This window comes from Luteimonas dalianensis (genome assembly GCF_049339425.1).
GTDB lineage: Bacteria > Pseudomonadota > Gammaproteobacteria > Xanthomonadales > Xanthomonadaceae > Luteimonas > Luteimonas dalianensis.
On record NZ_JBMPPO010000008.1, the window covers coordinates 55,192 to 109,855 of the forward strand.

Here is a 54,664-nt window from a genome sequence, read left to right on the forward strand (position 1 = left end):
TGCGGGTTCCCCTGCAATTCATCCGCCCCAATGACCGTTCGCACCCGCTTCGCCCCCAGTCCCACCGGCTATCTGCATATCGGCGGCGCCCGCACCGCGCTGTACTGCTGGCTGGCCGCGCGCCGTGCCGGCGGGCAGTTCGTGCTGCGGATCGAGGACACCGACCGTGAGCGCAGCACCCAGGGGGCGATCGACGCGATCCTGGAGGCGATGGAGTGGCTGGGCCTGGACTACGACGAGGGCCCGTTCTACCAGACCCGCCGCCTGGAGCGGTACCGCGAGGTGGCCGAGCAGCTGCTGGCCGAGGGCAAGGCCTATTGCGCCTATGAGACCAGGGAAGAGCTGGACGCGATGCGCGCGGCGGCGATGGAGAAGGGCGAAAAGCCGCGCTACAACGGCGCCTGGCGCGAGCGTGGCGGCGAGGCCGAACTGCATGCGTCGCGCCGCGACGATCCCAACCGGGTGATCCGGCTCAGGAACCCGCTGGACGGCTCGGTGGCCTGGGACGACAAGGTCAAGGGCCTGATCGAGATCGCCAACAGCGAGCTGGACGACCTGGTGATCTTCCGCCCGGACGGCCACCCGACCTACAACTTCGCGGTGGTGGTGGACGACATCGACATGGGCATCACCGACGTGGTGCGCGGCGACGACCACGTCAACAACACCCCGCGCCAGATCAACATCTACGAGGCGCTGGGGGCGAAGGTGCCGGCGTTCTCGCACCTGCCGATGATTCTGGACGAGAGCGGCGCCAAGCTGTCCAAGCGCACCGGTGCGGCGGACGTGATGCAGTACCGCGACGCCGGCTACCTGCCGCACGCGCTGCTCAACTACCTGGTGCGGCTGGGCTGGTCGCACGGCGACCAGGAGGTGTTCTCGATTGAGGAGATGCAGCGGCTGTTCGACCTGAAGGACGTCAATGCCAAGGCCGCGCGGCTGGATGCCGCCAAGCTGGGCTGGCTCAACCAGCAGTACCTCAAGGGCGATGCGCCCGAAGCCGTGGCCGTGCACCTGGAGTGGCACCTGCGCAGCGCGGGGCTGGAGCTGTCCGCGGGGCCTGCGCCGGCCGACGTGGTGGTCGCCCTGCGCGACCGGGTACAGACGCTGGCGGAAATGGCCGAGCGCGCGGCGGTCTGGTACCGGCCGCTGACCGAATACGACGACAAGGCCGTGGCCAAGCACCTCAAGCCCGAGGCGGCGGCGGTGCTGGCCGACGCGCGGGCGCGGCTTGCCGGGCTGCCTGAATGGTCGGCCGAGGCGATCGGCGAAGCGCTCAAGCAGGTCTCCGAGGCCCAGGGCGTGGGCATGGGCAAGGTGGCGCAGCCGATGCGGGTGGCGATCACCGGCACCCAGGTCAGCCCGGATATCGGCCACACTGTGTACCTGGCCGGCCGCGACGGCGCGCTGGAGCGGGTCAACGCGGCGATCGCGAAAATCCCCGCGGCTTGAGTAGCGGGGCGTTCGCCACCATCATCCATGGCATGGCCAGCGCCTGCACCGATCCCAAGCACCACGTCCACGATGCGGCCGAGTTCGTCGCCGCGGTCGAGGCCGCGTGCCGGCAGCGCGGCCTGCGCCTGACCCCGATCCGCAGCTACGTGCTCGGCCTGATCGCCGAAGCCGACCGTCCGCTGAAAGCCTACGACCTGCTGGATCGGGTGCGTGACGGCGGCGGGCCGGGTTCGGCGGCGCCGCCCACGGTGTACCGCGCGCTGGATTTCCTGCTCGCGAACGGGTTCATCCACCGGCTCGAGTCCATCAACGCCTTCGTCGCCTGCCACCATCCCAGCAGCCGGCCGCACTCGGTGCCGTTCCTGATCTGCGACAACTGCCAGGACGCGACCGAGCTGGAAGACGAGCGCGTGGTGGAGTCGCTCGACGCCCGTGCCCGCGCGCTGGGCTTCACCCCGCTGGCCCAGACCCTGGAAGTGCACGGCCTGTGTGCCGCCTGCAGCCGCGAGAAGGCGGAAACCCCGCAAGCGCCAGCCAGGCCGCGCGGCGCATGAGCGCGCCACGCGCTCCGCACCGGATCAGAAGAACAGCCGCACGCCCGCGTTGACGCTGCGACCCGGCAGCGGCGCCAGGTGGCTGATGAACGAGGTATGCGGGCGGGCCTCCTCGTCGAGCAGGTTGCTGCCGTCCACGAACACCTCCCAGGCCTTGCCGCCAGCCGTATCCAGGTGCCAGGTCAGCCCGGCGTGCACCAGGGTGTAGCCCGGCGACTCGTGCTCATGTTCGGCCACGCGATCCTGCGAGGCGTAGCGCACCGCGCCCAGGTTGGCGCGCCAGGCGTCGTCCGCCGAGCGCCAGCGCAGTTCCGCGCCCACCCTGGCCGGGGCGATGCGGGGCAGGTTGCCGTCCAGCGCGATTTGCGCGGTGTGGTGGTGGGCGTGGTTGCCGTGCGGCACGCTGAACGACACCTCCCGCGTGCCCGATCCGGCCAGCCGTGCGCGGACGACGTCGCCGAAGCTGCGCAGCGTCCACTGGCCGCGCTCGTCGTCGAGCAGTGTCCACTGCACGTCCAGCTCGCCGCCGCTGAAGCGGGCGTCGGCCTGGTTCCAGACCCGTGCCGGCAGGCCGCCGTCGACCACGCCGGTATCGGCGAGATAGATGAAGTCGTCGTATTCGATGTGGTACAGCGAAGCGCTGACCAGCAGCCTGTCGCGGTGCCAGTGCATGCCCAGCTCGGCGCGGTTGGCGGTTTCCCGATCCAGGCCGGCGTTGCCGAATTCGTAGCTGCTGGTGGCCACGTGCAGGCCATCGGAGTACAGCTCCTCCGAGGTCGGCACGCGCTGGGCGCGATCCAGGCCGAAGGACAGGTGCAGGCCTTCGCCCACGTGCCAGCGGGTCGCGGCCGACAGGCTCAGGCCGTCGAAGTTGCGCGAAGGGCCGGTGACCACGTCGATCCGGTTGCGGTCGTAGCGGGCGCCCAGCTCCAGGTCGATGGCGTCGAAGCTGCGCTCGCCGATCCAGAACAGGCCGGTGTCGCGGGACTTGGAATCCGGGACGAACGCCTCGGCGCCCATCGCGTGGAAGTCGCGCTGCGAGAACTGCAGGCCGAACGCGCCGTTCCAGCCGCCCAGCGGCTGGTGCACCAGCTCGATCCGTCCTTCCACGCTGTCGTTGTCGAACACGGTGCCGACGGCGTTGTCCTCGTACTCGGTGTGGGTGTATTGGTTGTGGGCCAGCTTCACCCGCAGGCTTTCAAAGCCGCGCATGTCGTCCAGCCCGGCGCGAACCTCGCTGCGGCGCTGATCCATGACGATATGCACGCCGTGTTCGTCGTCGTGCCCGTACTCATGTCCGTGGCCGTGATCGTGATCGTGATCGTCGTGAGCGTGGCCGTGATCGTGGCCGTGCCCATGATCATCGCCGGGGTGTACGTGCCCGGGCACGCCGTAGCGCGACTTGAACATGCTGTAGCCCGCGCCGATGAATCCGCGCTCGCCGATGAACGAGGCGCCAAGCGCGGCGCTGTCGGTGCGCAGGAAGCTGTTCGGCAGGCGGCCGTGGGCGCCGTGGTCGTCTTCGTGGCCGTGGTCGTGATGGTGGCCGTGATGATCGTCCGCCGCCTCGGCATGGCCGGGGATCCGGTAGTCGCCGGTTTCGCGGTGCAGGGCGTCGAAGTGGAACACGAACCTGCCGGACGAATCGGTGCCGTCCAGGCGAACCATGCCGGTGCGCTCGTCGGAGACGCTGCCGGCCCGCAGCTCCGACCGGCCCTCCAGGGGCTGGAAGGTGGTGGTTTCGGGGATCCTGCCGTCGATCACATTGACCGCGCCGCCGATCGCGCCGCTGCCGTAAAGCAGGGTGGCGGGGCCCTTGAGCACCTCGATCTGGTTGGCCAGGAACGGCTCAATCGTCACCGCGTGATCCACGCTCACCGTGGACACGTCGCCCGAGGACAGTCCGTCGCTGAGCACCTGCACCCGCGCGCCGTCCATGCCGCGGATGATCGGCCGGCCCACGCCCGGGCCGTGGTACGAGGACTGGATGCCGGGCAGGCGGCCTACGGTTTCGCCCAGCGAGGCCGCCTTGACTTCATCCAGCCGCTCGCCGGCCAGCACCTCGACCGGCTGGGTCAGATCCTCGGCGGACTTGGCCAGGGGGCTGGCGCGCACGATCACCGCGTCCAGATCCCGGGGTTCGGTATGGCGGGGGTCGTCCTGGGTGTCCGCCATGGCGGGAGCGGACAGCGCGGCGAGCAGGGCGAAGCACAGGCGGTGGGGGGTGGGGGAACGCGGCATCGGAGGAAGCAGTAGCGGGGCGGAACCGAATGTTATAATATTTCAATCCCGCCGCGTCGCCGCCAAAGGTCATGCCCATCACAGATACGCGCCTGCGCAAGGCCGACCGCTTCGGATTCGCGGCGTCCTTCCTGTGTGCGCTGCACTGTGCGCTGCTGCCGCTGGCGGTTGCGGTGCTGCCGGCGCTGGGCCTGAACGTGGGCGGCTGGATCGATTTCGACCAGGCCTTCGTGGTCTTCGCCACCGTGCTGGGCGTGACCACGCTGACCGTGGGCTACCGCCGCCACCGCGCATTCCGGGCCTGGGCGCTGCTGGTGCCGGGCTTGGCGATGGTGTGGGCCGGGGCGTTCACCTGGCTGCACGACCACGGCCTGGCGCACGCCCTGATCATGGTGGCCGGCGGGCTGCTGCTGGCCGGCGCCCACCTGATGAACCTGCGCCTGAGCCACGCCCGCGCGGGCTGATCGGCGGGGCCGCGCGTGCTAGCATTGACCGGTTAGCTCGCCGGTTCCGGCGCGCGCCAGACAACAGATTCCAGGAGATTTCGATGGGCAAGGGCGATCGCAAGACCCTCAAGGGCAAGCGCTACAACTCCAGCTACGGCAACAGCCGTCCGCATCGCATCGGCACCGCCGCCGCCGCGCAGGCGCCGGCCGCCGGCAAGGTGGTCAGGCCGGGCAAGAAGGTCGTGGCGAAGAAGACCGTCGTCAAGGAGTAATCCTCCTCGCCGATGACGAAAGAAGGCCCGCCCCGTGCGGGCCTTTTTCATGTCCGCTTCGCTGCGGCCGGAAGACAGTTGTCACAGTGACCTCCTTCACGTGACGCCGCCGCGGGGCTGCAGGAACCTGCGGATCCAACGAGGCGAAAGGAGGAGCGTCATGAAGGTGCAGGGGAACCGTTTTCTGGTGGTGTATTCGGGTCTGTTGACGGCGGTGTTCGCGGTGGTGGTGCTGACCGGTGCCGCGTCATCGGGCAAGGCTTCGTTCGAGGAGGTCGATGTCCAGCGGCTCAACCTGCGCGAACCGGATGGGACGCTTCGCTACGTGCTGAGCAGCTCGGCGCGATTCCCGGGCGCGATCATCCGCGGGGAGGAGTACGAGCACCCGCGGCCGCAGGCCGGAATGCTGTTCTACAACGACGAGGGCAGCGAGGTCGGGGGACTGATCTTCGCCGGCGGAACCGACGAGGAAGGCAATGTGCGTTCCGGCGGCAGCCTGACGTTCGACCGCTACGAGCAGGATCAGATCGTGCAGATCATGGGCCTGGACGGCGGCGCCCACTACGTGGCGGGCATGCAGGTCTCCGACCGGCCAGACAGATCCATCGCCGAGGATTTCGGTGAATCGGGCGCGCTGGAGGCGATGGATGCCGATGAGCGCAGGGCGCTGATGCAGGAGCGCCGCGCGCAGAACCACTATGGCGCCGACAGGCTGTTCGTGGGCCGGTCGGGCAGCGGCAACTCGGTTTTGATGCTCAATGATGCGGCCGGCAAGCCGCGCATGATGCTGCAGGTGGCACCGGGTGGCGAGGCTTCGATCCAGTTCCTGGACGAGGAAGGCGAAGTGGTCGGAGAACTGACGCCGGAGTCGGTGGCCGGGTGACCGGACGACGGGGCCGCGCTCGCGCAGGAGCGCGGCCCGATCTCCTTCAGCGTCCGGCGGCGGCCTCGATATCGCTCCAGGCGCGCAGCATGTTGCCGCCCAGGATCTTGCGGATGTCCCCGTCGCTGTAGCCGCGGCCCTGCAGGCCGGCCACCAGGTTGGGGAAGTCGGCCACGGTGCGCAGGCCCTCGGGCAGGTCGCCGCCGACGCCGTCGAAGTCCGAGCCCAGGCCGATGTGGTCGACGCCGATCAGCGCCACCCCGTAGTCGATCTGGTCGAGCACCGGCTCGATGGTGATCTCGGGGGTCGGATGCGCCTGCTCCCAGGCGCGCTCGAATTCGCCCCGATCCTCCAGCGGCTCGCCGGCCGCCTCGCGCTCGGCGTTGCGGCGCGTGAAGTCGTCGGCGGCGACGAAGTAGGCCTGGGTGTCGGCGGCCGCCTGGCCGTCGACGAACATGATGCCGAACGGGATCTGGACGACGCCGCCGGTTTCGGCGACGGCCTTCGCCAGCTCGTCGCTGATGTTGCGCTCGAAGCCCGGGGTGAAGTGGCGGAAGCCGGAGTGGCTGGCGATCACCGGCGCGGTGCTGGCCTGGATCACGTCGCGGGTGGTGTCGTCGGACAGGTGCGAGACGTCGACGATCATGCCGAGCCGGTTCATCTCGGCCACGACCTCCAGGCCGAACGGGCTCAGGCCGTTCCACTTGCGTTCCAGGGTGTAGGAGGAGTCGCCGATGCGGTTGTTGCCGCTGTGGGTCAGGCCGATGTAGCGCACGCCGCGGTTGAAGAACACCTCCACCTGCGACAGGTCGTCGCCCAGCGGGCCGGCGTTCTCCATGCCCATGGCCAGCAGCACCCGGCCGCCTTCGCGCAGGGTGTCGACGTCGCCGGGCGAGGTGACGATGGCGAACCTGTCGGGGTGGCGCGCGGTGAGCGCTTCCACCGCGTCGATCTGGTTGTGCGCGTGCTGGCGGGCGGTGCCGGCCTCGTCGCGGCCGTGCGAGGTGTAGATGGCCATGAAGCCGACGTCCAGGCCGCCCGCGCGGGCGCTCGGGTAGTCGAACTCGCGGCCGGGGGCTTCCTCGCCAAGGTCGACCCAGCTGCCGAGCAGGCGGCCGGGGGCGTCGATGTGGGTATCGACGATGATCGCGTCCTGCGCGAGCTGGCGGGCGGCTTCGGGCGCTTCCTGCGCGGCTGTGGTGGAGGCGGCGAGCATGACGGCGGCGGCAAGCAGGGAGCGACAGGGCATGTTGTTTCCTCAGGTGGATGCGATCAACCGCCCGAACGATACGCCACCGGGGTCGGCGTGCGCCATGTGCATGAAGTCGCGTGGGTCAGGCGATGCGTCGGCCGTTGGCGTGGACGCTGGCGGCCAGCTGGCCGCCGAGCCAGTAGCACAGCTCGGCCGGCTGGCCGACGTTCCAGTGCACGAAGTCGGCGCGCATGCCGGGGCGCAGTACGCCCCGGTCGTCCATGCCGAGCGCGCGCGCGGCGTTGACCGTGGCCCCGCGCAGCGCTTCCTCCGGAGTCAGCCGGAACAGGGTGCAGGCCAGCTGCATCGCCTGGCGCAGCGACAGCAGCGGCGCGGTGCCGGGATTGCAGTCGGTGGCCACCGCCATCGGCACGCCGTGGGCGCGGAACGCGTCCAGCGGCGGCAGGCGGGTCTCGCGCAGCACGTGGAAGGCGCCGGGCAGCAGCACCGCGACGGTGCCGGCCTCGGCCATGGCCCGCACGCCGGCTTCGGAGGTGTATTCGACGTGGTCGGCGGACAGGCCGTCGAACTGCGCGACCAGCCCGGCGCCGCCGCCGTCGCTGAGCTGGTCGGCGTGCAGCTTCACCGGCAGGCCGAGCGCACGCGCGGCCTCGAACACCCGCCGGGTCTGTTCGATGCTGAAGCCGATGGTTTCGGCGAACGCATCGACCGCGTCCACCAGCCCTTCTTCGTGCAGGCGCGGCAGCCATTCGACGACGGCGTCGATGTAGGCGTCGGGACGCTCCTTGAACTCCGGCGGCAGCGCGTGCGCGGCCAGGTAGGTGGCGCGCACCTGCACGCCCAGTTCCTCGCCCACGCGCCGCGCCGCGCGCAGCATCCGCCGCTCGCTGTCGAAGTCCAGGCCGTAGCCGGACTTGATCTCCAGCGTGGTGACGCCGTCGGCGACCAGGGCGCGTGCGCGGGGCAACGACTCGGCCAGCAGCTGATCCTCGCCGGCCTCGCGCACCGCCTTCACCGAGGACACGATGCCGCCGCCGGCGCGTGCGATCTCCTCGTAGCTGGCGCCCTTGAGGCGCTGTTCGAACTCGCCCGCGCGGTTGCCGGCGAACACCAGGTGGGTGTGGCAGTCGACCAGGCCCGGGGTGACCAGGCCGCCGCCCAGGTCGATGACCGCGCCGGACAGGCTGTTGGGATCGGCGGGCAGGGCGGTGCGCGGGCCGGCGTACACGATCGTGCCGTCGCGCCAGCCCAGCGCGCCGTCCTCGACCAGGCCGTAGCCGCTGTCGGCGTCCAGGGTGGCCAGGGTGGCGCCCAGGGCCAGTCCGTCCCAGGGGGTTCGCTGTGATTCGTCCATGCCCGGATTGTACGGAAGGGCCGGGACTACGCATCGTGAGCGCGTCGCGCGACAATGCCGGCATGGAAAATGTCGCGACCCGCACCGCCGCCGGCTGGCGCCTGCCCGCCATTCCCAACCTGCATTCGCACGCGTTCCAGCGGGCGATGGCCGGCATGGCCGAGCGCCGCACGGATCCGGCCGATTCGTTCTGGACGTGGCGCGAGACCATGTACCGCTTCGCCGGGCGGATGACGCCCGACACCATGCGCGCGGTGGCCGCGCAGCTGTACGTGGAGATGCTGGAGGCCGGCTACGGCTCGGTGTGCGAGTTCCAGTACGTGCACCACCAGCCGGACGGCACGGCTTACGACGACCCGGCGGCGATGTCGCGGGCGCTGATCGAAGCGGCGCGCGAGACCGGCATCCGCATGACCCTGCTGCCGGTGCTGTACATGACCGGCGGCTTCGATGGCCGCCCGCTGGGCGAGCGCCAGGCGCGCTTCGGCCACGACGTGGAGGGCTACCTGCGCCTGCTCGACCGCCTGCGCGCGCTGGAGGACGCGCGGCTGAAGGTGGGCGCCTGCTTCCACAGCCTGCGCGCGGTGCCGCAGGCGGCGATGCGCGAGGTGCTGGGCGGGCTGCCGCCGGCCATGCCGGTGCACATCCACATCGCCGAGCAGATCGGCGAGGTGCAGGACTGCCTGGCGCTGCGCGACGCGCGGCCGGTTGAATGGCTGTACGCGAACTTCGACGTCGACGCGCGCTGGGCGCTGGTGCACGCGACCCACCTGACGGCGGAGGAGACGCGCGGCATCGCCGGCAGTGGCGCGACCGTGGTGCTGTGCCCGACGACGGAGGCCAACCTGGGCGACGGGCTGTTTCCGCTGCGCGCCTACCTGGATGCGGGCGGGCGCTGGGGCATCGGCTCGGATTCGCACATCTCGGTGTCGCCGGTGGAGGAGCTGCGCTGGCTGGAGTACGGGCAGCGGCTGGCGAGCCGCCATCGCAACATCGCGGTGCGCGAATCGGAGAGCGTGGGCGAGACCCTGCTGCGCGGGGCGCTGGCGGGCGGTGCGGACGTGACCGGGCTCGATGCTGCCGGCGACTGGATCGAGCTGGATCCGCACGCGCCGACGCTGGTCGGGGCGACCGTGGAGGACGTGGTCGACCGCTGGATCTTCAGCGGCAACCGGCCGGTGGTGGAGACGGTGTGCATCGACGGCGATACCGTGGTCAGCGGCGGTCGGCACCGTGACAGGGATGCGATCGCGGCGCGGTATCGCCAGGCGATCCATGAGCTGGGTTCCGCCTGATGGATTCGCGGGCGGGCCGGTGGGGTACCCCTTGCCGGGACACGCCGTGAATACGTCCCTGTAGGCTTGTCGGCGACGTCCATGTCGCCGACAGTCCCGGCAAGGGGTACCCCACCGACCCCTGATCCAGCGCTCAGGATGGGAGATCGCGGGTGCTCCGATCCCGGCCTGAAAATTTCCGGGCTTCGCTGCGACCAATCTTCATGAGTCCCGGAAAAGGCACCCATGGAAAAGACGGATACCAACGCGGCGTTCACCGCGATGCTGGAGGACAACCAGCAGGCGCTGGCGCGGCTGGCGCGGCGCTACGCGGGGCCGGACGACTGGCGTGACCTGGTGCAGGACATGCATCTGCAGCTGTGGCGCAGCTTTGCCGCCTTCGACGGCCGCGCGCAGCTGTCCACCTGGGTCTACCGGGTGGCGCTGAACACCGCGCTCAGCCACCTGCGCAGGCCGCGCCGGGAGCACGTGCCGCTGGACGCGGTGCCCGAGCGCGGCGACAGCGGGCACGCGGTCGATCCGATGGACGTGCTCGACGCCTTCCTCGCCACCCTGGAGCCGGTGTCGCGCGCGGTGCTGCTGATGGATCTGGAAGGGCTGCCGCGCGAACAGGTGGCCGAAGTGCTGGGACTCAGCCCCAACGCCGTGGCGGTGCGCATGACCCGCCTGCGCCAGGCGTTCGAACAACATTTCGTGGAGGGATGAGCATGGACTGGGACAGCATGAAGCAGCGCTGGCAGGACGACGCAGCCGCGGCGCCCGACGTCCGCATCGAGGCGCTGCGGTCGCTGGATGAAAAGATGCGCAGGCGGGTGCGGCGGCGCGACCTGATCGAAACGGTGGCGGCGGTGGCGGTGGTCATCTTCTTCACCCTGGCCGCGCTGGGCATGGCGACAAAGGGCGAATGGGCCGCAGTCGGCTTCTCGGTGCTGCTGGTGGTCTGGGGGGCGCTGATCCCGCTGCGGCTGCGGCAGGCCCGCCGGCAGGTGCCGGAACCGGAGCCGCAGCTGCCGCTGGTGGAGAACCTCGGGCGCCAGCGCGATGCGGCGCTGGCCCAGGCGCGGATGCTGGAGCAGGTCTGGCTGTGGTATCTCACGCCGCCCATGATCGGCATCTTCGGGCTGACCCTGGTGCTGCGGGGCCCCTCGATGTTCTCGCTGGTGTACCTGGCGGTGGTCGTGGCCCTGTATGCCGGCATTGCCTGGTACAACCGCCACGTGGCCAGGACGAGGTTTCGGGCCCATGCCGAAAGCCTGCAGTGCCAGATCAATGCCCTGGACGGGGAGGAGGCCGCATGAGCCGGCGCCCGCTCCAGTCGCGCGCCATGCGGGGCGCTCGTCCCTGTCTGGTTTCCACCCGTTGCAAGGAGAAGCCCATGCTGCGATCCAACCGCCTGTCCGCATGCCTGATTGCCGGTACGCTGTTGTTCCTTTCCGGAGCCGCCAACGCCATGGATGACAACGCGCTGGGCGACATCCTCGACCGGCGCGTGCTGGGCGACGTCAGCGGCGTCTGCATGGCGGCCGCGGTGATCGAGGGCGACAGCGTCGCCCGCGCCTGGCGCTGCGCCGATCCGGCCAACGCCGGCCGCATCGGCCCGGACGTGGCGTTCGAGATCGGCTCGGTCACCAAGACCATGACCGGGATCCTGCTGGCCGACCTGGTCGCCAGGGGCGAGGCCTCGCTGGACGACCCGCTGGCCGACCATCTGCCGGAAGGCACCGTGGTGCCGGACTACGAGGGCCGGCCGATCCTGCTGCGGCACGTGGTCACCCACACCTCCGGCCTGCCGCGGCTGCCTTCGCGGCTGGATATCACCGATCCGGGCGACCCCTACGCCGGGTTCACGGACGAGGCCCTGCTCGCATCGCTGCAGGACGTGACCCTGGCCCAGGCCCCGGGCGAAGTCTTCGAGTACTCCAACTTCGGCACGATGCTGCTGTCGCTGGCCCTGGCGCAGCGCGCCGGGGTCGACTTCGAGCGCCTGCTGGATGAGAAGCTGCTCACCCCGCTGGGCATGGACAGCACCTACATCAACAGGCGGCCGGACGGGCTCCGGGTCGCCGCGGGGCACGTGACCACCGGCGCGCAGACGCCGCCGTGGACGTTCAGCGGCAGCATGGCCGGGGTCGGCGGCGTGCGCTCCACGCTCGACGACATGGTGCGCTATGCAAAGGCCCAGCTCGGCGGCGCGCAGGGCGCGGTCGGCGAAGCGATCAGCCTGGCCCAGCGGCCGGTGGAGACCGCCGCCGACCAGCCGATGGCAATGAACTGGCTGCTGATGCCCATCGGCGAGCGTCTTGTCCACGCGCATGACGGCGGCACGGGCGGCTTTTCCTCGATGGTGGTCTTCGATCTTGAGCAGGGCCGGGCGGCGGTGGTGCTGGCCGATACTGGCCTGGCGGCGATGGGCGGCGTGAACGATGTGGCCGGCCACCTGCTCGATGGGAGCATCCCGCTGGGCGAGCCGCGGCGCCCGCTGGAGCGTCCGGAGGTCGTGCCGACGCCGTCGCCCGAGGCGCTGCGCGAGTACGCGGGCACCTATCCGCTGATGCCGGGCTTCGAGCTGGAGGTGAGCGAGCAGGGCGGAGTGCTGCATGCGCAGGCCACCGGCCAGGGCGCGTTCCCGCTGGATCCGGTCGATGCCGACGTGTTCGCGGCGGACGCCTACGACATCGAGATCCGGTTCTCGCGCAACGATGCCGGTGAGGTGACAAAGCTCGACCTGCACCAGGGCGGCAATACGATGAGCGGCGAACGCAGGTAGCCCCGGCGGGGGCCCCAACCGGGAGGACGCACGATGAAGATCCGACACGTTGCCCTGATGCTCCTGCTTGCCGCCGCGGTGTCGGCCGGATGGGCGCAGGAGCCGTCGTCGCCGCCCGCGCCTGCCTACACCGAGCGTGACTTCAGCGTGGGTGAGGGCGACCTTGCGCTCCCCGGCACGCTGGCGATGCCGCAGGGCGCGGGTCCGTTCCCGGCGGTGGTGCTGGTGCATGGCTCCGGCCCCCAGGATCGCGATTCCACGATCGGCCCGAACCGCCCGCTGCGCGATATCGCCCACGGGCTGGCCGAACGCGGTATCGCGACGCTGCGCTACGACAAGCGCACGAAGGTGTATCCGATCGCGGTGTCCTTCGATCCCGGTTTCAACGTCGACAGGGAAAGCACGGATGACACCGTGGCCGCGGTGGCGGCACTGCGGGCAACGCCGGGGGTCGACCCGGGGCGGGTGTTCGTGTTCGGACACAGCCTGGGCGCGATGCTGACCCCGCGCATCGTGCAGCGGGCGGAAGGCGCGGCCGGCGGGATCATGCTGGCCGCGTCCCCGCGCAGCATGCTGGATCTGATCCCCGAGCAGATGGAGCGCATGGCCGGGATCCAGGGCGTCACGCCGGCCGCGCTCGCCGCACGCCTTGAGCCGATCAACGATCTGATCGCGCGGCTGCGCGCCGGTGAAGACGCGTCCGATTCCACGGCGATCCTGGGCGCTCAGGCGGCGTACCTGCGCAGCGCCGATGCGCTGGATCCGGTCGCCGACGCGCGCGCGCTGCAGCAGCCGCTGCTGATCCTGCACGGCGGGCACGACATCCAGGTCACCGACGCCGACTGGCAGGGCTGGGTGGATGCGTTCACCGATGACCCGCGCGTCACCCTGAAGCGCTATCCGCAGCTCAGCCACCTGGGCATCGTCGCCGACCCCGACCGGCCGATGGCCACCTACCAGGAGCCGGGCGTGGTGGATGAGGGGCTGATCGACGAGGTGGCCCGCTGGATCCTGGCGCGGTGACGCCGGCCCGGGCGCCCGTCGCCCGATCCTGACCTGGATCAATGCCATCGGCCACAATGGCCCGCAAGCTGGCGTTCCTGACCAGCGGGAGCGGTTCGAATGCAATTCGATGTCGTCGTCGTGGGGGCCGGCCCGGCGGGGCTGTGCTTCGCCCGTTCACTGGCCGGCAGCGGGCTGTCGGTGGCGGTGGTGGAGAAGCAGCCGCTGCAGGCGATCCAGGAGCCGGCGTTCGACGGCCGCGAGATCGCGCTGACCCACGCCTCGCGCGGGATCCTGGAGCAGCTTGGCCTGTGGGAGCGCTTTGATGCGGCCGAGGTTTCGGAGCTGCGCGACGCCAAGGTCAGCGACGGCGACTCCGCCCACGCGCTGAGGATCAGCTCTGCCGACGGCCGCAGCGACCGCCTCGGCTGGCTGGTGCCCAACCACGTGATCCGGCGCACCGTGTATGAGGCGGTGGCCAGGCAGGACGATCTTGAACTGGTGACCGGCTGCGGCGTGCAGTCGGTGGCCGAGCGCGGTACCGGCATCGAAGCCACGCTCGAGGATGGCCGCGTCCTGCGCGCGCGCCTGCTGGTGGCCGCTGACAGCCGCTTCTCGCAGGTGCGCCGGATGCTGGGCATCGGCGCGACCATGCGCGACCACGGCAAGCGGATGATGGTGTGCCGGTTCGAGCACACGCTGCCCCACCACCACGTGGCCTGGGAGTGGTTCGACTATGGCCACACGCTGGCGCTGCTGCCGCTGAACGGGAATCTCTCTTCGGCCGTGCTCACCCTCGGCCCCGGGGAGATGGACAGGGCCGAAGCCATGGACGACGCGGCCCTGGCCGCCGACCTGCAGCGGCGCATGCGCGGCGAGCGCGGCGAGGTGACCATGACCGGCACCAGCCACGTGTACCCGCTGGTATCGGTGTACGCCGAACGCTTCGTCGCCCGGCGCGCCGCGCTGGTGGGCGACGCCGCGGTGGGCATGCACCCGGTGACCGCGCACGGCTTCAACCTGGGGCTGCAGGGACAGGCGCGGCTGGCCGAGGTGGTGCTGCAGGCGCACCGCGAGGGCGCCGACATCGGCTCGGACGCGGTGCTGGCGCGCTACCAGCGCCGCCACAACGCCGTCGCGCTGCCGATCTACGCCGGCACCCGCACCGTGGTGGAGCTGTACAGCAACCAGCGCCCGCTGGCCCGGGTGCTGCGCCGCGCGACCCTGCGCGTTGCCAACCGGCTGCCGCCGTTCCGGCGCGCGATCGCCGCCCACCTCACCCAGGGCTGAGCCGCTCAGCCGGGCAGGGCGCCTTCCAGCCTGAGCAGGAACCGCTTGGTCGGCAGGCCGCCGCCGAAGCCGGTCAGCGAGCCGTCGGCGCCGATCACCCGGTGGCAGGGCAGCACGATCGGCAGCGGGTTGCGGCCGTTGGCGGCGCCCACGGCGCGCGAGGCCGTGGGCCTGCCCACGCGCGCGGCGAGCTGGCCGTAGCTGAGGGTTTCGCCGTAGCCGATGCCGGCCAGTGTTTGCCAGACCTGGCGCTGGAACGGCGTGCCCTGCGGCGCCAGCGGCAGGTTGAAGCTGCGCCGCTTGCCGGCGAAGTATTCGCCCAGCTGCCGCCGGGCGCGCTCCAGCAGCGGATGTGCGGACTGTTCCCAGTCATCGCCGCGTTTGACCGGATGCTTCGCGTCCTGGAACTCGATGGTGTGCATGCCGGCGTCGGATGCGGCCAGCAGCAGCGGGCCGATGGGGCTGTCGATGCGGGTGTAGTGGATGGTCATGGTGGTCACGCCTGGGTGGGGGTGGAGGCCTCGCGCCAGAGCTGGATCGCGGCATAGCCGCGCCAGGGGCGCCAGCTGTCTGCGCGCTCGCGCAGTGCCCTGGCCGGCATGCGGACGCCGTCGGTGGTGATGGCCTTTTGCAGCACCAGGTCGCCATCGGGAAACGCGTCGGGGTGGCCGAGCGCGCGCAGGGCGATGTAGTGGGCTGTCCACGGCCCGATGCCCGGCAGCGCACTCCAGTGCGCGACGAAGTCGTCCAGGGTGGCGTCGGGCTGGAAGTGAACCTGGCCGTCGAGCACGGCGCGGGCAACGGTGCGCAGGGTCTGCGCGCGCGTGCGCGTCAGGCCGATGCCGTCCAGGTCTGCGTCGACGATCGCCTCGGGCGTCGGGAACAGCCGCTCAAGCCCGTGCGCGGCAAACGCTTCGGGCAGCGGCGCGCCGTGCCGCTGGGCCACGCGCCCGGCGATGGTGCGTGCGGCGGCCACGCTGACCTGCTGCCCGATCACCGCGCGGGCCGCGATTTCGAAGCCGTCCCAGCCGCCGGGGATGCGCAGCCCGGGGCGCCGGCGCACCAGCGGGCCGACCCGCGTGTCCTGGCGCAGCACCGCGGCGATGGCGCGCGGATCGGCGTCCAGGTCGAACATGCGCCGCAGCCGGCTGACGATCTCCAGCAGCTGCAGCGGGACGGCGCCGTGCAGCTCCAGCTTCAGCGCGTTGGCGCGCCGGCCGCGCGACCCCGGCCACTGGCTGATGCGCAGCCAGCCCGGCGCGTCGGCAGGGCCGAAGGCCCGCGCATACCCGGCTGCATCCACCGCCTCCACGCCGGGCAGGGCGCGGCCGCGCAGGAAGGCCAGCGTCGCGGCGAAGTCGTATGGCGGCCGGTAGCCCAGGCGCATCACCAGCGTCCGGCCGTCGGCCACCGCGGTGCGCTTGCGCAGCTCGCGCGGGGCCATGCCGTAGGCCTCCCGGAAGCTGTGGTTGAAGCGCCGCAGGCTGCCGAACCCCGCGGCCAGCGCCACCTGGGTGACCGGCAGCGCGGTCTCCGTCAGCAGCTGCTTGGCGAACAGCAGCCGGCGGGTGCCGTGCACCCCGATCGGCGGCGCGCCCAGCCGCTGCACGAACAGCCGCCGCAGCTGCCGCTCGCCCACGTGCACGCGCGCGGCCAGCTCGGCCAGCGGCCGTCCGGCCAGGGCGCCCTGGTCGATCAGCTTCAGCGCCCGCGCCACCACCTCGTCGCCGCGCCGCCAGCTGCCCGACTCGGGCGACAGCTCGGGCCGGCAGCGCAGGCAGGGCCGGAAGCCGGCGGCCTCGGCGGCCGCTGCGCTGGGGTAGTAGCTGACGTTGGCCGACTTGGGCGCCGGCGCCGGGCACACCGGCCGACAGTAGATCCCGGTGCTGCTGACCGCGGTGAAGAACAGCCCGTCGAAGCGCGGATCGCGGCTCTGGCGGGCGCGTTCGCAGACCGCGCGGGCGGGGAGGGTGGACGCATGCTGCATGCCCGCAGACTAGCACCGCCGGCCGGCCCGGACTGGCCGTTTTCGGACATGGATGCCGCGCCGGGGCCGCGCCAGCGGCTGACGGGGAAACCCGGCCTCAGCGGGCGCTTTCGGAGTCCAGCGCCGGCAGCAGGGTCTGCGGGTTGCCGTCGTGTTCGGCCGGCTCCACGCCGAGCAGGCGCGTCAGCAGCGGATAGACGTCGACGTTGTCGAACGCCGGCAGGCGCACGCCGCTGGCGAACGACGGCCCGCTGGCGATGAAGATCGCACGCATCGACTCCAGCGCCGGGTCGTATCCGTGCGAGCCGCGGGTACCGGGCGGCCGGCGCTCGATGAACCGCGCGGGCAGCGCGTCCCAGCCTTCCTGCATCTGGCAGACGATGGCCGGGATCCGCGGATGGCTGCCGTAGTTCCAGCGCGCCGGCAGCTCCTGCCTGCGCCAGCACTGGTGGCGCTCGTGCGAGCCCAGCAGGGCCCGTTCGGCCTCCGCTTCGCGGCCCGCGACGGGGTTGAACCCGACCGACTGGCCGAAGCTCGCCGGCTCCACCAGCTCCGGATCCACCATGTCCTCGAACGCCACCACGTTGCCCTCCGGCACCGCCGCCATGCCGTGGTCGGAGACGATCACCAGATCCACGCTGCCGGCCAGGCCGTTGCGCTGGATGCCTTCAAGCAGCCGGCCGATCTGCGCATCCACCGCGCGCATCGCCTCGCGCAGCTCCGGCGACCCCGGCCCGTGTGCGTGCGCGGCGCCGTCGGGGTGTTCGAAATAAAGCGTGGCCAAACGCGGGCGGGTGGCCGCCGGCTCCGACAGCCAGCCCAGCACCCGATCCACCCGCTCGGACTTGGGCAGGGTGGAATCGAACTGCGTCCAGCGGCTCGGGCGCACGCCGCGCACCGGGGCCTCGCTGCCCGGCCAGAACAGGGTGGCGGTCGGCATGCCGGCGTTTTCGGCGGTCACCCAGATCGGTTCGCCGTCGCTCCACCAGCGGCCATCGCCCACGGCCTCGCGGTTGCTCAGGGTGAACCGGCCCAGCTCCGGATCCAGCATGCTGTTGTGCACGACCCCGTGCCGGTCCGGGCGCAGGCCGGTGACCAGGGTGTAGTGGTTGGGGAAGGTGAGCGTGGGGTAGGAAGGCAGCATCGCCTCCGCCTGCACGCCGCTGGCGGCCAGGCGCTGCAGGTTCGGGGTGTCGCCGCGGGCCAGGTCGTCGGGATGGACGCCGTCCAGGGACACCAGCAGCAGCGTGTAGGGCTCGGCGGGCTGGCCGGTGGCCGGCGCCGGGGCCGGCGGAGCGCTGGCGCAGGCGGCCAGCAGCAGGGTCAGCAGGAGGGCGGACAGGCGGAGGCGGGGCAAGGCAATCATGGGTGCGGATGATACGTCGCAAATATGACCGCGGCTGTCGCCGGCGCCTGGCGGCGCCGCGCTGGAGGAGGAAGGCGTGCCGGCGATGCGATAATCAGCCGCCGCGCGAACCTGCGGCCGTCATCACCATCGTTTCTGGAGCCCGACATGCCCGACTCCCGCCCCGACCCCCGACTCGACCCGTCCCGCAGCATCCGCGCCCCGCGCGGCACGGAGCTGAGCTGCCGCTCCTGGCTGACCGAGGCGCCGTACCGGATGATCCAGAACAACCTGGATCCGGACGTGGCCGAGCGTCCGGAGGAACTGGTGGTGTACGGCGGCATCGGCCGCGCCGCGCGCGACTGGGCGAGCTACGACGCGATCCTGGAATCGCTGCGCACGCTGGGCGACGACGAGACCCTGCTGGTGCAGTCCGGCAAGCCGGTCGGCGTCTTCCCCACCCACGCCGACGCGCCGCGGGTGCTGATCGCCAACTCCAACCTGGTGCCGGCCTGGGCCAACTGGGAGCACTTCAACGAGCTCGACCGCAAGGGTCTGATGATGTACGGCCAGATGACGGCCGGCTCGTGGATCTACATCGGCTCGCAGGGCATCGTGCAGGGCACCTACGAGACCTTCGTGGAGATGGGCCGCCAGCACTACGGCGGTGAACTCAAGGGCCGGTGGATCCTCACCGCCGGACTGGGCGGCATGGGCGGCGCGCAGCCGCTGGCAGCGTCGCTGGCCGGCGCCAGCTCGCTGACGATCGAGTGCCGCCAGAGCTGCATCGACTTCCGCCTGCGCACCCGCTACGTGGATGAGCAGGCCGATGACCTGGACGATGCGCTGGCGCGGATCGCCAAGTACACGGCGGCCGGCGAGGCGAAGTCGATCGCGCTGCTGGGCAACGCCGCCGAGATCCTGCCCGAACTGGTGAAGCGCGGCGTGCGCCCGGACTGCGTCACCGACCAGACCAGCGCCCACGACCCGGTGCACGGCTACCTGCCGGCCGGCTGGACGGTGGAGCAGTGGCTGGCACAGCAGAAGGCGGATCCGGAGAAGGTTCGCGACGAGGCGATGAAGTCCATGCGCGTGCACGTGGAGGCCATGCTCGCCTTCCACGCCGCCGGCATCCCCACCGTCGACTATGGCAACAACATCCGCCAGATGGCCTTCAACGAGGGCTGCGCCAACGCCTTCGACTTCCCCGGCTTCGTGCCGGCCTACGTGCGGCCGCTGTTCTGCCGCGGCGTCGGCCCGTTCCGCTGGGTGGCGCTGTCGGGCGATCCGGAGGACATCTACAAGACCGATGCCAAGGTCAAGGAGCTGATCCCCGACGACGAACACCTGCACAACTGGCTGGACATGGCGCGCGAGCGGATCAGCTTCCAGGGCCTGCCGGCGCGGATCTGCTGGGTGGGCCTGGGCCAGCGCCACCGCCTGGGCCTGGCGTTCAACGAGATGGTGCGCAGCGGCGAGCTCAAGGCGCCGGTGGTGATCGGCCGCGACCACCTGGACTCGGGCAGCGTCGCCTCACCCAACCGCGAGACCGAGGCGATGAAGGACGGCAGCGACGCGGTCAGCGACTGGCCGCTGCTCAACGCGATGCTCAACGTCGCCGGCGGCGCCACCTGGGTCAGCCTGCACCACGGCGGCGGGGTGGGCATGGGCTACAGCCAGCACAGCGGCGTGGTGATCGTCTGCGACGGCACCGAAGCCGCCGACCGCCGCATCGAACGCGTGCTGTGGAACGACCCCGGCACCGGCGTCATGCGCCACGCCGACGCGGGCTACGAGATCGCCAGGGCCTGCGCGAAGGAGCAGGGCCTCAAGCTGCCGATGGCCTGAAGCAGGAACGCAGTGCGCGTGGCGCACTGCGTTGCGTGGCGTTGCCTGTGGCCGTGCGTCAGGAAGCCGGCCCCTCGTTCGGGTCGTTGAACAGGGCTTCGTAGTTGGCCATGGCGCCGTGCATGTCATGCACGGGGGTGGCGTCGGCGGGGTTGGCGTTCAGGGCCTGGGTGGCGGCCATCAGGCGGGCGAGCACGGCGTGCAGGGCAACGTCCGGCTCCACCGGCAGGCTGCAGTTCTCGAACATGTATTCGACTGCGGCATCCACCTCGGCCGCCCCGGCAACAACCGCGGCTTCATCGGGGGCCTGGCCAAGGCCATCGATGGCGGCGCGCACGCGCGACATGCCTTCGATCAGGGGGGCGTCCGGCTCCCACTGGACGTGGTCGTCCGGCACAGGGAAATCCACGCCGGCGGCGTGGGCGACGTCATGGGCATCGTGGCCGCCGTCGTGCGCCTGGGCGGCATCGGCCTGCGCGTCGGCGGCCGGGGCCTGCTCCACGGCGGCGGTGTCAGCGGCCGGGGCCGGCGGGGCGTCCTGCGCGCAGCCGGTTGCCAGCGCGCCAACGGCCAGCGCCAGCGCCAGGGCAAGGGGAATCTGCTTCAGTTTCATGGAAATCTCCGGAACAGGTGGGATTGTTCGTCCAATTTTCCCTCGCGCGTTCCGCCGGCGCGATGATCCATGTCAAGCAGGCCTGCACACCGTCTTGCTCCTGCATCGGCAACCATCCCGCTGTCAGCCGGACAGGCGAGGTTGCGCATGGGCGTGTGGAACGAGGTGGGAGCGGCATTGGCGTCGGAGTTCGCGGTACCCGATGCCGGCACCATGACCGTGATCGTGTCGCGGGTGGCATGCGCGGCGGTGCTGGGCGGGGTGATCGGCTGGGAGCGCGAGGCCAAGGGGCGCGCGGCGGGGCTGCGCACCCACATGCTGGTGTCGATCGGTGCGGCGCTGTTCGTGCTGGCGCCGATGCTGGCCGGCATCGAGGGCGAGGCGGTCACCCGGGTGATGCAGGGGATCGTGCAGGGCATCGGTTTCCTGGGCGCCGGCGCCATCCTGCGCCGGGAGCGGGGCGGCAGGGTGGAAGGCCTGACCACCGCGGCCGGGATCTGGATGACCGCGGCCATCGGCATGGCCGCGGGCATGGGGCAGGAAATGATCGCGCTAGTCACCACCCTGGTGGCACTGGTGGTGTTTGCGGTGCTGCCGAAGTTCGAAAAATCGAAGCAGGATCCGGCGGCGGCCGAATGATTGCGGGTGGCGCCAGCCAGGCGGCCTTCACGGCAGGATGAATGGGCGGGCGGCATGATGGTTCCCAGCCACACAGCGGAGCACAACCGATGGGCAATGGACAGGGTTCGACCGGCAACGTCATCGCCGCCATCTGCAGCTTCTTCGTCCCCGGCCTCGGCCAGCTGGTGCAGGGCCGGGTGCTGTCGGCGCTGCTGTGGTTCCTGGCCGCGTGCATTGCCGGGGCGATCACCTGGCTGCTGACCCTGTCGCTGTTTCCCTTCGGCTGGTTCCTGGTGAGCGTGTTCGCCTGCATCAACGCGGCGCTGTACCGGCGGCCCGTGGGCTGACCGCACGGCCACGCGGCGGATCCGCCCGCCGCGGCGATTCACCTGTTGTTCGGATGCGGACACGCCTGGCCCCTAGACTGTAGGTAGATCGCCGCGCACCCGGTGCGCGCTCGCCAGCAGCGGAGTCCCGATGCCGTCCCGTCTCCTGAAAGCCTGCCTGTTCGCGCTGTGCGCGCTGCTGCTGGCCGCGTGCCGGCCGCCGGCACCGGCGGATGACGCCGGCACGCTGGAAGCGGAGGCCATCGAGAGCCCGGCGGAGAGCGGCGCGGTGAGCATGGCCCCGGTGGAGCCGGTGCCGGAACAGGCGCCTGAAGCGGATCTCCCCGAGCCAGCGCTGGCCGACGACGTGCTGGACTGGACTCCGATGGAGCTTGCCGACGGCATCCTGTCCATCAGCTGCGAGCTGGACTACGGCGCCGAGGGCGACGGCACGCCGGTCGGGGCGCTGGATCGTGAAACCCTTGAGCAGGCCATGACGCCGTGCAGCGAGCGCGGGGTGATGCGCCTGCGCTACGAGGGGCGGCTGACCGGCGAGTTCACCGCGCTGATCGAGCGGGTGATCGCGCTGGCCGACGAGCTGGAGATCGACAAGCGGGTGCTGGATCTGGACTCGGCCGGCGGCCAGGTCGAGGACTCGATGGAGGCCGGCGACCTGATCGCCGAATCCGGCTGGACGGTCTGGGTGCGCGAAGGCTCCAACTGCCACAGCTCCTGCGTGTTCATCCTCAGCGCCGGCGACAGCCGCCTGATCACCGGCCGGGTGGGCATCCACCGGATTATCCGCATGAGCTCCACCGCCACCACCCGGCGCGAGCTCAACGCCGAGCTGCGGGCCGTGCACGACCGCGTGCGCGGGTACCTGGAGCGCAACGGCGCGGCGGTGGCGGTGGCCGACATGATGATGGTGGTACCCAACCGCAGCCTGCGCCTGCTCAGTACCGAGGAGCTGCAGCTCTACGGCCTGGACGGGGTGAACCCGGCCCAGGACGACCTCGACCGCCTGCGCCTGATGCGCAAGTGCGGCGATGACTTCGTGCGCCGGCGCGACTCGTTCGTACGCGCCTTCGACGCGCGCTGCAAGGCGCCGGACACCGGGCTGGAAGCGCTCAACGCCTGCGGCCTGGAGCTGCGGGAAAACTACGGCTTCCCCGACGAGACCTGCCCGGCCGAGAGCCCGCTGTCCGAATTCGACCTCGCCGCCGACTACGTGTTCGCGCCGGGGCCGGATACCGCCTCCGAGGAAACGGGTGAGGCGGACGAGGCGGACGCCACCTCCGGCGATGCCTCGTCGCAGTCGATGAACCCGCCGGACTGACGCCGCCACAGCTGCGCGTAGATCCCGTCGCCGCCCACCAGCTCCTCGTGGCGGCCGTGCTCCACGATCCGGCCCTCGTCCATCACGATCAGCCGATCCATCGCCGCGATGGTCGAGAGGCGGTGGGCGATGGCGATCACCGTCTTGCCCTCCATCAGCCGGTACAGGTTTTCCTGGATCGCCGCCTCGACCTCCGAATCCAGCGCCGAGGTGGCCTCGTCCAGCACCAGAATCGGCGCGTTCTTGAGCAGCACCCGGGCGATGGCGATGCGCTGGCGTTGGCCGCCCGAGAGCTTCACTCCGCGCTCGCCCACGTGGGCGTCGTAGCCGCGCCGGCCCTCGTTGTCGGAGAGTTCGAGGATGAAGTCGTGGGCGCGCGCCTGCCTGGCCGCCGCGATCATCTCTTCGTCGCCGGCGTCCGGGCGCCCGTAGAGCAGGTTATCGCGCACCGAGCGGTGCAGCAGCGAGGTGTCCTGGGTGACCACGCCCACGTGCGCGCGCAGCGAGTCCTGCTGCACCGTGGCGATGTCGGTGCCGTCGACCAGGATCCGCCCGCCTTCCACGTCGTGGAAACGCAGCAGCAGGTTCACCAGCGTGGACTTGCCCGCGCCAGAGCGCCCGACCACGCCGATCTTCTCGCCCGGCCGGATGTGCAGTGACAGCCCTTCGATCACGCCGCTGCCCTGGCCGTAGTGGAAGCTCACGTTCTCGAAGCGCACGTCGCCCTCCACCCGCGCCAGCGCCGGCGCGCCGGGGGCGTCGTCCACGGTCGGGGGCAGCGAGATCGAATTGATCCCGTCGTGCACCGTGCCGATGTTCTCGAACAGCTGCGAGATCTCCCACATGATCCACTGCGACATGCCCAGGATGCGCAGCGCGAACGCGACCACCACCGCGATCGCGCCGGCGCCTACCGCGCCCTGGTGCCACAGCCACAGCGCGGTGGCGACCGAGCCGAACAGCAGCGCCATGTTGAGCGCGTACAGCAGGCTCCACACGCCGGTGGCCAGGCGCATCTGCCGGTGCACCGTGACCAGGAAGCCGTCCATCGCCTCGCGCGCGTAGGCCTGCTCGCGCTGCGAGTGCGAGAACAGCTTGACCGTGGCGATGTTGGTGTAGCTGTCCACCACCCGGCCGGTCATGACCGAGCGCGCGTCCGCCTGCGCCCGCGCCACCCGCTCCATGCGCGGCACGAAGACCCACATCAGCACCACGTAGCCGGCCGCCCAGGCCGCGAACGGCAGCATCAGCCGCCAGTCCGCCGCGCCCGCCACCACCAGGGTGCCGATGAAGAACACCAGCACGTAGTTGCCGATATCCAGCAGCTTGAGCACGGTCTCGCGCACCGCCAGCGAGGTCTGCATGAGCTTGGTGGCGATGCGCCCGGCGAACTCGTTCTGGAAGTAGCCCATCGACTGCCGCAGCAGGTAGCGGTGCACGTTCCAGCGGATCCGCATGGGGAAGTTGCCCAGCAGCACCTGGTGCTGGATCAGCGAGTTGGCCAGCACCACCAGCGGCAGCGCCAGCAGCACCAGCAGGCCCATGCCCAGCAGGCGCCGGCCTTCTTCGGCCAGGAACGCCGCCGGCGTGGTGTTGCCCAGCCGGTCGACCAGCGCGCCCAGGTAGGCGTACATCGCCAGCTCCGCAAGGGCGATGCCGGCGGTGGTCAGCGCCATCAGCAGCAGCCATTTCTCCGAGCCGCGGGTGTAGTGGCGGCAGAACGCGTACAGGCTGCGCGGCGGCTGCGCCGGGGGATCGGCGGGGAACGGGTCCAGGCGGTTTTCAAACCAGCGGAACATCGGTGCTCCGGGGCAAAGGGGCAGCCCGCGATTGTAGGTCGGGCCCACACTCCCGACACCGGCCAACCCCGATGCCTATACTGCGCCGGTTCCCAACCGGACCGGCCGATGAAGCGTTCCTTCCGCATCCCGCACACCCTGGCGCTGCTGTTCATGATCATGGCCGCCGCGCTGGTGGCCACCTGGCTGCTGCCACAGGGCGAATTCCAGACCGCGCAGGACGAGGGCGGGCGCACGGTGGTGGTGCCGGGCACCTACGAGCAGGCTGAACAGCGCACCACGCTGTCCCCGCTGACCCTGCTCACCGTGGTGCCGCGGGCGATGGCCGAGGCGCAGGACATCATCTTCTTCGTGCTGATCGTGGGCGGGGCGCTGGCGGTGCTGCGCGCCAGCGGGCTGATCGACGCGGTGCTGGGCTGGACGCTGAAGCGGGTGGGGCACAGCCCGAAGCTGCTGATCATCATCGGCATGAGCGTGTTCGCGATCGGCTCGGGCACGATCGGGGTGGCCGAGGAGTACATCCCGTTCGCGGCCATGCTGATCACCCTGTGCCTGGCCATGCGTATGGACGTGATCACCGCCATGGGCATCCTGATCTGCGGCTACGGCATCGGTTACGGGGTGGCGGTGATGAACCCGTTCACCGTGATCGTGGCGCAGAACGTGTCCGGGCTGGAGCCGGCGTCGGGCTGGGCCTACCGCCTGGCGCTGTTCGTGCCGTTCGTGGCCATCGGCGTGCACCACGTGTGGAGCTATGCACGCAAGGTGCAGGCCGATCCGGAGGCCAGCCTGATGAAGGGCATCGAGCCGCTGCACGCCCCGCCCAGCGAGTATCCGCCGCTGGACGGGCGCCGCCTGGTGCTGCTGGCGGCGGCGCTGGGCGCGCTGGGGCTGATGATCTGGGGCATTTCCACCCAGGGCTGGTACCTGATCGAGCTCGGCGCGCTGTTCATCGGCCTGGCCCTGTTCACCGGACTGGTGGGCGGGCTGGGGGTGAACGGCACCGCGCGCCAGTTCGGCGACGGTGCGGCGGAGCTGGCGATGACCGCGCTGCTGATCGGCTTCGCCCGCTCGATCGCGCTGATCCTGGAGGAGGGCGTGGTGCTGCACACCATCGTCGACGTGCTGGCCACGCCGCTGTCGGCACTGGGGGCGCACGTAGGCGCGGTGGGGATGATGTTCGTGCAGCTGGCGATCAACTTCTTCATTCCTTCCGGAAGCGGCCAGGCGTTCGTGACCATGCCGATCATGGCCCCGCTGGCGGATCTGGTGGGCATCAGCCGGCAGACGGCAGTGCTGGCGTTCCAGTTCGGCGACGGCCTGGCCAACATGCTGTTTCCGACCAACGTGATCCTGATGAGCATCCTGGGCATTGCCGGGATTCCCTACGACCGCTGGTTCCGCTTCGCCGCGCCGCTGCTGCTCAAGCTGCTGGTGGCCGCGGCAATCGCGCTGGTGGTGTCCGTATTCATCGGGTACCAGTAGGAGCGCGCCATGCGCGCGAAGCTGCGTGACACTTGGCAGTGCGACGGGCCTTCGGCGGGCATGCCGCACCCGACGCTGCGTCGTGCCGCCCGTATTCATGCGGTTTCGCGCGCATGGCGCGCTCCTACGGTAGACTCCTGCGCTGTTTTCGCTGGATTTGCCGATGACCCGGAACGATCAGGCCGCCGGCCAGGCGCAGCCCAACTGGATCACCCGCCTGCTGAATACGGTGGAATGGCTGGGCAACCTGCTGCCGCATCCGGTCACGCTGTTCGCGCTGCTGGCGCTGGGGATCCTGCTGGTGTCCGGCGTGCTGGGGTGGATGGACATCAGCGTGGCCGATCCGCGCCCCGAGGGCACCACCGGCCGGGCCGAAGACGGGGTGATCCGGGTGATCAGCCTGCTCGATCCCGAAGGCCTGCGCCGGATCGTGACCAACCTGGTCACCAATTTCACCGGCTTCGTGCCGCTGGGCACGGTGCTGGTGGCGATGCTTGGCGTGGGCATCGCCGAGCGCTCCGGGCTGCTGACCGCGGCGATCAAGCTGCTGGTGCTGGGTGCGCCGAAGAACCTGGTCACCGTGGTGGTGGTGTTCGCCGCGATGATGTCCAACACCGCCTCGGAAATGGGCTACGTGGTGGTAATCCCGCTGGCGGCGGCGATCTTCCACGCCCTGGGCCGGCATCCGCTGGCCGGCCTGGCTGCGGCGTTTGCCGGCGTGTCCGGCGGCTACAGCGCCAACCTGCTGATCGGCACCGTGGATCCGCTGCTGGCCGGCATCACCCAGGAGGCGGCGGCGCTGATCCATCCGGGTTACGAGGTGCACGCGGCGGTCAACTGGTACTTCATGATCGCCAGCACCTTCATCGTGACCGGGCTGGGCTGGTTCGTGACGGCCAAGATCGTGGAGCCGAAGCTGGGCGCGTACGACCCGTCCAAGCTGGATGAAACCGCCGAGCCCATCAGCATGGATCCGGTGAGCGCGACCGAGCGCCGGGCGCTGGCGTGGTCGGGGCTGGTGGCGCTGGTGGTGAGCATCGGCATCGCGCTGCTGGTGGTGCCCTCGGGCGCCTGGCTGCGGCTGCCGGGCATGGAGGACGACACCCTGGCCAGCCTGCGGCCGTTCCTGACCGGCATCGTGGTGCTGGTGGCGGTGTTCTTCGCCATCCCCGGCATCGTCTACGGCGCGCTGACCGGCGAGTTCAGGAACGACCGCGACGTGATCAACGCCATGGCCAAGTCCATGTCCACCATGGGCCTGTACATCGTGCTGGTGTTTTTCGCCGCCCAGTTCGTGGCCTTCTTCAACTGGACGCAGCTCGGCCAGGTGGTGGCGGTGGTCGGCTCCAACTCGCTGCAGGCGATCGGGCTGACCGGGCCGCTGGTGTTCCTGCCCTTCATCATCATCTGCGCCATCATCAACCTGTCGCTGGGCAGCGCGTCGGCGCAGTGGGCGGTGACCGCGCCGATCTTCGTGCCGATGCTGATGCTGATCGGCTACAGCCCGGAGGTGATCCAGGCCGCCTACCGCATCGGTGATTCGGTGACCAACATCATCACCCCGATGATGAGCTACTTCGGCCTGATCCTGGCCTTCGCCACCCGCTACCAGAAGGACATCGGGGTGGGCACGCTGATCGCGATGATGCTGCCGTACTCGGTGGTGTTCTTCATCGGCTGGTCTGTGCTGTTCTTCCTGTGGGTGTTCGGCCTGGGCCTGCCGGTGGGGCCGGGCGCGCCGACGTATTACACCCCGGGCTGACCGTCAGGGCGGGCTTGCCCGCCCGCCGCCGGCCATGACCACCGGCGCAAGACCGCGTGAACCGGTTCGGCTACCATCGGCCACTTGCCTGATTCCCGGAGAATCCGATGAAGCTGCGAACCGCCCTGCTGCCGCTGTGCCTGATGGCCGCGCTTCCGTCCCTGGCCATGGCCGATCGCGGCCTGGAAGGGCGCGACCTGGCCACCATGGATCGCGTGTCCTCGCCCACGCTGTCGCCTGACGGCGGGCGGGTGGTGTTCGCCCGGCGCACGGTGGATTTCGACGCCGACAGCGCCAGCAGCGCGCTGTACATGCGCGACCTGCGCACCCGCGACATGCGGCCGCCGCAGCGGATCACCCCGGAAGGCTGGAGCGTCTCTTCGCCGGCGTTCTCCCCGGACGGGGACACCCTCTATTTCCTCAGCGCGAAGAATGGCAGCCAGCAGCTCTACGCGATGCCCGCCGCCGGCGGCGAGCCGCGCCAGCTGACCGACTTCGCCCTGGGCATCGGCACCTGGCAGCTGTCGCCGCAGGGCAACCGGATTGCGTTCACCACCGATGTCTTCGCCGACTGCGGCACCGACTTCGCCTGCACGAAGGCGCGCCTGGACGAGCGCAAGGAGAGCAAGACCACCGGCGTGCTGTACGAGCAGCTGTTCGTGCGCCACTGGGATACCTGGAAGGACGGCCGCCAGGGGCAGCTGTTCGCGGCCGACCTGCCGCAGGGCGAGGGCGCGGCGGTGACCGAAGCCGTTTCGCTCAGCCACGCGCTCAACGGCGACATCCCGGCCAAGCCCTTCGGTGGCGCCTCGGACTACGCCTGGGCGCCGGACGGGGCCACCCTGGTGGCCAGCGTCAAGACGGTGGAAGGCTCCGAGCAGGTCTGGTCGACCGACTTCGACCTCTACCGAATCAATGCCGACGGCAGCGGTTCGCCGGTGAACCTCACCCCCGACAGCGCCGCCCGCGACGCCGGCCCGGTGTTCAGCCCGGACGGCGGCACCCTGTACTACAAGGCCATGGCCCGGCCCGGCTTCGAGGCCGACCGCTACGCGCTGACCGCGCTGGATCTGGCTACCGGCGAGCGCCGCGAGGTTGCGCCGGACTGGGATCGCTCGGCGGGCAGCGTTTCGGTATCGGATGATGGCAGCAGCCTGTACGTCACCGCCCAGGACGTTGGCCAGAACCCGCTGTTCCGTGTGGACGTGGCCAGCGGCGAGGTCACCGAACTGGTGTCCGACGGCACGGTGACGTCGTTCACCGTGGAAGGCGATACCCTGGCCCTGACCCGCAACTCCATGGCCACCGGCGACGTGCTCTACACCGCGCAGCCGGACGGCAGCGGGCTGCGCCAGATCACGCAGACCGCCGAGGAGATGCTCGACGGCGTGCAGATGGGCGAGTACGAACAGTTCTCCTTCCGCGGCGCCAACGACGCCACCGTGTACGGCTGGGTGGTCAAGCCGGCCGGGTACGAGGAGGGCAGGGAGTATCCGGTCGCGTTCCTGATCCACGGCGGCCCGCAGGGCAGCTTCGGCAACGGCTGGAGCTACCGCTGGAACCCGCAGACCTACGCCGGCGCCGGCTACGCGGTGGTGATGGTCGATTTCCACGGCTCCACCGGCTACGGCCAGGCCTTCACCGACGCGATCAGCGGCGACTGGGGCGACACCCCGCTGGTGGACCTGCAGAAGGGCTGGGAATACGCGCTGGGCGAGTACGACTTCCTCGACGGCGATCGCGCCTGCGCGCTGGGCGCCAGCTACGGCGGCTACATGGTCAACTGGATCGCCAGCCAATGGAACGAACCCTGGAAGTGCTTCGTCAACCACAACGGCGTGTTCGACACCCGCTCGATGGGGCTGGTGACCGAGGAGCTGTGGTTCACCGAGTGGGAGCACGGCGGCACCGTGTACGACAACCCCGAGGCCTACGAGCGCTACAACCCGGCGCGCCACGTCGGCGACTGGAAGGTGCCGATGCTGGTGGTGGCCGGTGCCAACGACTTCCGGGTGCCGGTGGATCAGAGCCTGTCCAGCTTCACCGCGCTGCAGCGTCAGGGAATCGAATCGCAGCTGCTGTACTTCCCGGACGAGAACCACTGGGTGCTCAAGCCCAACAACAGCGTGCTCTGGCACCAGACGGTCAAGGACTGGCTGGACCGGCACACCGGCAACTGATCCACGCTCTGCAACGGCCGCCGGCGCCTTGCGCCCGGCGGCCTTTTTCCGTCCCGAAGGAGTCCACCGCCGATGGCGCCAGCAACCGCCGCTTCCACCGCGCTGATCACCAACGACATCGTGGTGTTCGGCCTCATCGCCGCCACCCTGGGCGCCATCTTCTACCTGGCCAGCGGACCGACGCCGTTCTGGAAGAAGTTCTTCGCCTGGGTGCCGGCGCTGCTGCTGTGCTACTTCGTGCCCGCGATCTACAACACCGCCGGGCTGATCGACGGCGAAGGCAGCCAGCTGTATTACTTCGGCAGCCGCGTGCTGCTGCCGGCGGCGCTGGTGCTGCTGACGCTGTCCGTGGACCTGAAGGGCATCCTCAAGCTCGGTCCTCGGCTGCTGTTCGTCTTCTGTGCCGGCACCCTGGGGATCATCCTGGGCGCCATCGTGAGCTTCCAGGTCCTGGAATGGGTCTGGCCTGCAGCGGTGGCAGGCGACACCTGGCGCGGCATGGCGGCGCTGTCGGGCAGCTGGATGGGCGGCGGGGCCAACATGGTGGCCATCCGCGAGATCTATGAGGTCGATGCCACCCTGTTCGGCCAGTTCGCGGTGGTGGACGTGGCCTTTGCCAGCCTGTGGCTGGCCACGCTGCTGTTCCTGGCCAACCGCGCCGAGCAGATCGACCGGCGCAGCGGTGCCGACACCTCGGCGATCGATGAGATGCGCGAGCGGATCGCGGCCTACGAGGCGGCCAACGCGCGGATCCCCTCCCTGACCGACCTGATGGTGATCGTCGGCCTGGCGTTCGGCATCGTCGCCCTGGCACACGCGGTCTCCAATCCGATCGCCGGGTGGTTCTCCGCGAACATGGCCTGGGCCAGCCGGTTCAGCCTGGACTCCAGCTTCGTCTGGATCGTGGTCCTCTCCACCCTGGCCGGCCTGGGCCTGAGCTTCACCCGCGTGCGCCAGCTGGAGAACGCCGGAGCCTCGCGGGTCGGGACCGTGTGCCTGTATTTCCTGATTGCCTGCATCGGCATGCAGATGGACTTCTTCCGCCTGGCCGAGCGTCCGGAGCTGCTGGTGATCGGCGCCCTGTGGATGGCCGTGCACGTGCTGGTGATCTGGGGCGCGGCGCGGCTGGTGAAGGCGCCGCTGCTGTATTTCGCCGTGGGCTCCCAGGGCAACATTGGTGCCGCCGCTTCGGCACCGGTGGTGGCGGCGGCGTTCCACCCGACGCTGGCGCCGGTCGGGGTGTTGCTGGGGACGGTTGGCTACGCGACCGGTACGGTCCTGGCTTATTTCACCGGTCAGATCCTGAGGATGATGGCCGGCCAGTGATGCCGGCCGCGTCCTGCCTGCGGCAGGCCACGGTCACTCCTGCAGCTCGGGTCGCGGCTCCGCACGGGGGCGGGCAAGCGCCAGCCACAGTGCCAGGTGGATGGGCAGCAGCAGGCAGATCCACGGCATGTTCCGCTGCGGCAGCACCGGCATCCAGTTCCAGAACAGCGCGATCACGCCGCCCATCGCGACCAGCGCCAGCACCCAGCCGAGCAGCCGGCCCGGGGCCCGGCCGCGGACGATCCGCCAGCCGCCCGGCAGCGCCAGCAGGCACAGCGGGTTGAGCAGCAGGATGTTGTGGTTGTTCCAGCCGAACCGGTGCCCGGTGCCGAACCAGATGAAGGCGATCAGCAGCCCGCCGATGCCGCACAGCAGCCAGAACGGCAGCGCGGCGCCGGCCACCAGTGCCGGCCGGCGCTGGCCGGCCCACAGGGCGGCGCCGCCAAGCGCCAGCCCGGCCAGCAGCCACGGCCACCACCGGCGCGGCGCCTCGGCGGGCTCGGGCGGCAGCAGGTGCGGCAGGACCTCCACTTCCTCGGCCACCAGCGGGCGGCCGTCGGCCAGGCGGCTGTCGCGCAGGGCTTCGGCCAGGCGCATCGGTACGAAGGCCTCCTGCCAGCGCGAGTTGGGCCGGTCGGCCGCCGGGCCCAGGCCCAGGTCGAAACCCAGCCACATCCACGACGCGGGTGAGGCCAGGCGCACCGCGTCGGCGCGGAAGGTGTTGCCGCGCGAGCGCCCCTGCAGCTGCGGCGCAAGCGCGCCGTCCAGCGCCGTGTCGAGCGCGTCGCGCACGCGGGTGGAGCAGTTGTCCAGGAAGTAGTCGTAGCGGTAGCGGGCGTTCTCCGGCCGCGCGTTCTCGGCCAGCGCCGCGGCCAGGTCGCGGGCCTGCTCCGGCGCCAGGTCGAGCCATTGGATCGACACCCCGCGCCCGACCTGCCGGTAGTACGCCAGATCCTGCGACAGGGGCAGGGCGACCAGCATGTACTCCATGTGGCCGCGGATGAAGTTGCCGGTGAAACCGGGCTCGTCGAGGTCGAAGTAGCCGAAGTTGTAGGAGATCGGCTCCTCGAACGCCGGGTCGTCGACCACGATCGCGTTGTGCCCGAAACGCTCGAAGAAGATCTCGCCGGGCTGCATCGTCGCCACCCCGATGCGCGGCGCCGCCGCCGCAACCGATGCAAACGCCCACAGGACCAGCACCAGCAACACCGCCGCCCGGGCGCGCCACGCGCGCGAAGCCGCGTGACCCATGGCGGCAGTCGCGATCACGCCTCTTCGGTTTCCGGATGCACGCTCACGTGCAGCGAATGCAGCCGGCGCGAGTCCGCCCGCGCCACCCGGAACCCGAACCGCCCCAGCGTCAGCTCCTCGCCGGCCTCGGGCAGGTGCCCGATGGCCGCGGTCACCAGGCCGCCGATGGTGTCGTATTCGTCATCGCCGAAGTCCGAGCCGAAGCGCTCGTTGAAGTCCTCGATGGGGGTCAGCGCGTCGACCAGGAACTGGCCGTCGGCCTGGGCCGCGATCAGCGCCTCGCTGTCGTCGGCCAGGTCGTACTCGTCGTCGATCTCGCCGACGATCTCCTCCAGCACGTCCTCGATCGTGATCAGCCCGGCCACGCCGCCGTACTCGTCGATCACGATCGCCATGTGGTTGCGCGACTGGCGGAACTCGCCCAGCAGGATGTCCAGGCGCTTGGATTCGGGGATCAGCACCGCCGGGCGCAGCAGCTCGCGCACGCTCACCGGGGCGGCGCCGGGCAGGGCGCCGCGCAGCAGGTCCTTGGCCAGCAGGATGCCGAGCACCTCGTCCTTGTCCTCGCCGTGCACCGGGAAGCGCGAATGGCCGGATTCGACCACCTGGCCAAGCACCTCGTCGTAGCTCGCGTCGATCGGCAGCGAGACCATCTGCGAGCGCGCGATCATTGCATCGCCCACGGTCAGGCCCGAGATCGCCATCGCGCCTTCCATCGTGCGCAGGGTGTCTTCCTGGATCAGGCCTTCGGCCTGGGCATCGCGCAGGATCTCGACCAGATCCTCGCGGGTGGTCGGCTCGCCTGAAAGGGCCGAACTGATGCGCTCAAGCCAGCCGCGTCGTTTATCCGGGGGTTCCTGTGAGGATCTACTGTCTTCTTCTGACATTTCGGTTGCGTGGGCGCCCGGGCGGGCGACGGATCAAGTCTAGCGGAAATGGGTGGCCATCAAGGCGGGCCGGCGGTGGGGATTTCAGGCGTCCAGGTAGGGGTCGTCGAAGCCCAGCCCGGCCAGGATCTCGCGTTCGAGCATCTCCATCGCCTCGGCCTCGCGCTCGTCCTCGTGGTCGCAGCCGAGCAGGTGCAGCACGCCGTGCACGGTCAGGTGGGCGTAGTGGGCGGCCGGCAGCTTGCCCTGCTCGCGCGCCTCGCGCACCACCACCGGCGCGCAGATCACCAGGTCGCCCAGCAGCGGCATGTGGAACTCCTCCGGCAGTCCCTCGGGCAGTTCGGCGGGGAAGCTGAGCACGTTGGTGGCGTAGTCCTTGCCGCGGTAGTGGCGGTTGAGCGCGCGGCCCTCGCTGGAGCCGACGATGCGGATCGCCACGTCGGCCTCGCGGATGCGCCCGGTCAGCGCCGCCGTGGCCCACTTGCGGAAGCTGGCCGCGGCCGGAACGCCCTTGCGCGGAACCGCGTAGGCGATGGCGACGTCCAGCCGGTCAGAACCCTGGGTCATGCGCCGATTGTAGTAGGAGCGCGCCATGCGCGCTCCTACGGGGTGGGGCCGGTTTCGGCGTCGCGCTCGTCGCGGCGGTCGTAGGCGGTGACGATGCGCGCCACCAGCGGATGGCGGACCACGTCGCGCGATTCGAAGAAGGTGAAGCTCACCCCCTCCACGTCGCGCAGCACGTCGATGGCGTCGCGCAGGCCGGACTTCACGTGCTTGGGCAGGTCGATCTGGGTCAGGTCGCCGGTGACCACGGCGGTGGAGCCGAAGCCAAGCCGGGTCAGGAACATCTTCATCTGCTCGATGGTGGTGTTCTGGGCCTCGTCCAGGATCACGAAGGCGTCGTTGAGGGTGCGCCCGCGCATGTAGGCCAGCGGCGCGATCTCGATCACGCTGCGCTCCAGCAGCTTGATCACCCGCTCCACGCCCAGCATCTCGTACAGGGCGTCGTAGAGCGGGCGCAGGTAGGGATCGACCTTCTGGCTCAGGTCGCCGGGCAGGAAGCCCAGCTTCTCGCCGGCCTCTACCGCCGGGCGCACCAGCACCAGCCGCTGCACCTTCGATTCGTTCAGCGCCTCCACCGCCATCGCCACCGCCAGGAAGGTCTTGCCGGTGCCGGCCGGGCCGACGCCGAAGTTGATGTCGTGGGTGGCGATCGAATGCAGGTACTTCGCCTGGTTGGCGCCGCGCCCGCGCACGGTGCCGCGCTTGACCTTCACCGCCACCTCCTGCGGTGCGTAATCCTCCGGATTGCGCTCCAGGTTGGCGCGGCTCAGGCGCACGTTGATGGCGTGGGTGTCCAGGGTTTCGGTGGCGGCCTCCTCGTACAGCGCCTGCAGCAGCTTCTCGGCCTGGGCCACGGCGTCGGCCTCGCGGCCGGTCACCCGGAACACGTTGCCGCGGTTGGAGATTTCCACCCCCATCCGCAGCTCGATCTGGCGCAGGTGGCCGTCGAACGGGCCGGCCAGGTTGGCCAGGCGCTCGCTGTCGGCGGGGTCGAGGGTGAAATCGCGTTGGTGGGGGCTGGCCATGGAGGGGAAGGGTAGCGCAGGCGCTCGCGATGGCGGGTGTCAGCGGCCGGGCGATGCGGCATTCAGCGTCTATTCTTCCTTTAATTGACCGTTGAATTAATATATCCGCATGGACACAACACCACCTCCCGGCGGCAGCGGCCGCGGCGCGAACCCCGGGCCCGCGGCGAAGTCCGCGCCGGGTCGCCAGCCCGGCCGTCCCGCCGGTGACGTCGACCGCCGCGCCCTGGCCCTGGACGCCGCCCTGGCCTGCTACGTGCGCCGCGGCATGGCCGCCACCTCGCTGCGTGACATTGCCGCCGAAGCAGGCGTCACCCCGGCGGCGCTGCACTACTACTTCAGCGACGCCGCCGGGCTGCGCGACGCGGTCATCGCCGAGCGGCTGATGCCGGTGTTCGAACAGGTGCGCACGGCGCTGATCGGCACGCCCGCGACCACCCTGCGCGAGGTGCTGGAAGGCTTCATCGACCAGCTCTGCGCGCTGGTGGAGCAATACCCCTGGCTGCCGGCGCTGTGGACGGCGGAGGTGGTCAGCGAAGGCGGCAGCCTGCGCGGCCTGCTGGTGACCCGGATGGCGCCGGAGATCACCCGCATCATGACCGCGCGGATCGCCGCCGAGCAGGCCGCCGGGCGCCTCAACCCGGCGCTCGACCCGCGCCTGCTGATGGTGTCGCTGGTCGGCCTGACCCTGTTCCCCGCCGCCGGCCTGCCGATCTGGCGCCAGCTGTTCGAAGGCGAGCCGCTGGACATCCACCACATCCGCACCCACGCGCTGGCCCTGGTCGAGCGCGGACTGGAGCTTGCCGAATGAGCCCTGCCGTTTCCGTTTCCCGCCGTTCCGTCGCGCTCGCGCTGGCGGCGCTGTTCACCCTGGCCGCCTGCGGCAACGGCCCGCCGCAGGCCCTGGGCACGCTGGAGTACGACCGCATCACCGTGCCCGCGCCGGAGGCCGAGCGCATCGTCGGCATCCACGTGCGCGAGGGCCAGCGGGTCGGGGAGGGCGCCGCGCTGCTTACCCTGGAGCGCACCCGCGGCGACGCGCGCCTGACCGCGAGCCTGGCCGAAGCCACCCAGCGCCGCGAAGCGCTGCTGGAACTGCAGGCCGGGCCGCGCCGGGAAGACATCGACCAGGCCCGCGCCAGCCTCGCCGCCGCCCAGGCGCAGGCGCGCGACGCCCGCGCCCGCTACCAGCGCCTGGAGCCGCTGGGCCGGCAGCAGCTGGTCTCCGAATCCGACATCGACGCCGCCCGCGCGGCGACTGAAAGCGCCGACGCCCAGGTGCGCGCCGGCCAGGCCGCGCTGGACGAATTGCTCAACGGCGCCCGCCCCGAGCAGCTGGCCCAGGCCACCGCCGCGCTGCAGGCGGCGCAGGCGCGGTTCCGGGCCGAAGAGGCCACGGCGGAAAAGCTCAGCGTGGTCGCCCCGCGCGCCGGGCGCGTGGACAGCCTGCCGTACCGCAGCGGCGACCAGGCGCCGGTGGGCGCGCCGCTGGCGGTGCTGCTGGTGGGCGACGCGCCCTACGCGCGCATCCACGTGCCGCAGCCGATCCGCGAGCAGGTGGACATCGGTGACCGGGTGCAGGTGCGGCTGGAGGGCAGCGGGCGCACATTCACCGGCGAGGTGCGGATGATCCGCAGCGAGCCCGCGTTCACCCCGTACTACGCGCTCACCGGCGACGACGCCGCGCGCCTGGGCTACCTGGCCGAAGTGCAGCTGGAGCCGGACGCGGGCGGGCTGCCGGCGGGCCTGCCGGTGCGGGTCGAATTCGGCGGCGGGCAGTGAACACGGTGGAGCACACGACGCGTCCCGCATCCACCGGCGGCCAAGAAGCGCAGCCGGCGATCCGCGCCCGCGGGCTGACCCGGCACTTCGGCGATGTCGTGGCGGTGGACAACGTCGACCTGACCGTCCCGCGCGCCCACGTCTACGGCTTCCTCGGCCCCAACGGCTCGGGCAAGTCCACCACCATCCGCATGCTCTGCGGCCTGCTCACGCCCACCCGGGGCGAGATCGAGGTGCTGGGCCTGCGCGTGCCCGGGCAGGCCGAGGAACTGCGCCTGCGCATCGGCTACATGACCCAGAAGTTCTCGCTGTTCGAAGACCTCACCGTGCGCGAGAACCTGGAGTTCCTGGCCGCGGTGTACGGCCTGCCGCGTAGCCGGGCAAAGGCGCGGGTGGACGAGCTGGTCGAGCGCTACCACTTCGGCGACCGCCAGAAGCAGCTTGCGGGCACCATGAGCGGCGGCCAGAAGCAGCGCCTGGCCCTGGCCGCCGCGGTGATCCACGAGCCGGAACTGCTGTTCCTGGACGAGCCGACCAGCGCGGTCGACCCCGAGTCGCGCCGCGACTTCTGGGAGAAGCTGTTCGAACTGGCCGACGCCGGCACCACCCTGCTGGTCTCCACCCACTACATGGACGAGGCCGAGCGCTGCCACCGCATCGCCATCCTCGACCGCGGCGTGCTGGTGGCCGATGGCGCCCCGGGGGCGCTGGCGGACGACCTGCGCGGGCGCAGCCTGCAGGTGAGCGCGCAGCAGCCGCGACGGGCCCAGCAGGCCCTGGCCGGGCTGCCGGGCGTGATCAGCGTGGCCCAGATCGGCAACAGCCTGCGGGTGCTGTCCGCGCCGGGACGCGACAGCGTCGACGCCGTGCGCGCGGCGCTGGAGCAGGCCGGGCTTGAGGCCGAAGTGGAAGCGGTAGGCGCCAACCTGGAGGACGTGTTCGTCGCCGCCACCCACGGCCGCGCGGACGATGGAGGCCGGGAATGAAGAACCTGCGCCGGATGTGGGCCGTGGCCCTGAAGGAGCTGCGGCAGATGGGCCGCGACCGGATCAGCGTGGTGATGATCGTGGCGATCCCGGTGATCGACCTGCTGCTGTTCGGCTACGCGATCAACCTCAACCCGCGCAACCTGGAGGCCGCCGTGGTCGACCAGGCCATGACCGCGGCCTCGCGGGCGGCGGTGATGGACATGGCGGCGACCGGTGTGATCGATCTCACCGAAGTGGCCAGCAGCCCGCAGCAGCTGGTGGACATGCTCCGGCGCGGCGAGGTCAGCGTGGGCGTCGCCATCCCGCCCGACTACGAACGCCGCCTGGCCGACGGCCGGCCCGCCCTGCAGGTGATGGTGGACGGCACCGACACCGTGGTGCAGGCGGCCGCCAACCAGCTGGCGCAGATGCCGCTGGAAGCGCCCAACGGCGTGCATCCCGCCGGCCACGCGCCCCGGATCGACGTGGTGAGCTTCTACAACCCCGAGCGGCGCTCGGCGGTGGCGATCGTGCCGGGGCTGATCGGCATCATCCTCACCATGACCATGATGATGTTCACCGCGATGGCGGCGGTGCGCGAGCGCGAGCGCGGCAACATGGAGCTGCTGATCGCCACCCCGCTCAGTCGCAGCGCGCTGATGATCGGCAAGGTGCTGCCGTACGCGGTGATCGGGCTGATCCAGACCACGCTGATCCTGCTGCTGGGCTTCTGGCTGTTCGACATCCCGCTGCGCGGCAGCCTGCTGGACGTTTACATCGCCGCGCTGCTGCTGATCGTGGCCAACCTGTCGATCGGGCTGTTGATCAGCACGCATACCAAGACCCAGTTCCAGGCCATCCAGGTGGCGATGCTGGTGTTCCTGCCCTCGATCCTGATCTCCGGCTTCATGTTCCCCTTCGCGGGCATGCCCGACGTGGTGCAGTGGGGCGCGGAGGTGCTGCCGATGACCCAGTTCCTGCGCCTGATCCGCGGGGTGATGCTGCGCGGCGCCAGCATCTGGGAGCTGTGGCCGGCGGTGCTCGCGCTGCTGGCCTTCACCGCGATCACCATGACGGTGGCGATCAGCCGCTTCCGCAAGCGCCTGGACTGACCGCCGCGGCTCCCTCCCAGTCGGGCGGGCTCATGCCTCCGGAATCTGGACGCGGCCGCGCAGGGAGTTGGTGAGCGCTTCGGTGATCACCACGTCCACGAACTGGCCCACCAGGCGCGGGTGGCCGGCGAAGTTCACCGAGCGCATGTTCTCGGTCTTGCCGGTCAGCTCGTTGGGATCCTTGCGCGAGGGGCCGGTGACCAGCACCTTCTGCACGCTGCCGACCATGGCCCGCGAGATGCCGGCCGAGTATTCGTTGATGTGCGCCTGCAGGCGCGACAGCCGGGCGTGTTTCACGTCGTCCGGCACTTCATCGGGAAGATCCGCGGCCGGCGTGCCGGGGCGGCGCGAATAGATGAAGGAGAAGCTCTGGTCGAAGCCGACGTCGGCGATCAGCTTCATGGTCTTCTCGAAATCGGCGTCGGTCTCGCCGGGGAAGCCGACGATGAAATCCGAGGAGATCGAGATGTCCGGCCGCACCGCGCGCAGCTTGCGGATCTTCTGCTTGAACTCCAGCGCGGTGTAGCCGCGCTTCATCGCCGACAGCACCCGGTCGCTGCCGGACTGCACCGGCAGGTGCAGGTAGTTGGCCAGCTGCGGCACGTCGCGGTAGGCCTCCACCAGCGAGTCGGAGAACTCCAGCGGGTGCGAGGTGGTGAAGCGGATGCGGTCGATGCCGTCGATCTCGGCGATGGTGCGGATCAGCAGGCCCAGGTCGGCCGGCTCGTCGCTGCCGTCCATCGGCCCGCGATAGGCGTTGACGTTCTGGCCCAGCAGGTTGACTTCGCGCACGCCCTGGCCGGCCAGGCGCACCACTTCCACCAGCACGTCCTCGAACGGGCGGCTGATCTCGGTGCCGCGGGTGTAGGGCACCACGCAGAAGCTGCAGTACTTGCTGCAGCCCTCCATGATCGACACGAACGCGCTCGGGCCCTCGGCGCGCGGCTCGGGCAGGCGGTCGAACTTCTCGATCTCCGGGAAGCTGATGTCCACCTGCGGCCGGTCTTCCTCGCGGCGGGCGCGGATCAGTTCCGGCAGCCGGTGCAGGGTCTGCGGGCCGAACACCAGGTCGACGAACGGCGCGCGCTTGATGATCGCCTCGCCTTCCTGCGAGGCCACGCAGCCGCCCACGCCGATCAGCACCGGCTTGTCGCCCTGCTTGAGCGACTTCCAGCGGCCCAGCTGGCTGAACACCTTTTCCTGCGCCTTCTCGCGGATCGAGCAGGTGTTGACCAGCACCACGTCGGCGTCCTCGACGTTGTCGGTCAGCTCCAGGCCTTCGGCGGCGGCCAGCACGTCGGCCATGCGCGCCGAGTCGTACTCGTTCATCTGGCAGCCGTGGGTCTGGATGTAGAGCTTGCCGCGCGCGGGAGCGGGCGGCTGGGAGGCGGGGACGGATCCGTCCCGGGAGAGGGTGCTGGTCATGGCATTTCCGGGGGCGCGGCGGTGAGTCCGGGCCGGATGGCGGTTTTTCGGGCCGGATAGTGTAGTGGGTCACGTTCCCCCGTGGTGCAAGCACTTGGCAAACAAGGGAAACGGGGCGACACTGCGGTCGATGAAGGGGGTATGGGGACTCACCGCGATGCTGTTGGCCTGCGCAGCCTTTCCGGCGGCGGCGGGCACCCTTTACCGCTGCGTGGGCGATGACGGCGTCAGCCAGTACGTGAGCAAGCGGGTCAGCGGCGCGCGCTGCACCGTTGCCGCCCGCTACCGGCCCGAGCGTTCGCGCCCGGCAGCGCCCGCGCCCGCGGCCGCCCCCGCCAGCGGCGGCACCGCGCCGGCCACGTTCATGGGTGGCTCCCGCTCCGCCTCCAGTTCCACCGCGGCGCCGGCCCCGGCAGCCGCGCCCGCGGCCAAGCCGGCGTCCCGTGGCAGCCGCCGGGTCAGCGGCCAGGTCTATTCCTACATCAAGGACGGCGTGCGCCATTACACCAGCACTCCGCCGCGCGGTTCGGCCGCAGCCGGTGCCAGCGCCATGCGCACCATCCGCTACAGCTTCATGGAAACCTGCTACGCCTGCGGCGCGCCCGGGGTCAGCTTCGCCAACGTGCGCCTGAACACCGAGGCGTTCCGTGAGGAAGTGGCGGCGGCGGCGCGCGAGTTCGGGGTCGAGGAGGCGATCGTGCGCGCGGTGATGCACGCCGAGTCCGCGTTCAATCCCAACGCCATCTCCCGCGCGGGCGCGCAGGGGCTGATGCAGCTGATGCCGGCCACCGCCGAGCGCTTCGGGGTCACCGACGCCTTCGACCCGGGCCAGAACATCCGCGGCGGCGTGCGCTACCTGGCCTGGCTGCTGCGCCGCTTCAACGGCGACCTGACCCTTGCCGCGGCCGGCTACAACGCCGGGGAGGGCGCGGTGGATCGGCATGGCGGGGTGCCGCCGTACCGGGAGACCCAGACCTACGTGCAGCGCGTGGGCGTGCTGACCGATCGCTACCGCGGACACACCCTGGTCGCCGCCAGCGGTGCGCCCTGACCCGGGCGGCGGAGGCTGCGCCGGGGCTGTCAAGAGATTGTCGGTTTATTCAGGCTTCCGTTACACTTCACAGGTCTTATGCGGCCACCTGGGCAACCGGGAGCGCCGTGGCAGCCAGATTTTTTCAGCGACCGAACAAAAACAGGGTTTGCGGAGTGCCTGATGGCCAATGAAGCGGTGATCGATCCCGCCACCGGCGAGGAACCAGTCAACACGGGCAGGCGCATGTTCCTGACCGGTACCACCGCGGTGGTTGGCGCGGTGGGGGTGGCCGCGGCGGCCATTCCGTTCATCAAGTCCTGGAACCCCAGCGCGCGGGCCCTCACGGCCGGCGCCCCGGTGACGGTGGACATCAGCGCCCTGCAGGTCGGCCAGCGGCTGATCGTGGAGTGGCGCGGGCAGCCGGTGTGGATCGTGCACCGCTCGGACGCGATCCTGCAGGCGCTGCCGACCCTGGACAACCTGCTCTCCGACCCGCTGTCGGAGAACACCGACCAGCAGCCGGCCTACGTGGTGGAAGACAACCACGCCATGCGCGCGCTGCGGCCGGAGATCCTGGTCCTGGTGGGCATCTGCACCCACCTGGGCTGCTCGCCCGAGATGGTGGCCGAGATCGGCCCCACCGACTTCGACGCCGACTGGCAGGGCGGCTACTTCTGCCCGTGCCACAAGTCCAAGTTCGACATGTCCGGCCGCGTCTACGCCGGCCAGCCCGCGCCGACCAACCTGGTCGTTCCTCCGCACCACTATGCCGATGACAACACCATCGTCGTCGGCGTCGATCCCGAGGGAGCCGCCTGACCATGTCGAACATCTTCACCCGCAGCGCCAATGGCGTGATGGACTGGGTCAACGAGCGGGCGCCGGCGCTGATGCCGATGTACCGCAAGCACATGAGCGAGTACTACGCTCCGAAGAACTTCAACATCTGGTACATCTTCGGCGTGCTGTCCTCGGTGATCCTGGTCAACCAGATCGTCACCGGCATCTTCCTGACGATGCACTACAAGCCCTCGGCCGCCGAGGCGTTCCACTCCGTCGAGTACATCATGCGCGACGTGGAGTGGGGCTGGCTGATCCGCTACATGCACTCCACCGGCGCCTCGTTCTTCTTCATCGCCGTGTACCTGCACATGTTCCGCGGGATGATGTACGGCAGCTACCAGAAGCCGCGCGAGCTGGTGTGGATCCTGGGCATGCTGATCTACCTGGTGCTGATGGCCGAGGCGTTCCTGGGCTACGTGCTGCCGTGGGGCCAGATGTCGTTCTGGGGCGCGAAGGTGATCATCTCGCTGTTCGGCGCGATTCCGATCATCGGCAACGGCCTGGTCGAGTGGATCATGGGCGACTACCTGCCCTCCGATGCCACCCTCAACCGCTTCTTTGCCCTGCACGTGATCGCCCTGCCGCTGGTGCTGCTGCTGCTGGTGGTGCTGCACCTGGGCGCGCTGCACGAGGTGGGCTCCAACAACCCGGACGGCGTGGAAATCAAGAAGGGCCCGAAGGGCAACCGCTGGTCGTCCACCGGCCCGGCCGACGGCGTGCCGTTCCATCCGTACTACACGGTCAAGGATCTGTTCTACGTCGCCGCGATGATGGTGCTGGCGGCGTTCGTGATCTTCTTCGTGCCGGAGTTCGGCGGCTGGTTCATTGAGCACGACAACTTCGTCGAAGCCAACCCGATGGTGACCCCCGAGCACATCAAGCCGGTGTGGTACTACACCCCGTACTACGCGATGTTGCGCGTGGTGCCGCACAAGCTCAGCGGCGTGATCGTCATGTTCGGCGCGATCGCGATCCTGTTCGCGCTGCCGTGGCTGGATCGGGCCAAGGTCAAGTCCTACCGCTACCGCGGCCTGCTGTCGAAGGTGCTGCTGGGCCTGTTCGCACTGGCCTTCGTGTGGCTGGGCAAGATCGGCGCCGGCCCGGGCACCGACCCGACCGAAACCATCATCGGCCGGTTCCTGACCCTCTACTACTTCGCCTTCTTCATCACCATGCCGCTGTGGACAAAGATCGACAGCACCAAGCCTGTGCCGGAACGGGTGACGACACATGACTAAGACCTTCCAGGCCCGCGTGGCCGCCGTGCTCGGCGGGCTGCTGCTCTCGTTCTCCGCACTGGCCGCCGCCCCGGCGGGCGGCATCATGCAGTCGGGCACCGACCTGAGCGACAAGGCGTCGCTGCAGCGCGGCGCCAAGTACTTCATGAACTACTGCTCCGGCTGCCACTCGCTGCAGTACCTGCGGTTCTCGCGCATGGCCGAGGATCTGGGCATGAGCGAGGAAGAGGTGATGGAGAACCTCAACTTCACCGGCGCCGCGTTCGGCGAGCACATCATGTCGTCGATGCCGGCCGAGCAGGCCGCCGAGTGGTTCGGCGTGGCCCCGCCGGATCTGTCGCTGACGGTGCGCTCCAAGCTCGGTGGCCCGGACTGGGTGTACACCTTCCTGATGAGCTTCTACCAGGACGACGCCAGCGCGATCGGCTGGAACAACACCTGGTTCCCGGACGTGTCCATGCCCAACGTGCTGTGGGACATGCAGGGCCTGCAGCGCCCGGTGATGGGCGAGCCGGATGCGAGCGGTGCGCCGACCATCGAGCGGCTCGAGATTGCCCAGGCGGGCTCGATGAGCCAGGAAGAGTTCCAGGGCGTGGCGCGTGATATCACCGCGTTCCTGCAGTACGCCGCCGAGCCGGCCGCGCTCAAGCGCACCAGCATCGGCGTGTGGGTGCTGCTGTTCCTGGTGTTCTTCACGTTCCTCACCTGGCTGCTGAAGCAGGAATTCTGGCGGGACGTGAAATAAGGGCTGGCGCGTCCCCGGATACCTTGGCAGCCGCCCGCGAGGGGCGGGCGGCGCCTTTGCGGCCGGCAAGCCCGGCCAAAGGAGAGGGTCGATGATGGCTGCGAGTCCGCGCATGCGTAACGCGCTAACCCTGTTTTCGTCCGAGGACGACGTGCTGTGCCACCGCGTGCGCCTGGTGCTTGCCGCCAAGGGCGTCACCTACGACCTGATCGCGGTCGATCCACAGAACCCGCCCGAAGACCTGATCGACCTCAATCCCTACCACTCGGTGCCGACCCTGGTGGAGCGGGACATGGTGCTGTACGCGGCATCGGTGGTGTGCGAGTACCTGGACGAGCGCTACCCGCATCCGCCGCTGATGCCGGTCGAGCCGCTGGCGCGCGCGCGCCTGCGCCTGGCGATGCTGCGCCTGGAGCACGACTGGGTGCCGCAGATCCAGATGATCCAGCGCGGCGCCAAGCGCGATGCCGACGCCGCCCGCAAGCGGCTCAAGGAACTGGTGACCGCTTCGGTGCCGCTGTTCAAGGCGCACCGCTTCTACCTCAACCCCGAGATGAGCCTGGCCGACTGCGCCATGGCCCCGATCGTCTGGCGCCTGCCGGCGCTGGGGATTGCACTGCCGAAGGACGGCAAGGTGATCGAGGACTACGGCCAGCGGATCTTCCGCAGCCCCGGCTTTGCCCGCAGCCTGACGGCCGCCGAGCGCAAGCTCAACGAGCTGCCCGGCTGACCGCCCGGATCGCCCGCGGGCGCGCGCACGGTGCGCGCCTGCCGGGCGGAGCGGTTTTCGGGAGCGGCGGCAAAGGTGCGGTTAGACTGGCCGCATGAGTGAATCCGATTTCCCCGCGATGACCAGCCACCGCCCGTACCTGCTGCGGGCGCTGTACGAGTGGATCGTCGACAACGGCATGACCCCGCACGTGCTCGTGGATGCCGGCCAGCCCGGCGTGCGCGTGCCGCAGCACGCGATCAGCGACGGCAAGGTCGTGCTCAACATCGCCGAGCGCGCGGTGATGCGCCTGCAGATGGACAACGAGTCGGTGCGCTTTTCGGCGCGCTTTGGCGGCGTCAGCCATCCGGTGGACGTGCCGGTGTCCGCGATCGTGGCCATCTACGCCCGCGAGACGGGGCAGGGCATGGTGCTGCCCGAGGACATCGCCGGCCCGCCGCCGGGCCCGGGCGACGATGACCCGCCCACGCCGCCGGACGGCAACGACGACGGCCCCGATCCCGACGACAAGCCCCCCAGGCGCCCCCACCTGCGCGTAGTGAAGTAGGAGCGCGCATGGCGCGCTCCTACCGGGGCGGGGCGACCGGGCCGGTAAAGGACACCAGCTGCCGGCCCAGCAGCACCATGCGGCCGACGTGGCGGTGGACGCCGTCGTCCGACCAGTGGAACCGGAAGCCGTACTCCAGCCCCAGCCGCCCGTCGGGCCGGCGCCGCAGCCGCAGTCGATCCGCGTGCACGCTGTCGTCCAGCAGCTGCACACCGGCGCGCCGGCAGGCGTCGCGGCCCAGCTCCGTCGCACGCTCGGCGGCCGCCCGCGACGCGCTCCAGAACGCGAACCCGGCCGCAGCCAGGATCATCATGAGGGTCAGGCCGGACATGGCCCCAGTTTCATCGACAGGTCGACCGCGCGCACGTGCTTGGTCAGCGCGCCGATGGAGATGAAGTCCACGCCGTCCGCCGCCACCGCGCCGACGCTGTCCAGGTCGACGCTGCCGGAGACCTCCAGCGGGATCCGGCCGTGGAAGGGCGCGCCGGTGGCGATATGCACCGCTTCGCGGCGATCGGCTGCGGTGAAGTCGTCGATCAGGATCCGGTCACAGCCGGTTTCCAGGGCTTCGCGCAGTTCGGCCAGCGTTTCCACCTCGACGATCAGTGGCAGGCCGGGGCTGGTCTCGCGCGCGCCCTGGATCGCGGCGGCAACCGAGCCGGCCACCCGCACGTGGTTTTCCTTGAGCATCACCGCGTCGAACAGGCCGATGCGGTGGTTGGCCCCGCCGCCCGCGCGCACGGCGTACTTCTGCGCCAGGCGCAGGCCGGGCAGGGTCTTGCGGGTGTCGAGGATGCGTGCCTTCGTGCCGCGCACCGCGTCGACGTAGGCGGCGGTGACGGTGGCGGTGCCGCTCAGGGTCTGCAGGAAGTTGAGCGCGGTGCGCTCGGCGGTGACCAGGGCGCGCGAACGCCCCTGCAGGGTGGCCAGCACGGTGCCGGCGGGGACGCGCTCGCCCTCGGCCACGCGCCAGTCGATGCGCACGTCCGGATCCAGCGCCTGGTGGCAGGCGTCGAACCACGGCCGGCCGCACACCACCGCGTCTTCCTTGCACAGCAGGTACGCGCTCTCGGGCCCGTCGGGCAGCAGGGCGGCGGTGACGTCGCCCGTGCCCAGGTCTTCGTCCAGCGCGCGGGCCACGTCGGCCTCGATCACCGCCTGCGGCGGCGGCACCGGCTTGTCCATCGCGTCAGGCCTCCGGGAAGCCTTCGACCTGGGTGGTGGCGATGGCCTCGTCGGCCAGCAGCACCGGGATGCCGTCGTCGATGCGGTAGACGCGCTGGCGGTCGCGCGAGACCAGGGCCTCGCGCACCGGCGCCGTTTCCGGGGTGCCGTCGGCGCGGGTCACGCCGCCGGCGGTGATCGCCGCGTTGAGCGATTCGAGCCCGCGCTTTTCAAGCAGCGACAGCGGCAGGCGGGTGGCCGGGCAAACGAGGATGTCGAGCAGCTTGCGATCCATGGAAATACTTCGGCTGGTGATCGTGAAAGCCTATCACTTGCCCCGCCCAACAGGGCTGCCTCTCCCCTGGTGTAGGAGCACGCCATGCGCGCTCCTACATCGGGAGTGGGGTTGCGGGAGGGCAATCCCGGCTAGAATGGTTCTTTGCCGACGGGAGCCCGCATGTCCTCCACGCCAGCCGATCCAGCAGCACGCGCCGACACGCCGCTCGTGGGCGTGGTCATGGGTTCGCGTTCGGACTGGGACACCATGCAGCACGCGGTGGAGAAGCTCGAAGCGCTGGGCGTGCCGCATGAGGTGCGCGTGGTGTCCGCGCACAGGACGCCTGACGTGATGTTCGAATACGCCGCCAGCGCCGCGCAGCGCGGCCTGCGGGCGATCATCGCCGGGGCCGGCGGCGCGGCCCACCTGCCGGGCATGATCGCGGCCAAGACTTCGGTGCCGGTGCTGGGCGTGCCGGTGCAGTCCAGGGCGCTCAATGGCATGGACTCGCTGCTGTCGATCGTGCAGATGCCGGCCGGGGTGCCGGTGGCCACCTTCGCCATCGGTACGGCGGGCGCGGCCAACGCGGCGCTGTTCGCGGCGGCCATGCTCGCTCCTTCGGACGCAGGCATCGCGCGGGCGCTGGAAGACTTCCGCCTGCGCCAGACCGAAACGGTCGCCGCCGGCGACGACCCGCGCCGATGACCACCGTCGGCATCCTCGGGGGCGGGCAGCTGGCCCGCATGCTGGCGCTTTCCGGCGCGCCGCTGGGGCTGCGCTTCCAGGTGCTGGATCCGTCCGCCGACGCCTGCGCCGGACACGTCGCGCCGCTGCTGTCGGGCGGCTATGGCGACCGCGCGGTGCTGGACGAGTTCGCTGCGCGGGTGGACGTGGCCACGTTCGATTTCGAGAACGTGCCGGCCGACGCCGCGCGGCACCTGGCCGCATCGGTGCCGGTGCTGCCCAACCCGGCCGCGCTGGCCGCCGCCCAGGATCGGCTGGTCGAGAAAACCCTGTTCCGCAGGCTGGGCATCCCGGTGCCGGCGTTCGAGGACGTGGCCTCGCGCGAAGGCCTGGACGCGGCCATCGCCAGCGTGGGCACGCCCTGCATCCTCAAGACGCGCCGCCTGGGCTACGACGGCAAGGGCCAGTTCCGCATCCGCGAGCCGGGCGATGCCGACGCCGCCTGGCAGGCGCTGGGCGCGCAGGCGCAGTCGGTGGGGCTGATCCTGGAGGCCTTCGTGCCGTTCGAGCGCGAGCTGAGCGTGGTGGCGGTGCGCGGTCGCGACGGCGAATTCCGCACCTGGCCGCTGACCTGGAACTGGCACGCGGACGGCGTGCTGTCGGCCAGCCTCGCGCCGGCGCCCGGGGTGGATCCGGCGCTGGCCGAAGCCGCTTCCGCCCACGCGCGGCGGCTGGCCGAGGAGCTGGATTACGTGGGGGTGTTCGCGCTGGAGCTGTTCTGCCGCGGCGGCGAGCTGCTGGCCAACGAAATGGCCCCGCGGGTGCACAACTCCGGGCACTGGACGATCGAAGGCGCGCAGACCTCGCAGTTCGAGAACCACCTGCGCGCGGTGCTCGGCCTGCCGCTCGGCGCCACCGACGCCATCGGCCACGCCTGCATGCTCAACTGGATCGGCGAGATGCCCGATCCGGGCCCGGTGCTGCGCGAAGCCGGCGGCCACTGGCACGACTACGGCAAGCAGGCCCGCCCGGGCCGCAAGGTCGGCCACGCCACCGTGCGCGCCGACACGGCCGAGGCCCTGGGCGGCGCACTTGAACGCATCGGCCGGGCCCTCGACCGGCAGGACCAGGCCGCCCCGGTTCTGGAAGCACTTCGCCGCCTGTAGGAGCGCGCATGGCGCGCTCCTACACCAGGCAGGGGGATTGCGGTCAGGCCATCCGGGCGGCAACCGCGTCCCAGTCCACCAGGTTCCATAACGCATCCAGGTACTTGCCGCGGTCGCCGCGGTAGTCCAGCAGGTACGCGTGCTCCCACAGGCTGCAGGCCAGCAGGGCCCGATCCGGGCCGGTCAGGGGCGTGACCGAGTGCGGGGTGACGGCGATCGCCAGGCGGCCGTCGGGACGCTGCAGCAGCCACGCCCAGCCCGGGCCGAAGCCGCGCAGCGCCGCCTGCCTGAAGCGATCCCGGAACCCGTCCACGCTGCCGAACCCGGCGGCCAGCGCCTCGGCCAGGTTGCCCTCCGGCTCCCCGCCGCCGCCGGCCGCCGCGGGCTTCAGTCCGTTCCAGTACAGCGCGGTGGCCCATGCCTGGGCCGCGCTCTCCGCCATCGTCCCCTGCGCCTTGCGGACGATCTCCTCCAGCGCCATCCCGGCGAACGGCGTGTCCGCGGCCAGCGCGTCCAGCCGCTCCACGTGCGCGCGCTGGGCGTCGCGGTGCAGATCCACCGCCTCGCCGGACAGGTGCGGCTCCAGGGCGGTGCGGTCGTAGGGCAGGTCGGGCAGTTCGAAGGCCATCGTTCGCCGGATCCGGGGTGGGTCGCAGGCGGGCCTGCGCGCGGGTGAGGGATTACAATGGCGCGATTGTAGCCCCCGTGCCAGAACCCCCATACCAAAGCCCGTCCCCGCAGCGGCGGCCGGCCTTCAGGAGTCCCCGATGTCAGTGATGCAGAAGATCCAGGATGAAGTGGCGGCCCAGCCGATCGTCCTGTTCATGAAGGGAACCCCGAAGTTCCCCATGTGCGGCTTCTCCGCTCGCACCGTGCAGGCACTGCAGGAGGCCGGAGTGGAGAACCTGCACACGGTCAACGTGCTCGAAGACCCGGAAATCCGCGCCAACCTGCCACGCTACTCCAACTGGCCGACCTTCCCCCAGCTGTTCATCCACGGCGAGCTGATCGGCGGCTGCGACATCACCCTGGAGCTCCACGAGTCCGGCGAACTGGCCCGGATGGTGGCCGAGACCGCAAAGGCGTGAGCACGCACGAAGCGGCCCGCGCGCCGGAAGCAGGGCAGGGGCAGGGCGCACTCGCAGGCCGGGTGGTGCTGGTGGCCGGCGCCCACGGCGGGCTGGGCCGCGAGGCCTCGCTGGCCTGCGCCGCGGCCGGCGCGCAGCTGGTGCTGCTGGGCCGCAAGGTGCCCAGGCTCAAGCGCCTGGACGATGCCGTGGCCCGCGCCGGCGGCCAGGCGGTGCTCTATCCGATGGATCTGGAAGGCGCCGGCCCCGATGACTACGCGCAGATGGCCGGGCGCATCCACGCCGCCTTCGGCCGCCTGGACGGCGTGCTCCACTGCGCCGCCGACTTTCCCGGCCTGACCCCGCTCGAACACTCCGATCCGGCCGCCTTCGCCCGCGCCATCCACGTCAACCTGACCGCGCGCTGGTGGCTCACCCAGGCCTGCCTGCCGCTGCTGCGCCAGGCCGCCGATTCGGCCGTGGTCTTCGCCATCGACGACCCGGCGCGCACCTCGCAGGCGTACTGGGGCGGCTACGGCGTCGCCCAGGCCGGGCAGGAGGCGCTGGTGTCGATGCTGCATGCCGAACTGGCCACCACCCCGGTGCGGGTCAGCGCGCTGCGCCCGGAGCCGATGCGCACCGGCGTGCGCGCCAAGGCCTACGTGGAGCGCGAAGAGCTGGCCGCCGCCGACCCGACCGACATCGCGCCCGCCTGCGTGCACCTGCTCTCACCCGCCGGCGCAGCGCAGCGCGGCAAGATCTGGGACGGAAAACGGCAGGCGCGCGGGGCCGATTGACCGCAACCAGGCACGCTTCCGTACGCCCCCGCATCCCGGCGCGACAACAACTTACGGGCAAAGGTTCAAAACAGGTCGAAACACCGAGTCCGCTCAGTGGCTTACGCGCGCCGGAATCTGTCATATTCCTGTCATCCAGCGTCGCTAACGTGTTAATCTGTCGTTAACCGCATCGGCCGGCCCTGCCCGCTTGTCCACCGGTTCACCCCCAATCCGCAGTTCCCCCAATTGCCGCGCCGGAATGCGCGGCGCCATCCACGTACGTACGTATCGAGGCCATTGAAATGACCCACAAGCACCGCGTCCGACTTTCGAAACTGTCGCTCGGTCTGATCGTCGCGCTTGCCGCGGCTCCCTCTTTCGCGCAGAGCACCTCCGCCGGTGTCGGCGGCGTCGTGACGGGCCCGGACGGCCAGCCGGTCACCGGCGCCGAAGTCACCATCGTCCACGTCGAGTCGGGCACGGTCAGCCGCGTCACCACCGACGAGAGCGGCCGCTACAACGCCCGCGGCCTGCGCGTGGGTGGCCCGTACACCATCAACGTCACCAAGTCGGGTGAGGGCACCACCACCGAGGACAACGTCTACCTGACGCTGAACCAGGTGAACCAGGTGGACGCCGCCCTGAGTGGCGACATCACCACCCTGGGTGCGGTCGTCGCGACCGGGACGATGATCGGCTCGGACGTCTTCAGCGCCAACAAGATGGGTGCCGGCACCAGCGTCAGCAACGCCGAGATCGAGGCGCTGCCGTCGATCCAGCGCAGCATCCAGGACTACATGCGCCTGGATCCGCGCCTAGCCCAGACCGACAAGGGCCGCGGCGAGATCTCGGCCGGTGGCCAGAACACCCGCTTCAACGCCATCCGCATCGACGGCGTGAGCACCAACGACCCGTTCGGCCTGGAAGCCAACAACCTGCCGACCATGCGCCAGCCGGTGTCGATGGACGCCATCGAGGCGATCGACATCGACCTGTCCAACTACGACGTGACCATCGCCGGCGGCACCGGCGCGGTGGTCAACGCCGTGACCAAGTCGGGCACCAACGAGTTCAGCGGTTCGGCGTACTACGTCTACCGCGACCAGGACTGGGTGCGTGACAACGAAGACGGCACACCGTTCGGCGGCTTCATCGACGAGGAAACCTACGGCGCCACCTTCGGCGGCCCGATCATCAAGGACAAGCTGTTCTTCTTCCTCAACTACGAGAACTTCACCCGCAGCGCGCCCGGCCCGTCGTATGGCCCGGCCGGCAGCTCGGCTTCCAACATCGTCAACGGCATCTCGCTGGACGACATCGCCGAGGCCCGTCGCATCGCCCAGGAACGCTACGGCGTGGACATCGGCGAGTACTCGGTTCCGGAAGGCCTGGAAACCACGTTCGAAGAGTACGCGGCGAAGATCGACTGGAACATCAGCGACGCCCACCGCTTCTCGCTGCGCTACAACAAGACCGAGCAGGTGGATGCCAACCTGCCGGGCCTGGGCAGCAGCAGCGTTTCGCTCAACAGCTACTGGTACGACCACAACAAGGAATTCGAGAGCACCGTGGCCCAGCTGTTCAGCGACTGGGGCCCGAACTTCTCCACCGAGTTCAAGCTGTCGCAGCGCGACTACACCGCCATCCGCAATCCGCTCAGCCCCACCCGCATGCCGCAGATCGGCATCGGCTTCGGCTCGGGCAACGACCCTGACCAGCCCGGCTCGCCGTACCTGAACTTCGGCACCGAGGTGTTCTCGCACATCAACCACGTCGAAACCGAGCAGACCAGCGCGTTCGGTGCCGGCACCTGGTACCTGGGCGACCACACCCTGAAGTTCGGCTTCGAGTACGAGCAGAACGACATCTTCAACCTGTTCGGCCGCGACCTGTTCGGCTCGTACAACTTCGCCAGCCTCGACCATTTCCGCGATGGCCAGTACTGGCAGTACAGCTCGCGGCGTCCGCTGCCGGGCCAGCCGTTCGAGAGCATCGCCGCCGACTTCGGCCATGACAACCTGGCGTTCTTCATCCAGGACACCTGGGCGGTCAACTACAACCTGACCCTGAATGCCGGCCTGCGCGTCGACATCCCGAAGATCGATGACAAGCCGGCCAAGAACGACCTGATCGAGCGCATCTTCGGCCTCGACAACACCGTCACCATCGACGGCCAGGAGCTGTGGCAGCCGCGCTTCGGCTTCAACTACACCTTCGACACCGAGCGCCCGACCCAGCTGCGCGGTGGCGTGGGCCTGTTCCAGGGCGCCGCGGCCAACGTGTGGATCGGCAACTCGTTCCAGAACGCCGGCTTCACCCCGCAGATCTACGGCCTGAACGTGGGCAACCAGGGCCAGCTGGATCGCGCGGGCGTGGGCTCGCGCGAGGAGGCGTGGGCGCAGTATCCGTTCACCCCGAACCCCGACAACCAGCCGATCATCCCGGGTGGCCAGCAGATGGTCGTGGCCCTGATGGATCCGGACCTCAAGCAGCCCTCCACCTGGAAGGCCAACCTGGCGTTCGACCATGAGCTGCCGTGGCACGGCATCGTGGCTTCGGCCGAGTACCTGATGACGCAGACCAAGACCGGACTGCACTACGAGATCCTGGGCATGGGCGATCCGACCGCGATCGGCCCGGACGGCCGCCAGATCTTCTACTGCGATCCCTCCGGCGCCACCGGCGGCACCCGCTGCAACGGTGCCGACCTGATCAACAACCTGCGCGACGCCGACGGCAACCTGCCGGCCGACCTGGCCCAGTTCGACAGCATCACCGGCTGGGGTTCGGACAACGTGATCTACCTGCGTCCGACCAACAAGGGCAAGACGCACCAGCTGACCCTGAGCCTGCAGAAGCCGCTGTACGAGAACTGGGGCTGGATGATCGGCTACACCCGTACCTCGGCGCAGGACGTGAACCCGCTGACCTCGTCGCAGGCGCACTCGAACTGGGACGGCCGCATGCTGCTGAACCCGAACGAGCCGATCGCCTACACCTCCAACTACGAGATCCGCGACCGCTTCAGCGGCACGCTGACCTGGCAGAAGGCGTTCTTCGGCGACTACAAGACCTCGGTGGCCCTGTTCTACGAAGGCCGCTCCGGGCGTCCGTACAGCTGGACGTTCCAGAACGATGCCAACGGTGACAACGAGACCAACGACCTGTTCTTCGTGCCCAACCCGGGTGACGTGGTGTTCACCGGCGGCGCGGAGATGGAGAACGCGTTCTACCAGTGGCTGTCCGAGCACCCGGAGCTGGCCCGCTACCAGGGCGGCGTGGCACCGCGCAACAGCGCCCGCAGCTCGTGGGTCAACACCTTCGACATCCGCGTGAGCCAGGAGCTTCCGGGCTTCTTCAGCGGCCACAAGACCGAGGTGTGGCTGGACATCATGAACGTGGGCAACATGATCGACAAGGACTGGGGGCAGATCAACGAGATCGGCTTCCCGCACGGTCGCCGCGTTGCCTACATGCGTGGTCTGAACGACGCCGGCCAGTACATCTACGAGTTCGACGAGGGTGACGTGTTCACCGAGCGCCTGTACGACAACACCGGGCAGTCGCGCTGGGCCCTGCAGCTGGGCATCCGCTACAAGTTCTGATCCAGAACTGCTGCGTTACCAGGAACGGCCGGGCTTGCCCCGGCCGTTTCCTTTTGTGCCCGGGCGCGGCAAATGCCGTAAAGTCCCAGCCCGGACAAAACGACAAGAAAAAGCCATATGACGCAAGCAGCACAGGCACCGAAGGCGGTGCCGGTACAGAACGCCCGCATCTACCCCCACGGCGGGCTCGACATCCTTTCGCACAAGGAGGTGGCCCGGCTCAGGGACGCCTCCCAGGGCGGGCTGCAGGAACTGCTGCGCCGCTGCGCCCTGGCCGTGCTCACCAGCGGCAGCGCCAGCGACGACCCGCGCGCCGCCCAGGAGCTCTACCCGAGCTTCAACATCGAGGTCGAGCAGCACGACCGCGGCCTG

52 protein-coding genes (1 of these 52 cut by a window edge) are annotated in these 54,664 nt (G+C 70.1%); 35 read left to right on the top strand and 17 right to left on the bottom strand.

Features of this window, described 5'->3' with window-relative positions; translation table 11 throughout:
* The first annotated feature begins 30 nt into the window (after positions 1-30).
* On the top strand, positions 31-1,452 hold the full coding sequence (gltX, locus tag ACOZ90_RS12390) for a glutamate--tRNA ligase (protein ID WP_422893960.1): 1,422 nt from the start codon (positions 31-33) through the stop codon (positions 1,450-1,452).
* A 32-nt stretch (positions 1,453-1,484) separates the two neighbouring features.
* The gene (locus ACOZ90_RS12395) at positions 1,485-2,009 is read left to right on the top strand and encodes a transcriptional repressor (protein ID WP_422893961.1); all 525 of its coding nucleotides are present in this window, start codon (positions 1,485-1,487) and stop codon (positions 2,007-2,009) included.
* 24 nt (positions 2,010-2,033) lie between these two features.
* Here ACOZ90_RS12395 and ACOZ90_RS12400 read toward each other — a convergent pair whose 3' ends face one another.
* Entirely contained in the window at positions 2,034-4,250 is a 2,217-nt protein-coding gene (locus ACOZ90_RS12400) for a TonB-dependent receptor (RefSeq protein WP_422893962.1), read from the bottom strand.
* 71 nt (positions 4,251-4,321) lie between these two features.
* Between ACOZ90_RS12400 and ACOZ90_RS12405 the strand changes: the two genes are divergently transcribed.
* From ACOZ90_RS12405 to ACOZ90_RS12415, 3 genes are all read left to right on the top strand, one after another.
* A complete protein-coding gene (locus ACOZ90_RS12405; RefSeq protein ID WP_422893963.1) occupies positions 4,322-4,714 on the top strand; it encodes a MerC domain-containing protein in 393 nt (130 codons plus the stop codon).
* Positions 4,715-4,797: 83 nt separating this feature from the next.
* Entirely contained in the window at positions 4,798-4,968 is a 171-nt protein-coding gene (locus ACOZ90_RS12410) for a 30S ribosomal protein THX (RefSeq protein ID WP_422893964.1), read from the top strand.
* Positions 4,969-5,128: 160 nt separating this feature from the next.
* Positions 5,129-5,851: a hypothetical protein gene (locus ACOZ90_RS12415; protein ID WP_422893965.1), complete on the top strand. Its 723-nt coding sequence runs from the start codon at positions 5,129-5,131 to the stop codon at positions 5,849-5,851.
* A 46-nt stretch (positions 5,852-5,897) separates the two neighbouring features.
* On the opposite strand, the gene ACOZ90_RS12420 is transcribed toward ACOZ90_RS12415, so the two are convergent.
* Together ACOZ90_RS12420 and hutI are read right to left on the bottom strand one after the other, a co-directional pair.
* Positions 5,898-7,100 (bottom strand): dipeptidase, encoded by a 1,203-nt coding sequence (locus tag ACOZ90_RS12420; RefSeq protein WP_422893966.1) that lies wholly within the window; start codon positions 7,098-7,100, stop codon positions 5,898-5,900.
* An 85-nt stretch (positions 7,101-7,185) separates the two neighbouring features.
* Complete coding sequence (hutI, locus tag ACOZ90_RS12425; protein WP_422893967.1) at positions 7,186-8,418, bottom strand: imidazolonepropionase; 1,233 nt, start codon at positions 8,416-8,418, stop codon at positions 7,186-7,188.
* Between the two features lie 62 nt (positions 8,419-8,480).
* Between hutI and ACOZ90_RS12430 the strand changes: the two genes are divergently transcribed.
* From ACOZ90_RS12430 to ubiM, 6 genes are all read left to right on the top strand, one after another.
* Positions 8,481-9,713: a formimidoylglutamate deiminase gene (locus ACOZ90_RS12430; protein ID WP_422893968.1), complete on the top strand. Its 1,233-nt coding sequence runs from the start codon at positions 8,481-8,483 to the stop codon at positions 9,711-9,713.
* A 225-nt stretch (positions 9,714-9,938) separates the two neighbouring features.
* Positions 9,939-10,418: an RNA polymerase sigma factor gene (locus ACOZ90_RS12435; RefSeq protein WP_422893969.1), complete on the top strand. Its 480-nt coding sequence runs from the start codon at positions 9,939-9,941 to the stop codon at positions 10,416-10,418.
* Between the two features lie 2 nt (positions 10,419-10,420).
* Entirely contained in the window at positions 10,421-11,011 is a 591-nt protein-coding gene (locus tag ACOZ90_RS12440; protein WP_422893970.1) for a hypothetical protein, read from the top strand.
* Between the two features lie 77 nt (positions 11,012-11,088).
* On the top strand, positions 11,089-12,480 hold the full coding sequence (locus tag ACOZ90_RS12445; RefSeq protein WP_422893971.1) for a serine hydrolase: 1,392 nt from the start codon (positions 11,089-11,091) through the stop codon (positions 12,478-12,480).
* Between the two features lie 33 nt (positions 12,481-12,513).
* On the top strand, positions 12,514-13,503 hold the full coding sequence (locus tag ACOZ90_RS12450; protein WP_422893972.1) for an alpha/beta hydrolase family protein: 990 nt from the start codon (positions 12,514-12,516) through the stop codon (positions 13,501-13,503).
* Between the two features lie 99 nt (positions 13,504-13,602).
* Complete coding sequence (gene ubiM / locus ACOZ90_RS12455) at positions 13,603-14,772, top strand: 5-demethoxyubiquinol-8 5-hydroxylase UbiM (RefSeq protein ID WP_422893973.1); 1,170 nt, start codon at positions 13,603-13,605, stop codon at positions 14,770-14,772.
* A gap of 5 nt (positions 14,773-14,777) precedes the next feature.
* On the opposite strand, the gene ACOZ90_RS12460 is transcribed toward ubiM, so the two are convergent.
* From ACOZ90_RS12460 to ACOZ90_RS12470, 3 genes are all read right to left on the bottom strand, one after another.
* Complete coding sequence (locus tag ACOZ90_RS12460; RefSeq protein WP_422894115.1) at positions 14,778-15,263, bottom strand: methylated-DNA--[protein]-cysteine S-methyltransferase; 486 nt, start codon at positions 15,261-15,263, stop codon at positions 14,778-14,780.
* Between the two features lie 5 nt (positions 15,264-15,268).
* Complete coding sequence (locus tag ACOZ90_RS12465) at positions 15,269-16,759, bottom strand: DNA-3-methyladenine glycosylase 2 family protein (protein WP_422893974.1); 1,491 nt, start codon at positions 16,757-16,759, stop codon at positions 15,269-15,271.
* Between the two features lie 97 nt (positions 16,760-16,856).
* The gene (locus ACOZ90_RS12470; RefSeq protein WP_422893975.1) at positions 16,857-18,116 is read right to left on the bottom strand and encodes an alkaline phosphatase family protein; all 1,260 of its coding nucleotides are present in this window, start codon (positions 18,114-18,116) and stop codon (positions 16,857-16,859) included.
* 156 nt (positions 18,117-18,272) lie between these two features.
* On the opposite strand from ACOZ90_RS12470, the gene hutU reads away from it, so the two are divergent.
* The gene (gene hutU, locus ACOZ90_RS12475; protein ID WP_422893976.1) at positions 18,273-19,952 is read left to right on the top strand and encodes a urocanate hydratase; all 1,680 of its coding nucleotides are present in this window, start codon (positions 18,273-18,275) and stop codon (positions 19,950-19,952) included.
* Positions 19,953-20,010: 58 nt separating this feature from the next.
* On the opposite strand, the gene ACOZ90_RS12480 is transcribed toward hutU, so the two are convergent.
* The gene (locus ACOZ90_RS12480; RefSeq protein WP_422893977.1) at positions 20,011-20,565 is read right to left on the bottom strand and encodes a DnrO protein; all 555 of its coding nucleotides are present in this window, start codon (positions 20,563-20,565) and stop codon (positions 20,011-20,013) included.
* Positions 20,566-20,712: 147 nt separating this feature from the next.
* Here ACOZ90_RS12480 and ACOZ90_RS12485 point away from each other — a divergent pair, with 147 nt between their 5' ends.
* The 3 genes from ACOZ90_RS12485 (at position 20,713) to ACOZ90_RS12495 (ending at position 22,848) form a co-directional block, all read left to right on the top strand.
* Positions 20,713-21,204 carry an MgtC/SapB family protein gene (locus ACOZ90_RS12485; RefSeq protein ID WP_422893978.1) on the top strand — a complete coding sequence of 164 codons (492 nt, stop codon included), beginning with the start codon at positions 20,713-20,715 and terminating at the stop codon, positions 21,202-21,204.
* An 89-nt stretch (positions 21,205-21,293) separates the two neighbouring features.
* The gene (locus ACOZ90_RS12490) at positions 21,294-21,533 is read left to right on the top strand and encodes a hypothetical protein (protein WP_422893979.1); all 240 of its coding nucleotides are present in this window, start codon (positions 21,294-21,296) and stop codon (positions 21,531-21,533) included.
* Positions 21,534-21,663: 130 nt separating this feature from the next.
* On the top strand, positions 21,664-22,848 hold the full coding sequence (locus tag ACOZ90_RS12495; RefSeq protein ID WP_422893980.1) for a COG3904 family protein: 1,185 nt from the start codon (positions 21,664-21,666) through the stop codon (positions 22,846-22,848).
* Here ACOZ90_RS12495 and ACOZ90_RS12500 read toward each other — a convergent pair.
* Positions 22,737-24,647 (bottom strand): ABC transporter ATP-binding protein, encoded by a 1,911-nt coding sequence (locus ACOZ90_RS12500; RefSeq protein ID WP_422893981.1) that lies wholly within the window; start codon positions 24,645-24,647, stop codon positions 22,737-22,739. The genes ACOZ90_RS12495 and ACOZ90_RS12500 overlap by 112 nt on opposite strands.
* Positions 24,648-24,755: 108 nt before the next feature.
* Between ACOZ90_RS12500 and ACOZ90_RS12505 the strand changes: the two genes are divergently transcribed.
* The 4 genes from ACOZ90_RS12505 to ACOZ90_RS12520 all read left to right on the top strand — a co-directional run bounded on the left by ACOZ90_RS12505 (position 24,756) and on the right by ACOZ90_RS12520 (position 31,400).
* Positions 24,756-26,132, top strand: a complete 1,377-nt coding sequence (locus tag ACOZ90_RS12505; RefSeq protein ID WP_422893982.1) for a YfcC family protein — start codon at positions 24,756-24,758, stop codon at positions 26,130-26,132.
* A gap of 163 nt (positions 26,133-26,295) precedes the next feature.
* Positions 26,296-27,894, top strand: a complete 1,599-nt coding sequence (locus ACOZ90_RS12510) for an AbgT family transporter (protein WP_422893983.1) — start codon at positions 26,296-26,298, stop codon at positions 27,892-27,894.
* Positions 27,895-28,001: 107 nt separating this feature from the next.
* Positions 28,002-30,074, top strand: a complete 2,073-nt coding sequence (locus ACOZ90_RS12515; protein WP_422893984.1) for a prolyl oligopeptidase family serine peptidase — start codon at positions 28,002-28,004, stop codon at positions 30,072-30,074.
* A gap of 72 nt (positions 30,075-30,146) precedes the next feature.
* Positions 30,147-31,400: a DUF819 family protein gene (locus ACOZ90_RS12520; protein ID WP_095206882.1), complete on the top strand. Its 1,254-nt coding sequence runs from the start codon at positions 30,147-30,149 to the stop codon at positions 31,398-31,400.
* Positions 31,401-31,433: 33 nt separating this feature from the next.
* On the opposite strand, the gene ACOZ90_RS12525 is transcribed toward ACOZ90_RS12520, so the two are convergent.
* From ACOZ90_RS12525 to ACOZ90_RS12540, 4 genes are all read right to left on the bottom strand, one after another.
* Positions 31,434-32,651 carry a lipoprotein N-acyltransferase Lnb domain-containing protein gene (locus ACOZ90_RS12525; protein WP_422894116.1) on the bottom strand — a complete coding sequence of 406 codons (1,218 nt, stop codon included), beginning with the start codon at positions 32,649-32,651 and terminating at the stop codon, positions 31,434-31,436.
* 14 nt (positions 32,652-32,665) lie between these two features.
* Positions 32,666-33,538, bottom strand: coding sequence for an HlyC/CorC family transporter (locus ACOZ90_RS12530; protein ID WP_422893985.1), 873 nt, complete (start codon positions 33,536-33,538; stop codon positions 32,666-32,668).
* Between the two features lie 84 nt (positions 33,539-33,622).
* Positions 33,623-34,105 (bottom strand): rRNA maturation RNase YbeY, encoded by a 483-nt coding sequence (ybeY, locus tag ACOZ90_RS12535; protein WP_422893986.1) that lies wholly within the window; start codon positions 34,103-34,105, stop codon positions 33,623-33,625.
* Positions 34,106-34,140: 35 nt separating this feature from the next.
* Positions 34,141-35,127 carry a PhoH family protein gene (locus ACOZ90_RS12540; protein ID WP_422893987.1) on the bottom strand — a complete coding sequence of 329 codons (987 nt, stop codon included), beginning with the start codon at positions 35,125-35,127 and terminating at the stop codon, positions 34,141-34,143.
* 109 nt (positions 35,128-35,236) lie between these two features.
* On the opposite strand from ACOZ90_RS12540, the gene ACOZ90_RS12545 reads away from it, so the two are divergent.
* From ACOZ90_RS12545 to ACOZ90_RS12560, 4 genes are read left to right on the top strand one after another with little or no spacing between them, the layout of a single operon-like run.
* Positions 35,237-35,938: a TetR/AcrR family transcriptional regulator gene (locus ACOZ90_RS12545; protein ID WP_422893988.1), complete on the top strand. Its 702-nt coding sequence runs from the start codon at positions 35,237-35,239 to the stop codon at positions 35,936-35,938.
* A complete protein-coding gene (locus ACOZ90_RS12550; protein ID WP_422893989.1) occupies positions 35,935-36,909 on the top strand; it encodes an HlyD family secretion protein in 975 nt (324 codons plus the stop codon). The genes ACOZ90_RS12545 and ACOZ90_RS12550 overlap by 4 nt, the downstream gene beginning before the upstream one ends.
* 59 nt (positions 36,910-36,968) lie before the next feature.
* Complete coding sequence (locus tag ACOZ90_RS12555; protein ID WP_422894117.1) at positions 36,969-37,895, top strand: ABC transporter ATP-binding protein; 927 nt, start codon at positions 36,969-36,971, stop codon at positions 37,893-37,895.
* On the top strand, positions 37,892-38,989 hold the full coding sequence (locus ACOZ90_RS12560; RefSeq protein WP_422893990.1) for an ABC transporter permease: 1,098 nt from the start codon (positions 37,892-37,894) through the stop codon (positions 38,987-38,989). Before ACOZ90_RS12555 ends, ACOZ90_RS12560 begins: the two co-directional genes overlap by 4 nt.
* A 30-nt stretch (positions 38,990-39,019) precedes the next feature.
* Here ACOZ90_RS12560 and miaB read toward each other — a convergent pair whose 3' ends face one another.
* Positions 39,020-40,414, bottom strand: a complete 1,395-nt coding sequence (gene miaB / locus ACOZ90_RS12565) for a tRNA (N6-isopentenyl adenosine(37)-C2)-methylthiotransferase MiaB (RefSeq protein WP_422893991.1) — start codon at positions 40,412-40,414, stop codon at positions 39,020-39,022.
* Between the two features lie 130 nt (positions 40,415-40,544).
* Here miaB and ACOZ90_RS12570 point away from each other — a divergent pair, with 130 nt between their 5' ends.
* From ACOZ90_RS12570 to ACOZ90_RS12595, 6 genes are all read left to right on the top strand, one after another.
* Entirely contained in the window at positions 40,545-41,465 is a 921-nt protein-coding gene (locus ACOZ90_RS12570) for a lytic transglycosylase domain-containing protein (RefSeq protein WP_422893992.1), read from the top strand.
* A gap of 162 nt (positions 41,466-41,627) precedes the next feature.
* On the top strand, positions 41,628-42,266 hold the full coding sequence (gene petA / locus ACOZ90_RS12575; RefSeq protein WP_422893993.1) for a ubiquinol-cytochrome c reductase iron-sulfur subunit: 639 nt from the start codon (positions 41,628-41,630) through the stop codon (positions 42,264-42,266).
* A gap of 2 nt (positions 42,267-42,268) precedes the next feature.
* Positions 42,269-43,528 carry a cytochrome b gene (locus tag ACOZ90_RS12580; protein WP_422893994.1) on the top strand — a complete coding sequence of 420 codons (1,260 nt, stop codon included), beginning with the start codon at positions 42,269-42,271 and terminating at the stop codon, positions 43,526-43,528.
* Positions 43,521-44,273 carry a cytochrome c1 gene (locus ACOZ90_RS12585; protein ID WP_422893995.1) on the top strand — a complete coding sequence of 251 codons (753 nt, stop codon included), beginning with the start codon at positions 43,521-43,523 and terminating at the stop codon, positions 44,271-44,273. Before ACOZ90_RS12580 ends, ACOZ90_RS12585 begins: the two co-directional genes overlap by 8 nt.
* A 94-nt stretch (positions 44,274-44,367) precedes the next feature.
* The gene (locus tag ACOZ90_RS12590) at positions 44,368-45,003 is read left to right on the top strand and encodes a glutathione S-transferase N-terminal domain-containing protein (protein WP_422893996.1); all 636 of its coding nucleotides are present in this window, start codon (positions 44,368-44,370) and stop codon (positions 45,001-45,003) included.
* Between the two features lie 94 nt (positions 45,004-45,097).
* On the top strand, positions 45,098-45,550 hold the full coding sequence (locus tag ACOZ90_RS12595) for a ClpXP protease specificity-enhancing factor (RefSeq protein WP_422893997.1): 453 nt from the start codon (positions 45,098-45,100) through the stop codon (positions 45,548-45,550).
* A 19-nt stretch (positions 45,551-45,569) separates the two neighbouring features.
* On the opposite strand, the gene ACOZ90_RS12600 is transcribed toward ACOZ90_RS12595, so the two are convergent.
* Genes ACOZ90_RS12600 through ACOZ90_RS12610 form a run of 3 tightly spaced genes read right to left on the bottom strand, consistent with a single transcriptional unit; the run spans position 45,570 to position 47,009 of the window.
* A complete protein-coding gene (locus ACOZ90_RS12600; protein WP_422893998.1) occupies positions 45,570-45,881 on the bottom strand; it encodes a DUF3301 domain-containing protein in 312 nt (103 codons plus the stop codon).
* On the bottom strand, positions 45,869-46,735 hold the full coding sequence (nadC, locus tag ACOZ90_RS12605; RefSeq protein ID WP_422893999.1) for a carboxylating nicotinate-nucleotide diphosphorylase: 867 nt from the start codon (positions 46,733-46,735) through the stop codon (positions 45,869-45,871). Before nadC ends, ACOZ90_RS12600 begins: the two co-directional genes overlap by 13 nt.
* A gap of 4 nt (positions 46,736-46,739) precedes the next feature.
* Positions 46,740-47,009 (bottom strand): Trm112 family protein, encoded by a 270-nt coding sequence (locus ACOZ90_RS12610; RefSeq protein WP_422894000.1) that lies wholly within the window; start codon positions 47,007-47,009, stop codon positions 46,740-46,742.
* 162 nt (positions 47,010-47,171) lie between these two features.
* On the opposite strand from ACOZ90_RS12610, the gene purE reads away from it, so the two are divergent.
* Entirely contained in the window at positions 47,172-47,696 is a 525-nt protein-coding gene (gene purE, locus ACOZ90_RS12615; RefSeq protein ID WP_422894001.1) for a 5-(carboxyamino)imidazole ribonucleotide mutase, read from the top strand.
* A complete protein-coding gene (locus ACOZ90_RS12620; protein ID WP_422894002.1) occupies positions 47,693-48,841 on the top strand; it encodes a 5-(carboxyamino)imidazole ribonucleotide synthase in 1,149 nt (382 codons plus the stop codon). The genes purE and ACOZ90_RS12620 overlap by 4 nt, the downstream gene beginning before the upstream one ends.
* 43 nt (positions 48,842-48,884) lie before the next feature.
* Here ACOZ90_RS12620 and ACOZ90_RS12625 read toward each other — a convergent pair whose 3' ends face one another.
* A complete protein-coding gene (locus ACOZ90_RS12625; RefSeq protein ID WP_422894003.1) occupies positions 48,885-49,469 on the bottom strand; it encodes a Fe-Mn family superoxide dismutase in 585 nt (194 codons plus the stop codon).
* Between the two features lie 139 nt (positions 49,470-49,608).
* Between ACOZ90_RS12625 and grxD the strand changes: the two genes are divergently transcribed.
* The 4 genes from grxD to ppnN all read left to right on the top strand — a co-directional run.
* The gene (gene grxD / locus ACOZ90_RS12630) at positions 49,609-49,929 is read left to right on the top strand and encodes a Grx4 family monothiol glutaredoxin (RefSeq protein WP_422894004.1); all 321 of its coding nucleotides are present in this window, start codon (positions 49,609-49,611) and stop codon (positions 49,927-49,929) included.
* On the top strand, positions 49,926-50,705 hold the full coding sequence (locus ACOZ90_RS12635) for an SDR family NAD(P)-dependent oxidoreductase (RefSeq protein WP_422894005.1): 780 nt from the start codon (positions 49,926-49,928) through the stop codon (positions 50,703-50,705). Before grxD ends, ACOZ90_RS12635 begins: the two co-directional genes overlap by 4 nt.
* A gap of 284 nt (positions 50,706-50,989) precedes the next feature.
* Positions 50,990-54,292, top strand: coding sequence for a TonB-dependent receptor (locus ACOZ90_RS12640; RefSeq protein WP_422894006.1), 3,303 nt, complete (start codon positions 50,990-50,992; stop codon positions 54,290-54,292).
* 117 nt (positions 54,293-54,409) lie between these two features.
* A protein-coding gene (gene ppnN / locus ACOZ90_RS12645; protein ID WP_422894007.1) for a nucleotide 5'-monophosphate nucleosidase PpnN crosses the window boundary here: on the top strand, positions 54,410-54,664 show its 5' portion. It continues 1,137 nt past the right edge of the window; the window shows 255 of its 1,392 coding nt (coding positions 1-255); its start codon is at positions 54,410-54,412; the stop codon falls past the right edge of the window.

What these genes read in the sequence shown, in the direction of transcription:
- ACOZ90_RS12510 (WP_422893983.1), top strand. Translation starts at nt 26,296, where the DNA reads ATGACCCGGAACGATCAGGCCGCCGGCCAGGCGCAGCCCAACTGGATC.
- hutU (WP_422893976.1), top strand. Translation starts at nt 18,273, where the DNA reads ATGCCCGACTCCCGCCCCGACCCCCGACTCGACCCGTCCCGCAGCATC.
- ACOZ90_RS12460 (WP_422894115.1), bottom strand. Translation starts at nt 15,263, where the DNA reads ATGACCATCCACTACACCCGCATCGACAGCCCCATCGGCCCGCTGCTG.
- ACOZ90_RS12545 (WP_422893988.1), top strand. Translation starts at nt 35,237, where the DNA reads ATGGACACAACACCACCTCCCGGCGGCAGCGGCCGCGGCGCGAACCCC.
- ubiM (WP_422893973.1), top strand. Translation starts at nt 13,603, where the DNA reads ATGCAATTCGATGTCGTCGTCGTGGGGGCCGGCCCGGCGGGGCTGTGC.
- ACOZ90_RS12515 (WP_422893984.1), top strand. Translation starts at nt 28,002, where the DNA reads ATGAAGCTGCGAACCGCCCTGCTGCCGCTGTGCCTGATGGCCGCGCTT.
- ACOZ90_RS12550 (WP_422893989.1), top strand. Translation starts at nt 35,935, where the DNA reads ATGAGCCCTGCCGTTTCCGTTTCCCGCCGTTCCGTCGCGCTCGCGCTG.
- ACOZ90_RS12500 (WP_422893981.1), bottom strand. Translation starts at nt 24,647, where the DNA reads ATGTTCCGCTGGTTTGAAAACCGCCTGGACCCGTTCCCCGCCGATCCC.
- grxD (WP_422894004.1), top strand. Translation starts at nt 49,609, where the DNA reads ATGTCAGTGATGCAGAAGATCCAGGATGAAGTGGCGGCCCAGCCGATC.
- miaB (WP_422893991.1), bottom strand. Translation starts at nt 40,414, where the DNA reads ATGACCAGCACCCTCTCCCGGGACGGATCCGTCCCCGCCTCCCAGCCG.
- ACOZ90_RS12640 (WP_422894006.1), top strand. Translation starts at nt 50,990, where the DNA reads ATGACCCACAAGCACCGCGTCCGACTTTCGAAACTGTCGCTCGGTCTG.
- ACOZ90_RS12610 (WP_422894000.1), bottom strand. Translation starts at nt 47,009, where the DNA reads ATGGATCGCAAGCTGCTCGACATCCTCGTTTGCCCGGCCACCCGCCTG.
- ACOZ90_RS12430 (WP_422893968.1), top strand. Translation starts at nt 8,481, where the DNA reads ATGGAAAATGTCGCGACCCGCACCGCCGCCGGCTGGCGCCTGCCCGCC.
- purE (WP_422894001.1), top strand. Translation starts at nt 47,172, where the DNA reads ATGTCCTCCACGCCAGCCGATCCAGCAGCACGCGCCGACACGCCGCTC.
- ACOZ90_RS12595 (WP_422893997.1), top strand. Translation starts at nt 45,098, where the DNA reads ATGAGTGAATCCGATTTCCCCGCGATGACCAGCCACCGCCCGTACCTG.
- ybeY (WP_422893986.1), bottom strand. Translation starts at nt 34,105, where the DNA reads ATGACCCAGGGTTCTGACCGGCTGGACGTCGCCATCGCCTACGCGGTT.
- ACOZ90_RS12540 (WP_422893987.1), bottom strand. Translation starts at nt 35,127, where the DNA reads ATGGCCAGCCCCCACCAACGCGATTTCACCCTCGACCCCGCCGACAGC.
- ACOZ90_RS12405 (WP_422893963.1), top strand. Translation starts at nt 4,322, where the DNA reads ATGCCCATCACAGATACGCGCCTGCGCAAGGCCGACCGCTTCGGATTC.
- ACOZ90_RS12585 (WP_422893995.1), top strand. Translation starts at nt 43,521, where the DNA reads ATGACTAAGACCTTCCAGGCCCGCGTGGCCGCCGTGCTCGGCGGGCTG.
- ACOZ90_RS12570 (WP_422893992.1), top strand. Translation starts at nt 40,545, where the DNA reads ATGAAGGGGGTATGGGGACTCACCGCGATGCTGTTGGCCTGCGCAGCC.
- ACOZ90_RS12525 (WP_422894116.1), bottom strand. Translation starts at nt 32,651, where the DNA reads ATGGGTCACGCGGCTTCGCGCGCGTGGCGCGCCCGGGCGGCGGTGTTG.
- ACOZ90_RS12395 (WP_422893961.1), top strand. Translation starts at nt 1,485, where the DNA reads ATGGCCAGCGCCTGCACCGATCCCAAGCACCACGTCCACGATGCGGCC.
- ACOZ90_RS12625 (WP_422894003.1), bottom strand. Translation starts at nt 49,469, where the DNA reads ATGGCCTTCGAACTGCCCGACCTGCCCTACGACCGCACCGCCCTGGAG.
- ACOZ90_RS12495 (WP_422893980.1), top strand. Translation starts at nt 21,664, where the DNA reads ATGCCGTCCCGTCTCCTGAAAGCCTGCCTGTTCGCGCTGTGCGCGCTG.
- ACOZ90_RS12600 (WP_422893998.1), bottom strand. Translation starts at nt 45,881, where the DNA reads ATGTCCGGCCTGACCCTCATGATGATCCTGGCTGCGGCCGGGTTCGCG.
- ACOZ90_RS12420 (WP_422893966.1), bottom strand. Translation starts at nt 7,100, where the DNA reads ATGCCCTGTCGCTCCCTGCTTGCCGCCGCCGTCATGCTCGCCGCCTCC.
- ACOZ90_RS12485 (WP_422893978.1), top strand. Translation starts at nt 20,713, where the DNA reads ATGGGCGTGTGGAACGAGGTGGGAGCGGCATTGGCGTCGGAGTTCGCG.
- ACOZ90_RS12450 (WP_422893972.1), top strand. Translation starts at nt 12,514, where the DNA reads ATGAAGATCCGACACGTTGCCCTGATGCTCCTGCTTGCCGCCGCGGTG.
- gltX (WP_422893960.1), top strand. Translation starts at nt 31, where the DNA reads ATGACCGTTCGCACCCGCTTCGCCCCCAGTCCCACCGGCTATCTGCAT.
- hutI (WP_422893967.1), bottom strand. Translation starts at nt 8,418, where the DNA reads ATGGACGAATCACAGCGAACCCCCTGGGACGGACTGGCCCTGGGCGCC.
- ACOZ90_RS12560 (WP_422893990.1), top strand. Translation starts at nt 37,892, where the DNA reads ATGAAGAACCTGCGCCGGATGTGGGCCGTGGCCCTGAAGGAGCTGCGG.
- ACOZ90_RS12400 (WP_422893962.1), bottom strand. Translation starts at nt 4,250, where the DNA reads ATGCCGCGTTCCCCCACCCCCCACCGCCTGTGCTTCGCCCTGCTCGCC.
- ACOZ90_RS12505 (WP_422893982.1), top strand. Translation starts at nt 24,756, where the DNA reads ATGAAGCGTTCCTTCCGCATCCCGCACACCCTGGCGCTGCTGTTCATG.
- nadC (WP_422893999.1), bottom strand. Translation starts at nt 46,735, where the DNA reads ATGGACAAGCCGGTGCCGCCGCCGCAGGCGGTGATCGAGGCCGACGTG.
- ACOZ90_RS12590 (WP_422893996.1), top strand. Translation starts at nt 44,368, where the DNA reads ATGGCTGCGAGTCCGCGCATGCGTAACGCGCTAACCCTGTTTTCGTCC.
- ACOZ90_RS12445 (WP_422893971.1), top strand. Translation starts at nt 11,089, where the DNA reads ATGCTGCGATCCAACCGCCTGTCCGCATGCCTGATTGCCGGTACGCTG.
- ACOZ90_RS12415 (WP_422893965.1), top strand. Translation starts at nt 5,129, where the DNA reads ATGAAGGTGCAGGGGAACCGTTTTCTGGTGGTGTATTCGGGTCTGTTG.
- ACOZ90_RS12580 (WP_422893994.1), top strand. Translation starts at nt 42,269, where the DNA reads ATGTCGAACATCTTCACCCGCAGCGCCAATGGCGTGATGGACTGGGTC.
- ACOZ90_RS12530 (WP_422893985.1), bottom strand. Translation starts at nt 33,538, where the DNA reads ATGTCAGAAGAAGACAGTAGATCCTCACAGGAACCCCCGGATAAACGA.
- ACOZ90_RS12490 (WP_422893979.1), top strand. Translation starts at nt 21,294, where the DNA reads ATGGGCAATGGACAGGGTTCGACCGGCAACGTCATCGCCGCCATCTGC.
- ACOZ90_RS12520 (WP_095206882.1), top strand. Translation starts at nt 30,147, where the DNA reads ATGGCGCCAGCAACCGCCGCTTCCACCGCGCTGATCACCAACGACATC.
- ACOZ90_RS12410 (WP_422893964.1), top strand. Translation starts at nt 4,798, where the DNA reads ATGGGCAAGGGCGATCGCAAGACCCTCAAGGGCAAGCGCTACAACTCC.
- ACOZ90_RS12465 (WP_422893974.1), bottom strand. Translation starts at nt 16,759, where the DNA reads ATGCAGCATGCGTCCACCCTCCCCGCCCGCGCGGTCTGCGAACGCGCC.
- petA (WP_422893993.1), top strand. Translation starts at nt 41,628, where the DNA reads ATGGCCAATGAAGCGGTGATCGATCCCGCCACCGGCGAGGAACCAGTC.
- ACOZ90_RS12480 (WP_422893977.1), bottom strand. Translation starts at nt 20,565, where the DNA reads ATGAAACTGAAGCAGATTCCCCTTGCCCTGGCGCTGGCGCTGGCCGTT.
- ACOZ90_RS12620 (WP_422894002.1), top strand. Translation starts at nt 47,693, where the DNA reads ATGACCACCGTCGGCATCCTCGGGGGCGGGCAGCTGGCCCGCATGCTG.
- ACOZ90_RS12435 (WP_422893969.1), top strand. Translation starts at nt 9,939, where the DNA reads ATGGAAAAGACGGATACCAACGCGGCGTTCACCGCGATGCTGGAGGAC.
- ACOZ90_RS12440 (WP_422893970.1), top strand. Translation starts at nt 10,421, where the DNA reads ATGGACTGGGACAGCATGAAGCAGCGCTGGCAGGACGACGCAGCCGCG.